Source organism: Methylobacterium longum (genome assembly GCF_022179385.1).
Taxonomy (GTDB): domain Bacteria; phylum Pseudomonadota; class Alphaproteobacteria; order Rhizobiales; family Beijerinckiaceae; genus Methylobacterium; species Methylobacterium longum.
Map to the genome: position 1 here is coordinate 1 of NZ_BPQS01000023.1, position 56,409 is coordinate 56,409.

Sequence of the window (56,409 nt, forward strand, 5' to 3'; positions counted from 1 at the left end):
CTCGTCCGAGAGCCAGAACAGGTCCGCCATCGCCGCCTCCACGGTGTAAAGGGCGGCCCTGAATCATAAAACCACAAACCCTGCAACGGCTTGGTTCGGTTCACACCCTAGCTCGCGCACAACCATCGAAGCGGACTGCCATGCCTGATGCGCTGACCCGCTCTGATCCTCTTTGAGGCCGTGCTTGGCGCAGCGTTCCGCATCCGAAGCGTGCTTCAAGGCCCGCTCCACGGCACCGAGCGCGTCCTGGATATCAGCCTCGGTCATCGCGAGACCTCATTCACCGTACCGTCCGGACGCATGATGCCACGGAATGGCTCTGCCCGTCCTACGATCCCTGCAGATTCTCGCCGGGCCTAATCGGTTCAGGTCGCCCGCTGCCCCCTCGGCGCCCTTCGCTGGTGACGCTGCATCTCCGGCGAGGGCCTTGCGCCGTCGTGCCAGTTCGACTTTGAGCCTGCTTCGCGCGCGTGACAGACCGATCAATCGGTGCAACATTCTCTCGAACAAAACAGACAACGGCGAAGCCGAGCGATGAAGGGGGCGCGGAGGAAAACCGTGCCACAATACTTCTTCGACGTTCAATCACCGAGAGGGGTGGTCTGCTGGGACTATCAGGGCCTCGAGTGCTCCGATGACAGCGCCGCGTTGTCCCTCGCGCGCCACGGGGCTGGCTTCACCTCGTCAGGCGATTGTGAACGCAATCCGCAGCTCAGGAGCTACCGCTTCGCCGTAGCGGACGCCGATCATAAGCCGTTCTTCACCGTGCCGTTTACGGACTTGCTCCCGGATGAAGAGCCTGCTTCGGCGGTGCGGAAGCGTCGCTCTCGCGCATCATCCCGGCAGCCTGGAGCGCGTGCCTGAGGGAAGGTGACCTGTCGAAGTCGTCGGTGGCTGGACAGAAGGTCCAGCTCACCACGGACTGCGGCAAATTCAAACGCTGGATATTCAGCCCACACCGAGGCTTCGGCGTCTCACCCTGGACCAGAGCTGTCAAAGCGCCGGCTGCCGTGTCGTAGCAGCCGAGAAGATCCTGCTCGAAGATGACGGCAAAGCAGCTTCGCGCGCCGATTCGAGTCCATTCAATGCGGAATACCCCCTGCGGGGTCTCGTAGAGCCAGCAGCCACTCAGCATCGGCGCCTCCTCCAGCATTTTAGAGAGGAAACGTGGAGCCAAGCTCACAAGTTCAACCGGTGATAGGCATGTCTGCGCTGTAAACCGCGCGGATTATTAGAAAGCCACATAGGTCGAGGCCAGCCACCGCTTGTCGTCAGCCTTTCTTGATCCATGAGCCTAATGCCACCGCGTCGCGTTCGACTGCCGAGCGGCGGCATTAAGCGCTTGCCGATCACGACGCCAGTCGCGATGGGGCATTCGGGGATGCAGACTGTAGATGTCCATGGCCGACATGGTGTGGTCAGGCTCAAGCCGATGTCCGCTTCTAAGCTCGACTTTGGCCATTCATGCGGCGTGGCAGAGGGCATAGGCCCAGGGCGCTGGCAAACGGAAGCGGGGTTTTGTTCGGGCGCGTCGGCGCGGTGATGTTGCCAAAGTCCGCTCGCGCCAGATCGCACAGCGCACGGCAGCCAGTGCATCGGCGAAGGTCGGGCGTGGTTTGGGGTACCACGCGGCGGCCGCGACGCGTCGCCGTTGGCGAGCCGGGAGCCGTGCGGCCAGCAATGTGACGATCGAGAACAGGGCGAGCAGGCAGGGCGTGGTGCGGGCGATCGCCGTGTCGGACCACTGCCGCTGCGTCTCGACCCCAAGATGGGCGCGCGCTTCCTGGAAGGTGACCTCAACGGTCCAGCGACGCACGAACCACCCCACGATCTGCGCGGGCTCGCGCGTCGGTTCGGTGCAGAGCAGGGCCTGCGGTGCAAAGCGGCTCTCGGGATCGCGCACCAGCACCCATCGGATCGGCACGACCGGCAGACCGCCGTGCCGCCACACGGCGGTCCCGGAGGCGATCTCAAGGGTGCGCTCGCCCGCCCCGTACCAGCCGGGCACCACGACCGCGTGCCAGCGCGTTTCCTTGGCCGCGAGGATCGCAGCGAGCGTCGGCAGCCGCGCGCCTTTGGTCTGCGGGCGCCCGATCGTGCCGGGCGGGCGCGGCGGGGCGGGATCGTAGGGAGCGGCATCTAGCCGCAGGCGAGTGATCGCCGTGATGCGAGCGCGGCGCATCGCGTCGAGGAACAGCAAGGCCTAGAAGCCGCTGTCGCCCACCACTATGAGGTCGCGTCCCGGCAGCCAGCGCCGCGCCTGGAGGGCGAGTTGACGCCCGACGTCGAGCAGAGGCTTGTGCCGACGGCCCCGTTCACGACAGGCGCGCTCGGACGGCACCAGCGCGGTCAGAAACGGCAGCGCCCAGACGCGCCCCGCCCAGGGGATCGGGGCGAGCACCATCAGGCTCATCCAGCGCAGCCCGCTCGCCTTGACGAAGTGGCTGTCGGAGGAGCGAACCGGATCACGGTAGATACCCTTGGCCGCGATCCGCTTGCCGCGGCGGCGCTCGATCGTATCGTCCAGCCCCAGGATGACTGGACCGCGCGGCGCGAACGCGTCGACGAGGAGACAGAGCAGAATGCGGCTGCCGGAGCGCGGGCACCACGCCGCCCGGTTGAGGATGCGGTGGACGTTCACGAACCGCCGCTCCTGCGCGCGGCCCAAGATGCGCAGGACGCTCGTCACCGTGCGCTGCCCCGGCGTGAGGATCGCGCCGACCAGCAGGTTCTGGGCGTGTCGCCACGAGCGGTGGACGAACAGCGGTGCGAACGCCAGGATGATCCCGGCGAAGCGGGCAGGCAGGGGCAGCATGGCGGTGTCTCTTGGCGGGGACGCCACCAGCCTATCCGTCACGCCCGCTTCGTCACCTCCGCCCACTCGACGAGCCGCAAATGGCCAAAGTCGAGCTAAGAAGCCGCCGAACGCCGCTGAATGGCCGTAGGGGGCGCAAAGCCGAACGTCCGGTTTTGCGCAACGAATCCAGACTCGCCTGGGGTGGAGAAGTAGACGTTCGAATACTGGTGGGACGAAAACCGTCCGCGCGCTGGCCTGCCGTGCCGACCCACCTCGGATCGTAGCGGTTGTTATCTGAAGCTCGAATTGCACGGGGTAGCACCCCTACCACATAGCACCGTGCGAAATCATGATGGGCGATCGGTCAGCTGCTGGTCGACGCAGAGATATTACCGCCCGTAAGGATGGAGCCAGATCTTGCGGTTCAACCACGTTGCCAATCGCGTCAATCCGGACCACTTCGAGATCGTGGTGGACATGTTCGTCCAGCAGCTCGGTTTCGTGGAGCTGCGGCGCAACGAACGCGCCGTGTGGTTGCGGCAGACTGGGGCCAATGTGGATCTGCAGCTCAGCCGCAGTGATGCCGGGCACCGCGATCCTGACCGAGAGCGTTCGCAGGTCTCGTTCCTCAGCGATACCCCGGAGGCCGATCTGCGGCGCCTGGCGTCTTGGTTCACCGCGCGGGGGCTGCCCGCCCGCATCGGCGCCTACTCCGAACAGGAGTTCTACCTGGACGTGCCGGCAGCGTTCGTGGACTTCGTCGTCGAAGCGATGCTGCCCGAGCTCGCCTCGTATGACATCACGCTCGGATGACCTTCACGGCGATCTCGTCCGTGCATCCATGGGACCGCGGACCCTAGTAGGCCACGATCACCGCGGACCCTACGTTTCGTTCAAACCAACTGCCCCCGGCCCGGAAGCGCATACGCCTACATGCCCCGTCGGCCTCGCTCCTCGTAGGATAAGGAACTGACTCGACTGACTTTGCATCGCGATCGTCTGAAGTAGCCGCTCGATTGCCGCGGTGGCGAGGGCCTGGTAGTCCGGCGAGTACGCTGCGTAGATCTCGGTGATCGCAAAGCCTGGGACCCGGTGCCCGAGCTGGCCCGCCACCTCCTCGAATGGCACCCGCTCCTTGCGCAGCCAGCGTGCCACCGTGTGACGTGGGCTGTAGAGGTTCACCCGGCTATCAAGTCCTGCTCGCCGCCTACTTTCGCCTAGCGCGGTGTAGTACCGGTCAACGGGCTTTCCCCGGAAGCTGACGACATAATCTGATTCGCGCGGAAGCTGACGCAGATATGCGATCAGGCTCGGCGGCATCTTCACGACCGGGCGCCGCTTCGATGTCTGCGCACGCTCTTCGGGGTTGAGGTGCAGCAGGCCGTCGTCGAAATCGACCTGAGCCCAACGCAGCTGTTTCACCGCCTCGGGTCTGCTTCCAGTGGCAAGGCAGATGAATAGCAGGGCATGGAAGTGCGGAGCCGACGCGTCGAGCCAGGCCGCGCACTCCTCAACGGACAGCGGCCGCCCCTTTGGCTGCACCTTCGTCACTTTGACGCTCGGTACGTGAACTTGACGGGTCAGCTCGCCACGCCGCCAAGATCGGCTGAGCGCTGCCTTCCCAGCTGTCAGCACGTTGTTGATCGAAGAGGATTTTAGCTCGCGCCGCCGGAGATCATCGATGAAGCGCTCAATGCGAGCGGGACGGGTCGCCGCCCAGACACTCTCCGTCTCGCCATAGAACCGAACCCAGTGGTCGATGGCGTACTTGAGCCACTTCCGGGAGGTCAGGTGCTGACCGTGTTGGAGGTAGTAGGCGAGGACGATGTCTGCGATCGGAACCCGGGAGACGTCCTGAACGTCGGGCGTATCCTCCGCCAAGAAATGCGCCTTCAGCGCGCGCAATGCGGCGTTGAGATCGTCGGTGCCGGTCGACTTGCGCCGCACCTGCCGCCCATCCATCCAACAAATGCACCAGGCTGGACTGTTCGGGCGTCTGTGGAGCCAATACCGGCCCGCGGCGTGCTCACGCTTCGTGTACCGGCTCATCGAAGGCTCCCACAACCTCTGCCTGCGCTTTGTTCCGCCCTCCCCCATCTCGGGGTTGAGGAGCAGGGCCACCTGCTGGGTTTGGATCGCCGTCACCGCCCTCGCTTCCATCCTTCCCGCAGCCCCAGAGCAGGACGGAGCGCTCCCCGAAGGCGAGGAAGTCGCACAGCATCATCCCGAGGTAGGCGACGGAGCTGTCGCCGAGTGGCACGTGGGGGATCTTGCCGGAGCGTCGCTTGCGCTTGAGGGTCGAGACGTCGCCTCGGCCACCCTGTCGCTTGTCGGGTGGGACGAGCAGGTTGGCGGCTGCCCGCTCCGTGTATTGTCTGTGGGGATCGATGCCGTACGCGCGGGCGACGCTGTGCCGGAGTTCGCGTAGATGATCTTTGTCGATACGCGTCGGGTCGATGGTCATGGGTGCCTCCGATTGCGGACGCGATGACCCGATCGTCCGAGGCATGGCTCGGCCGTTCCCGCTCCTTTTGCAGCGGCGCCTGGATCATCGCGATGGGGTTGTTGGCCCGAATGCCCTGGGCCACGGGGGAGCGAATTAGACAGTCGGCCGTGCGGCTCGGCTCTGCCTGAGATCTCGAGCGGGAGCTAACGCCTTGTGCTACCTAGTTTATGGTCGCGCCTGCCGCCGCCTTGGTCGTACTGGGTGAAGGGAGCAGTGTCGTATCACTCCCGTTCGCCCTGACCCCGATCACTTGGGTCCGACGTAGGCCCATCCGGTGAGTCCTGATCGTCGGTAGCCTCTGAGGCATCCCCCTCACACGCCGCCGATGTGCTCGCCTCGGGGAAATAGGCGGCCTGAGGGCCCTCCTCTGCCTCCTCGAACAGGAAGCCGATATCGGTCGCGCCGGCCGGCGGTCTGGGCAAGCTCGACCCACGGGCAGCGAGTGCCTCGTCCAGCTCGTCCTCGGTCATCTTCGGGATCGGCACGTGCTTGGGTTTGGGGCCGCGCTTCTCCTGCTCTGCCCCGGGCCAGTTGATCGCGATCCTCAGCCTCTCGTGGCCGATCCCCTGTTGCAGCCACGCAAGGATCGCAAGCGCCTCGTCGGAGAAGTGTTTGGGGTCCGACTCCGGCAGGTCCTCGTCGCGCTTCGGTGCCGTGTTCTCGTAGTTGAACGTGAGAGGTGCCTTGATCGCGTAAAAGCTGATGTCCCGGATGCTGTCATCGACCGGCTTGTTTTCGTACAGGCCCTTGACCATCACCTGATAGGGAAGCGGCCACTGCCCGGAGAACCTCCGGGTGCTAGCGCCTTTGCCCGTCAGCCACCGTTCGAGATCTTCCCGCGGCGTCCCGTTGAGATCGATGAGGACGTGCATGTGCAGGAGGACTGCATACTGCAGGCCAGGGAATTCGGCCTCCGCCAAGTCCTCGTTGGCGGCGATCCGCGCCCGCGCCTCGTCGAGCAGCCGCATTTTCGCGCCGAGCTTCATCCGGCGCCGCTCCGTCTCGAATGAGATCTTCTCGTCCTTCTTGCGCTTCTTCGTCGGCTTACGCTCCTGTGTGGCGAGGACGCGTAGGGTTTTGGCCTTGACGCTGTGCTGATGATCTCCACCGATCGCGTGGCGGAGGTCGATGAGCTCCAACTCGAACATGCCGGTGACTGAGACGCCCGGAAGCTGATCATCTTTGTTGATGCGGTAGAGCTTCTTCCGCTCACGCTTCATCACCTTCTCGATTGAGCTCTTATATTTGAGCCGTTCGGGGTAGTTCGTCTTCGTGATCCCGGTGAATTCGCGATAGATACACTGGAACCCCTGGGCGAGCGTGACGATGTCCTCTCGATTCAACGGGGTCGCCTTGTGCAGCTGCCAGAGATACGCTTCGTATCGCTCGTCATCGCGGCAGGAGACCAGCTCAGAAGACTCTAGGTCTGGTCGTTTGCGCCGGGATTTGAAGTGGTTCCGAGCTTCGATGATGACGTCGTTCCATCCGATCAGCCGGTCGGCGTCGGCCGTGACGTTGTCGGGATGGTAGAACCGCCTGTCTCGATCGGTAAGCCCAATCCGATTCTCGGCCAGCTCCAAGCTCAACCCGCTTTTCATCAGCACGGCCGACATCGCGCTACGGCAGTCCTCCTGCCAACGACGTAGGTAGCCTAGCATCTCGCGGGCGTCGCGCCGGACGATGGAGGCGTCGAAATCGGCGAGGTGCTCTCTATCGAGATCGGGGTCGGGGAGGACGATGTCGTTGAGGATCGTGGCGTGCAGGAGGTTGAGGCGGGCCTTCTCGAGATCGGTGCCGTAGCGCTGCTCCAACTGCGGCCGGGTGTCCTCGATCAGGCGGGCGGCGTATCGGTTGCGGCAGTGAGTGCACCAGTACGACCCGCAGGCTAACCTCCCGTGGGTGCCACACCGCTCGATCCGGTCGGCTACCGAGGCGAGATGCGAAAGGTGGAAATCGACCTCGAGGACGATGCTGTCGGCAAAGGCTTTCTGTGCGGCGTCGACCTTGTGCCGATTGGACGCCGCTGTGGTCAGGATCTCGTCGTAGCGGCGGCGGGTCTCGGCGACGACCTCCTTCGCTCCCTGGTAGCGGGAATCGTCCTCGACGAGGCCCCGCAGCGCATTGACGGCGCGGGTCTTACGGTTCCGGCCCCGGCGGCGGGGTTCGACCTTCGCCTCCTCGGTGGCAGCCTCCGTGGCCTGCGCCGCCCGGATGGCCTCGACGGACGCGCGCAGCCCGCTCGTCACGCGGATTGGCGGAAATGCGCTAGGCTTTCCGGGGGCGGTCGCCTGTAACCGTGCGCTCTCAACGGCGGCATCGCCGAAGAACTTAGCAAAGTTCTCGTTCGTCCATGTCGCGTCGGAATCACCTGATGTGGTAGGTTCGGCACCTGCCGACAAAAGGCGATTGGAAAGAGCAGGTTCGACCTCCGCCGCGACGTAGGCGATCGAGGAGGGATCGAGATCTGGCTCGCCCGACCCGGAGCGTCGGGGCTCGGCATCCGCGCGCTTAGCTTTGGAGCCGTCGCGCCCGAGATCTGGACCTCTGCCGAGGGAATGGTCGATCGCCTCCGCTGGATGTGCCGGCGAAGCAGTGTCGGTCGAAGACGAGAAACCGAAGGCGTCCATGAGGAGCGCCTCCCAATCCGCATCCGCCGGGGGCTCATCAGACCTTTTGGCGGGCTCGGTCACGAAACCGCTGCCGGGTGGGCGCCGGCCGTCCAGTGCCGCCTCGTGAGCGACCAGTGGGACGTAGGACGACCGGGGGGTAGAATGACTTCGATCGTCTCGCCCTGGGGCGGCGTGCGCCACCGCGATCGTGTCGGCGGGGTGCGCGCTGATCGCGTCCGCCGCAGCACTCCCAGCGTCTACCGCCGCCTCGATGTCGTCAGAGGTGGTCGAGGTTCCGCTCACGCGCGAAGCCTCGTACCACTCTTCTTCGGTGTAGGCCCTCGCGGGGCTGATAGATTGCTTAGTCATTATCGAAGCTGTTGCTGTCGGAGAGAGTTTCTATTCAGTTGATTTCTTCAATCTGCGCGTAATGGCGGCAAACAAATCATCGAGGTCCATGAGGGATCTATCATCGATGCCCAAAGCTTCGGCGTTGGCTGTGTCGAAAGCTTTGTATGTAGCTTCCGACACCCTCTTGCACGCCGGACTATCGGTGAATGCATCCGAGCAGAAACTCGTGATAATCGATCGATGGTGTGTCTCTGGGTCTATCCCGAAGCAGGAGGAGATGTGTATAAAATAAAATGGTTCGTATTTTTCGCATGCTGCCGTAATAATACCTCGGAGAGACTTGGGTAGAAAATCCTGCACTACGAGGGCGAGTGTGATCCCATCTACGGTCCTGATGTTCTCGGCCAGTTCGTATTCCGTCGTGCTGCGATGCATTGCGTAGCCAGCGTCTTCTGCCGTCTTGAGATACTTCGCAAAACCCTCCCCTTGGCCGTGTCCCAACCCGACCAGAGTCTCGGAGGGATGAGCGGCGATAATTTGAACGAGCGTTCTGTCGAGCGCCAGCATTCCCTGAGCATCGGGCATAGTTTGCATGATTTCCTCGTCATGTTTGGCTTCAAATTGAAGCATATGGACTAGATTGATTCATACGCTGTGCGCTCGATCAATTGCATGCTGCTGGGCTAAGCGAAGACCCTACGTTCGTCGTCCGCCAGCGCGATGCATACGGTCGCTTCAGCCGCGCGCGACGGGCGGATCGCTGCCCGTAAAGTGTTACCTGCGCAGTTGTATGATTCAGATTTGTCGGCCTTGGGTTTGGTTATTGTTCCGCCGCTGCCGCTGACCAGCCGTATGTAACGCAATTTTTGGGATTTGTGCAAGATTAGGTTAGTCCGCTGCCAGTTGATGTACACTATCTGTGCTTGTGAACGCGGATCGCTGATTGCGTTCGATCAACGAGCTTGAGCTAATGCCATGACAAAAATGCTGATTTTTGTTCGGCGCCTCGCGTTTGTATGCCCGCCCAAATGAGCAAATAGGTTATTGACGAGTATCCTAGTTGTTCATATTCATGGCATGTCGCTTTTTGGAGCGCGGCGCGCAATGCCAGATGAACAGGCCGATGGCCGCTTACCCGGAGACGCGCGGCTCGACCGCGTCCTGGAAGCGATCGTTGGGGGCAAGGACAGGGAGCGCGCGCGCGCCTATATCGAGGGCTTATGCGGTGACCGCAGCCGGAAGACAGTCCGCTCCATCGCGGGATCCTCGCAACCGAAGGGCCGCGTACAGCTGCAACGGTTCCTCACCGACGTTGCGCGCGACTGCAGCATCCTCTGCGATCAGCTCGCGTTGGAGGCGAACGACCTCGTCGGCGGCGACCGCGCTTGCCTCGTCGTCGACGATATTGTGCTGCCGAAGAAGGGGACGGCGTCGGTCGGGGTGGCACGGCGGGTCGACAGTGCGACCGGCAAGCGTGCCAACTTCCAGGCTCTGGTCTCCTTATCGCTCGCCTCGGAGGGCAAGACCATCCCGGTCGCCATCCGACTGGTTCTCCCCCGCGCATGGATCGACGATCCGGCCAAGCGCTTGGCGGCGGGGATACCCGAGGCTCTGAGCGCCGCCGATGATCAGGCCGCCTATGAGACTGATTGGATCGTCGTACGGGAGATCGGACGACTGCGCGATCTCGGCGTAAGGTTCGGTGTCGTCGTCGCCCCGGTGCATTGCGGCACCGAATACTTCCGGGAAAAACTCGCGGAGTGGGAGACCGGATGGGTGCTGCCGATCTCAGAGCGCGACGAATTTTACCAGAGGGAAAATAAATCAACGTCTCAGGGTAAAAGGCATAACGTCAAATTCAAAGCAGAAGCTGAAAGAGCTTTTGATATTATCCACCGCGATTCCGGTCGGCAGATGAGGCGATGCGACTGGTCGGGCAAATATGAGCCGGTGATTGCTAAATTCCAAGATGTATCCCGGACCAAGCCGCAGCGCGATAGGCATGGGGCAATGACTTCGCCGGGAAGGGTATGGATATGGATGCAGTCGAACGGCAGAAATCAGTCAAGTTGGTGGATGTCAAACCTTCCGCCAAATACTGCCGAGGTTCGCCTAGTGGACTCGATTCGGAATCTTTGGCTCGTCCGCGAAATGATTGAACGGGTTAAGGGCGAATTCGGGCTTACCGCTTATCAGGGCCGATCTTGGGTAGGGCTGCACCGACATGCCTTGATGGTGTGCCTTGCGGCGCTCCGGGAGTGCAAGTGCTGACATCAGCCGTGTGGCTCTTGCCCCTCGCGATCCCGTTCCGATGCACGGATCGGCCCGGATATGCGACGGGCTCGATCCCGGGACTGTAATCATCGGTGGACGGCGGGGACACCGCCATCCTACCCATCAGAGCTTTGCGCGGGTCCTTTTGCGTTTCGGCTTGGAAAGCGGTGTCTCGGGTGCATCCCCTTCCGGTGCTGCCTTTGCCGTAGGTTCTTCCGCGGCTAGCTCGACTGCCGTTGATGCCTCTTCCTGGACCACGGTCGTGTCCATGGGCTGGCTGCTCTGACCCTGAGGCGCCTCGGTTGCATCCGGGTTCGGTGCGGGAGGGGTTTCTACCGGCACCGCAACCTCCGCTCCCTCCCCTGTGATGAGCCGATCGAACGCCTCCGCCTCGTCGATCGAGCCGCCGATGATCGCTGCCGAAACCCGCCGCAGCGAGACACACAGCACCTCCATCCGCTCAGCCCGCTCGCCTAAAGCATCGGCTGCCACAATGATCTCTTCGCCGTTGCCGTCGCCCACCATCTCGATCAGCGCACGTATCCCGTCGATCTCCATTCCGAGCCCGCGACCGAAGCGCACAAAGCGCAGGCGTGCAACGTCCACCGATCCGTAGCGCCGCTGTCCCGTCCCCGTCCGTACTGGCTCAGGCAGCAGTCCCTGCCGCTCATAGTACCGGATCGTGGGGATCTTCACCCCTGCTCGTTCCGATAGCTCTTTGATCGTGATGCTCATTTCTGTCCTCCGCGTTCTGTGACGCGGCGGACCCTCCCCCATCCTACCGAGAGCTCAACGGGCCGATCTCGTAAAACTGTCTCCGGAAAACAGCTCAAAGGCCAAGCTTGGCATTGTCGAAATGAGCATCTTCGTGCAAACCCTCGTTTTCAGGACATGCTGCACTGCGCTGACGACTTCGCATCATCAATAACGGCGCAGAACATCCCGGCACGCGAACCACCAGAGGTTGTTCTCGTCGAAGTCAGACCGGGCAGGCTCGACGCCGGCACCCTGCTTGTCCTCGATGCGGGTTGAGTACCCTGGGGGATCGCCGGTCAGACGGATCACCTCCGAGCGCCCCGGGCGGCAGTCGACGAGCTGCGACGTGACGGTCACCTCGTTCGGTACGTCGCCCGTCTTGGGCTGGCTGATGACTGTCTGCGTGAGAACCTTCCAGCGCCCGTCGCCCGCCGCCGTCTTCTCGATCGCTGTGGAAGTGGCGACGAAGCCCTCGGGACCCATTTGGGCGTCGGAGACGCTGTAGGGCTTCAGCACCTCGGCGTCCTCGCGCAGGAACCGGGCGGACGCCCAGCCGACGAAGCTGCTGATGCGGACCTTGCACCAGAGCTGATTGCGGGCTGGCTCGATGTCTGCCGGCGCTTGCCCGGTCTTCCCGTCCACGCAGCCGAGGTTCTCCAGCCCACGGGTCTGCGGCGGCAGCCCGGTGATCTTCCGCGCGCTCGCGTTTGGCTGCGCTCGCAAAGCCAAAGTGTCGTCCGCCCGCACGTCCCGGACCGCGAACCGATCCGGGCCGTCCGCCGTCGCTTGGGCGGGGCCGCCGGCGAACGCGCACGCTACCGCCAGCGACGACAAGCCTACCCGAGTCGTGCTGTGGTCCATGCCGTCCTCACTGCCGGGGAAGAAAGGGTGACGTACCGCCCGCGATCTGTTCGGGCATCGTCGGCATCACCCCACCGGGCACGGCGTTCACCGTGACGTTGAACACCGGGGCGACCGTGCTCGACGGGGCGAACTGCTGGCCACCACCGCCACGACCGCCCTCGCTGTTGGCCACCCGGACCATGTCGCCGAGGCGGAACAGATCGATCAGCTGGCCGATCCCGCACAGGCCGAGCGTGAAGAACCACAGCAGCCCCGTCCAAAACCGTCCGATGTAGATCCGGTGCAGGCCGCACAGCAGGAACAGCCCGCAACCCCAGAGGATGAATGCCACGAACCCACTCTTCCGTCCCATCACGCTTCTCCCCGTCCAAGCCGCGCTGACCCGCTTCTGAGAGGCTGTGCAGCCGCAAGCTTGGCCGCTCTCAGACAAACCAGCGTTTTTCGGAGACCGGCGTCCGGGAGGATTTCAAAGAGGACAACGCGGCCTCCGTTGGCTCTCGAAACCGTCTCCGAGAAAGGGGCCGCGCCGGCGGGGCCTCCGCGGATGAGACACGGAGTGGAACGTGCTGATTGGCTACGCACGAGTGTCGACGCAGGACCAGAGCCCTGAGCTCCAGGTCGATGCTCTCGAACGTGCTGGATGCGACCGGCTATACGTCGAGAAGGCATCGGGGGCGCAGCGCGATCGGCCGGAGCTCAAGGCGGCGTTGGCATCGGTTTCCGCGGGCGACACGATCGTCGTGTGGAAGCTCGACCGCGTGGCGCGCTCACTGAGCCAACTGATCGCTACGTTCGACGATCTAGATCGGCGTGGGATCGGGCTTTGCTCGCTGACGGAGGCAATCGACACGACGACCTCCGGAGGCAAGCTCGTGTTCCACATCTTCGGCGCGCTGGCAGAGTTTGAGCGGTCGATCATCCGTGAGCGGACAATGGCTGGGCTGTTGGCGGCGCGAGCACGGGGAAGACGCGGTGGGCGGCCGAAGGTGCTGAGCGCTTCCGATCTCGACGTAGCAAGGGTGCTGTTGCGGGATGGTACGTTGACGGTCAGTGCAGTCGCTGAACGGCTCGGGGTGACGGCTTCAACCCTGTACCGCTACCTTCCGGCCGCCCGCTCGGCCCACCTGGAAAATGTGGTCGAGCCGGTATCGACACCCTGACGGCACGCGTGGAAGGTGGGCCGAATTAGACAGTTGGGCCACTGCGTCGAGATCCATGAACAAGCATCAAAACGGCTAACCCGTTGTCTGACAAGCGATTATATGAACGCACTCTGATGCTGAACGAATGAGCAGAATGATAGCAGTGTCGTTCTTATATCGGTTTTCTCGCAGTTATCTCGACTATGCTCATATCACTGCTGACGAGAATTGGTATTCGCCAGACTCGGCCATTGATAGCAAATTGAGCAGTGCTCGCTATGAAATGGGTTTCGGCATCTAGTGTTGTCCAACAATTACGGATTTAGTGCACCCGGATCGAGGCTAGCGCACGCGTAGAGTGGATTGCGATCTATGTCCGCTTCCCGTCAGCAGACATTCGGCTTTGCGCCCACACCAGCCATCCGACCGTCTTCGCCAGCATCTCCAAAGCGGATATCGGCTCAGGTGGATTAAAGGTCACAACTGCGAGTGAATAGTCCTGCTAGCTTCGCGACTGGTCGGCACCACGTGGGCGCGCCGGCATCGCGCTCTCGGCTGCGGTTCGACGGACGTCAGCTACTCAACCAAGGCAGCCGAAGCGCGGCCGTGCTCAATAGCCACCACGGTCACGTCGCTTTGGTCCAAGCCGGCTGCCGGCGCAACGCAGGTTGCGCAAGCCATGCGGTCATCAGCGCGTCAGCCGTGCAGCCGATCTGGTCAGACTTCCGCCATGCCGCACGGCAGACGAGCGCCTCGCCTGTTTCGTCTACCGTGAGGATGAAAGCATCTGGCAGTTCATCGGCGCACGGCAGCGTGACCCGGATGCCGCTCGCGGATCGATCGGAGACGATGCATGGCATGGTCCTGTGCTCATCGGCCAAGATTATACCGGTGATGTTCAGGCGCGTACGAATTTCTGTCCGACGCTCAGTCATCCAAGGTGCTCTCAGCTACCTCGGGAAAGGAAGCACGACAGAGGTGCAAAACGCGTGTCGAGGAACGGTCGAATTGTCTGAATCTGAGCGGAACAGGATATGCTGACCTACGCCATCGGCGACATCCACGGCTGCGCCGACCATCTGCGCCAGCTGCTCGCCGACATCGAGGAGCACAGGGCTAGCAGGCCGCGGAAGCTCGTCTTCCTGGGCGACTACATCGATCGAGGGCCCGACAGCGCCGGCGTCATCGAAGTCCTCCGCGCGTTGCAGGGGAGCGAAGCGCAGGATGTGGTCTGCCTGATGGGCAACCACGAGGACCTGATGATCAACGCTTTCCATACGCCGGGCGAGCGGCTGAACTGGCTCATGAACGGTGGGAACAAGGCTCTCATGTCGTTTGGGATCGACGGGCCGGAGAAGCTACCCGGCGACGTCGTTCGATGGGTCAAAAGGCTGCCCACCGCCCACGAGGATGCGCTTCGCTACTATGTTCATGCGGGCTTCCGGCCTAGGGCGCCTGCACCGGATCCGGACGATCATGCCCGGCTCTGGATCCGTGAGCCGTTCTTGTCCGAGGATTACGATTTCGGGAAGCTCGTCGTGCACGGCCATACGCCACTTGTCCTCGGTGAGCCGGACGTGCGTCGGCATAGGGTCAACCTCGACACGGCTTGCGTCTTCGGTGGTCATCTGACTGCGGCCGTCTTCACCGACGAGCGACCTCACCCAGTCGAGTTCCTTCAAGTCGGATAGAGGCATCATCATCGGACCACACTGACGACGTACCCATCCCTGGCGAACGCCGGTGGCGCGTCACCGTCTTGCCACATACTTTAACGTGTGGACACGGATGTTAATTTCCTCGATAGTCTTCTTCAGGATGCTGGCCGCGCCACATTGAGCTGCATCTCCATGCGATGACCGGCGAGGTGGGCCACGTGCGACTTGCAGTCCAGCACGGTCATGCTGCGGGCAGCTTCAAAGCCCAGAAGGTCGCCGATCGTGACTGCGACCTTGCTGCACTGGGCGTAGTCGACGATCTCCTGGCGATCCGCGATGGTGCAATAGCCGAAGACGCCGGGCTTGAGGCTGCCATCCTCCATCTGCACGCCTTGCATCGGCGGAATGAATGCCGTCGGACATCGCCTGAGTGAAAGGCAATCCTTGGCGCGCTGGCTGACACACTCGTCGGTGTCAGGCGTGTGCCGAAGCCTCACGCCGGCCGTATGTTGCAGAGGACACATCCGCTCCGGGGGCGCGCCGGAATGTAGGCTAGATCAATCCTGAGATCCTGGGGAGGAACCTCGTAGCGCATCGACCTTACCAGAAGGTCGGCGGCCGCGATGAGCAGAGTTTGCGTGATGCCCTCGCCGGGGCAGCGGTGTCCGTCCGCGGCTGAGCCGCCGCCATGGGAGATCAAGTCAAACGCATCGATGGCGTCGGTGCAGAAGCGGTCTGGATCGAAGCGCTCCGGCGCCTGCCACCGATCCGGGTCGTGATTGGTGCCGTAGAGGTCCATGAGCGCCCAATCGCCAACCCTGAACGCATGACCTCGCCACTCAAAGGGCTCTCGGACCCGTCCGCCGATGAACGGGATAAACGGGAAGACCCGCCGCACTTCCAGGGCGAAACGCTGGCGCGAACTTTCGTCCCCATTGCGGAGAGCCTCGACCCAGTGAGGGTGCTCATGAAGCGCTATGGCCGCGAATACGACATAGCGGGCGTTCGCCACCGTCGGGCGCAGGACGTTGATGAGTTCCACGCCGGCTGTTTTGACATCAAGAAGGCGCCCGTCGGCGTCGCGATGGGTTGCGACGGTCCGGGCAGCACCCAGCGGGACTTCGCGGCGGCCACTCCGGATCTCTTCGATCGTTCGCCGCGCCCAGCGCTCGGTACGGGCGCGAAGCAGATGCCCCCGCCAATTGCGCGGTCCAACCGCGCCCGTGCCGGCGACCATGGCGGCAAACTCGACCGCCCGCGCGCTGATTTCCTCTGGGGCCAGCGGAAGACCGGCCCATTCGCACACCGCAGCCGTGATGACGCGGTGCGTCTCGTCGAGGAGCACCACACTGTCCTTTGTCGCCCAGCGAAGCACGGCCTGGCGCCAGTGCTCAGCGAACAGGTCAGAGAAGCGCTGGAGAGCTTCTGCCCCGACCAGCGACAGAAACATCTCCTTGCGGTGACGATGGGCATCACCGTCCAAGACCATCACGCTTCCATGGTCCTGGATCAGCGCGAATGTGGTCGGCGGGAGCGCGTGTCGACGCGTGAAGCGATGATGATCGTAGAAGCGTGACGCTGCCTCTCGACCTGACATGCAGACTACGGGACTCAACATGAGCCGCGCAGCGAACAGGTCCGATCCGTACCGTCGGCAGCGGTTCGGGATGAACGCGTAACCTTCCGAGAGCAGCGACAAGGTGCTGTCCAGTGCACGATCTCGGGGTATCGCCGAGCTTGTTCGCCCGTTCAGCTTCATCGCGGTTCTCTCAGAAGCTGTCGCGGACTGCGCCTTCTGACTTCGGTCAACATCCGCGAAGCCAAGCAGTTCACACCATCGGGTTCTACCGCCCTCAATCGGCGGGCGGCTGCTTCGGAGGACGTCAAGGGCGGGCAGTTACGGCCGAACTGGGTCGGCAAAGTCTCGTCTGCTTCTCCGCTGGAATTTTCTCTGAAGCGGACGAGCGGCTTTCGGCTAGGTTCGGTCATTCAGGGCTGCTCGGACCTCCGGCAAGCAGCCCTTCCGAAAGCCCGAGAAGAGTCGGGAGCGGGGGTCAAGCCGCGCCGGCCGAATGCCGGCAAGTGACGCCAAGCTGCCGCGCGAAGAGCTTGAGATCGACCGCTTCCGACGAGAGAGTGGACCAGTTGCTGCGGTACGTAGACCATTTCGTATGCTGTCGCGCCCGACGGCCACCCAGTGCCAGCCTCTGACCTTCAGGTGGGATCGCGGGTGGAGGCCCCAGGCCGCGCAATGCGTCCTTCCTCGGCTTTGCGAATATACTGCTCGGCGACGAGCCAGCCCTTGAAGAACCGAAGCGGCAGCGTGCAGGCGATTAGCACGATGGGCAGCGTCGTGATGGCATGCACCCACAGAGGGGGCGAGTAGGTGAGTTCGAGCCAGATCCCGAACGCGGTCGCAGGCACGGCAGCCGTCATCATCACGAAGAAGGCCGGTCCGTCGGCGGGATCGGCAAAGGAATAGTCGAGGCCACACACGTCGCAGCGGGGCGCTACCTTGAGGAACCCGCTGAACAGATGGCCACGCCCGCATCGCGGACATCGACTTCGCACCGCCACCCCGATGGGTGACTGCTCGGCATAGGACGGTTCGGCCATGCGGACTCCTCTCAGAGGGTGCAACGCGCCAGCACCGGCAGCGATGCGCGGCATCACGACTTCCTCGCGCCGCCCGCGCCTCAGCGCGCGACGAGCAGGGTGATGCCAGTCGCGTAGGCGGCGGCCAGGAAGCAGTCTCGTGCCGCATGCTCGAAACCGGCAGCCGTCAGGAACCGTGTGGCCGCGATGGAGAGCAGGGTCACCGCAAGGGCAGCCCCCTGTGCAAGTACGAACCTCATCCCCTCACCATGCTGCCTTGAGCTTGCCTAACATGGAGAGATCAATTTCGGGCATGCGAACGAATGAAGGCAATATTTGCTGCGTCAGCCCGCTTTCAATCTCACCAACGACCTTCCGCCTGACGCTGACGAAGGGCGAGTTCGTCCTCGCTCGGAGGTTTGGTGGCAAAACTGCCGGCCTGAACCGCTCCATTCCGTGCGAACGACGCGAAGTGGACGCCCTTCGGCGAGTGTGCCTGCTCGACCAGGGTCCAGGCACGGGCTGTCGATGGATCATCCGCGTACCAGCGCTTGCCACGACCGAGCATCACCGGAAAGGTAATCAACACGAGTTGGTCGATGAGCCCCGCCGGCAGCAGCGCCGGGTAGAGCATGCTGCTTCCCTGAATGAGGAGATCGGGTCCCGGACTGGCCTTGAGGCGATCGATCGCCGCGACAGGATCGCCGACGAGACGCTGGCTGTTGTTCCAGCCGAGCGCCCGGTCCGACGATGTCACGACATGCTTGGGCACGGCATTGAAGGTTGCCCCGATCGGTTGATCGCCGTTATGTGGCCAGTAGGCGGCGAAGATCTCGTAAGTCCGCCGGCCGAGCAGCAGCTCGTAGCCTCCCCCGAGCAGCCGGTCCATCGGCCCGTCGAGCGCATCGTCGAAGTACGGGAAGGTCCAGCCGCCATATTTGAAGCCAGTCTGATCCTCCTCCGGGCCACCCGGTGCCTGGATCACACCATCTAGCGACTGGAAGAGGGAGCCGATGATCTTACGCATCGGCGGAGGCTCCTCGAACGGCAGCGTCGATCCGGGCAATGTCGATCTTTCGCATGGTCATCATCGCCTCGAACGCGCGTCGGGCCGCGGCTCTGTCAGGATTGCTGTTGGCGCGCAGAAGCGCACGCGGCGTGATCTGCCAGGAGAAACCCCAGCGGTCCGTGCACCAGCCACACTGGCTCTCCGCTCCGCCGTTGCCGACGATGGCCTGCCAGTAGCGGTCGGTCTCGGCTTGATCTTCGGTCAGCACCATGAAGCTGACCGCTTGATTGGCCTTGAAGCTTGGCCCGCCATTCAAGCCCACGAACGGACGGCCGAGCACGGTGAAGGAGACCGTAAGTTCGTTGCCCTTGGATCCGCCCGGGAAATCCGACGGCGCGTTCATGGCGTCAGCGACATGGCTGTCCGGAAAGGTGTCGGCGTAGAACTGCGCGGCCTCGCGGGCTTGGCCGTGGTCGAACCACAGGCAGGTCGTCAGCTTATCGCTCATCATCGCCAGCCTCCCTCATACCGCCTGGCGCGGGCCGGCAAGGCCGAACCTGTTGCCTGCCGGATCGGCGATGTTGGCTGAATAGCTGCCCCCGGGAATCGGATCGGGTCCCTGGAGCACTGTGCCGCCCCTGTCGCGGACGGTGGCGAGCGCGGCATCGATGTCGGCCACGTGGACGTACCAATTCCAGCGGGCCGGTGCGCCGGTGGCTGCACTCGACATCACCGCGCCAGGGCGTAGGTCGCCCCGGCCGATGAAGGCGTACTCGCTCATCCCGCCCATCGGCATGGCCCCGAGCTTCTCCCATCCGAACAGCGCCCCGTAGAACCTGAAGGCAGCCTCGGGATCGGGAGTTGCGAGCTCGATCCACACGCCGCAGCCGAGGGTTTGCTCCGCCCCGAGGGGCACCGGCCCAAAGGCCTGACTGTCAGCAGGGGTCGCCGCCGCCATGAGGGCGAAGACCACGTCCTGCGGGTCGCTGACCATGGCGAAGCGGCCGACATGGGGGATGTCGACGGGCCCGAACCGGATCTGGCCGCCGAGGTCCACCACCCGTGAAGCCATGGCATCGACGTCGCGGGTCGCGAGGTAGACCGCCCAGCCGGGAAAGCCGGGCGTTTCCGCCATCGTCCGCCGGATCCCGGCGACGGGTCGCCCGTCCACCTCGGCAATCCGGTAGCCACCGTGCTCAGGCATGGAAGACGGCGTTACGCGCCAGTCTGCTACCCCCTCGTAGAAGGCCTGGACCGCATCCGGGTCAGTCGCGTTCAATTCGAACCAGATAGGTTTACCGTCGACAGTTCGCATCGGGCGCATTCCTCCGTGACGATGGGCGCGTCGGCCGCGCCGCGGCACCGCTTACGGCCCCGCTTTGCCCAAGCTGGCATTCTCGGTTACACAAGACAACCATGAAGTTAGAAAAGATAACTCATGAGGCTTCTGCGCCACGCGAGTGTCGGTACGACGACGCTTGCGGCACTGCGCTCGCCCTGGAGTTCATCGGCGAGCGCTGGTCGCTGCTGATCATGCGCGAGCTGGTCTTCGGACCCCGACGCTTCGGCGAGATCCGGGCAAACCTTCCGGGCATCAGCGCGAACGTGCTGACTCAGCGCCTAGAGAGCCTGGAGGAGGTGGGCATCGTCCTACGCTATCGGTTGCCGTCGCCGGCCAACGTGCAGGTCTACGATCTGACGGACTGGGGGCGTGAGGCCGCGCCGCTGATGCGTGACCTGGGTCGCTGGGCGGCGCGCTCGCCGCGGCATGATCGGAGCCTGTTCATGTCGGCGGCCTCGGCCATGATGTCGCTTCAAGCCCTGGTCGACCGCACGCGAGCCGCCGAGCTGTCAGTGTTGGTCGCCTTTCACTTCCCCGGCGAGGATTTCGTCGTCACGGTGACTGGCGGCGAGATCGTCGTGAACCGTGGGGTCGTGGAGGCTCCCGACGTCACGTTCACAGGTGACACGATGGCGATGCGCCGCACGATCTATGGCAAGGCGCCCCTGACCCGAGACGGTACGGGCGCCACGCTTGCTTACGTTGGCAAGGCCGATCTGGCGCGATCCTTCGTCGACCTCTTTTCCCTACCGGCCAAAAACGCCTGAGCTGCAACTTCGCGTCTCAACTCGGTCTTCGGCGCCGTACCGGATTGCAGAGCGAGCTGCGCGACGACAGTCCAGAATGCACCTTCGCCGCAGTGGATGCACCTCGTTCGGCCACAAGGACGAACCTCATCGAATGTCCATATCTGTGGCGGGAAGAGCCCGTCCGCTTTTCGCGCCGACCTTCGCTGAAGCGGACGTGCTGCTTTCGGCCAATGTTAGCCGTTCGTCTCGGGATCCTGCTTGCTCGGGGGCGGGCCTTCCAAAAGCCCGCCTTGGTTCGCAGGATGCCCTTTGCGATGCACGAGGCCGGTTCCGATGCTGGTCATCCGCTGCCGGCGGTGTACGGCACGCAGAGGCGTCGGTAGCCGAACGGATCTGGCTCCATTGGGTTGCCCTCACGTTGGCCACGAGCCACCCACACCAAATGGCGCAATGAAGCGCTGTAACCCACCTGACACCTGCGGGCGATGATGGCAGAGATCCGAACAGCCCTGATTGCGGGTGCGAATGGTATCATCGGCAAAGGGCTGATGCAGGAGCTCGGGGTCGCAGGCGGTTGGCGCGCGCGAGCTCTGTCACGTCGGCCGCACCCGTCGCGCGAGGCCATCACAACGGACCTCACAGATCCCGAAGCAACCCGAGCCGCCCTCGTCCAGGCTCGCGACACCACGCATCTGTTCTACGCCGCCCTGGCCCCACAGCCCAACCTCGCAGACGAGGACCGCGTGAATGGCGGGATGTTGCGCAACCTGCTCGATGGGCTGGAGGCTGTCGACGCGCCGTTGAAGCGAGTGGTGCTGTATCAGGGCGCGAAGGTCTACGGTGTTCATCTCGGACCGGTGCCGGCGCCCTTCTACGAGGACGACAACCCGCGCCACATCGGGCCGAACTTCTACTTCACACAGGAGGACGAGCTGCGGGCCCGGGCCAGTCGCGGCGGTGCGGCTTGGTCGATTCTGCGACCGGACGTGGTGGTTGGCGACGCCGCCGGAAACGCCATGAACATCGCCATGGTGATTGGCGCCTACGCCGCCCTTTGCAGGGTGGAAGGAGCGGCTTTCCGATTCCCGGGGCCGGCACACGTCTACGAGGGGGTGTTTGCCCAGGTGACCGACTCCCGCGCTCTTGGCCGTGCGAGCCTCTGGGCCGCGACGTCCGAAGCCGCGCTCAGTGAGGCGTTCAACTACGTGCACGAGCCGTTCCGGTGGCGGCGCGTCTGGGAGAAGCTTGCCGCCGCGCTCGATCTGCCGCTTGGACCACCGGTTCCGATTCGCCTGGCAGCCCACATGGCCGACAAGAAGCCGATCTGGGAACGACTGGTCGCCGAGCAAGGCTTGAGCGATCTTCCCTACGAGAGAGCGGTCGGATGGAGCTTCGGGGACTTCGTCTTCCACAGCGACTTCGATCTCGTCTCTGACATAGGCAAGATCCGGCGCGCCGGGTTCGGAGAGAGCGTTGACAGCGTCGCGGCCCTGGTGAGTGCCATTATTCGCCTGCAAGAGGCGAAGGTGCTGCCGCGCTAGCAGCATCGGCAGCTCGTCAAAAGTTTGAAGGCAATCCGACGATCGCTGGCGCGGTCCGGATAGCGACCTGCTCCGAAGCTTTGCGTGGTGCAATTTGGCGAACGTCGTGGAATGGTGGCACACAGAAACTGGCTCAACGCCCCGAAGCGGACCTTCGGCTTCGCGCCCAGTCCGGTCATTCATGAGACCCTGGAGGCTGCTCCATAGCGGACGTTGCAGTTGACGGCTGTGACACTAGGTCGTTTTCAGAAGGGCAGCTTACGAAACTAGGCCTGCTTATTTGCTGGGCCAGCAAATTTCCTGGTTGAGAGCCAGCGCAGGGTTCTGAAACGAGTCCGGGCCAGCGTGCAACTCCTCGGAAACATGGATGTCAGAACAGTTGCGAGCATCTGATGGATTGAAGTTCACCTCGCCAATTTGCAAAAAGCCTGCTTTACTATCGCATCCGATTCAGAAGCAGCGCTGAAATTTCATGACGCTCATGGCGCCTGAAGACGCCACTAATTTCGATAAGGTTCTCGCGCGTATTGCTGCTCATCCGAGACGACCAGACCTCCGGGCTCGTAGCGCCGATCGTTGTAAGCGGGCTGATCTGAACGGCGCGACATTCAGATGAAGACCCGTCTGGCAGGGCCGCAGTTGATCGTCTGGTCGTGCTGCCTCGGCATGCTAGCGATCGGCATCAACGGGACCGCAATCATGACAGCGCTGCCGACCATGCGGCGCGAGCTTGGGCTGGATGGCAGACAGGTCGAGTGGGCCGTGAACGCCTATCTTCTTGCCGCCGCAGCTTGCGTGATGTTGGGGGGCGCCATAACCGACCGTGCCGGCGCCACTCGGGTCTCAATGGCCGGCCTCCTACTTTTCGCCCTGGCTTCCGCATCCATTGCACTGGCTCAAACCGCGGATGCGCTGCTTTTGGGGCGTACGTTGCAGGGTTTGGGGGCGGCCCTGTCCGTCCCAAGTACCCTGGCGGCAATCAGCATGGCGAGCGCGAGCGATCGGCGCGCGGCGGTAATCGGCGCCTGGGCGGGCGCCTTGCTGCTCGGCTTTAGTATCGGCCCATTGATCGGCGGAGTGGTGACCCATCTCGTAGGATGGCGCTTCATCTTCTGGGCGAACGGATCGGTCATTCTGCTGGCCGCCTGCGGCTTGCTCACCGCGAAGCCGCAGCGCGTGGTGCAGACCGCTGTGCGACATAGTTTCGACAGGCTTGGCTTCGCTTACCTTGCCGCTACGATGATCGCCATCATCCTCGCCCTACAAGGGCTTGCTGACGTCGACCAGGCTCCTCTCAGGCTAATCATACCGCTCGGACTCGCGATCTTGTTCGCCCAATTATTCTCGCGCCAAGAGCGGAGCCGGCCGGATCCCTTAGTCGCGTTCAGCCTGTTCGATACACCAGCATTCCGGCCCGCCCTGATCATCGCGACGAGCGCGATGTTCTGCATCCTACCCCTTCTGCTGTTCTTCAACCTCGACGCACAGAGGCAAGACGGCCTCGGCCTAAATGCGATCGAGGCTGGGGCCATGTTACTGCCGCTAAGTGCGGGACTGCTCGCCTTTGCGCTACTCGCTCCCCGGCTGACATCGAAGCTCGGCATGCGATACGCCATTAGAGCGGCGATGCTACTGGTCGTCGCGGCCGCCGCTGGGGTTGCGCTCGCCTACATCACACGATCCCTTGCTGGTCTCGCGTTGAGCCTGTTCCTGATCGGGGCGGGACTGGCCGTACCGTATGCGATCGCGCCGCGGTTGGCGCTGGCCGGTATTCCCGGGCCGCAAGCGGGCCAGGGTTCTGGTATCGTGAACAGCTGCACGCTGCTGGGCGGCAGCATCGGTGTCACTCTCGGCGCGCTGGCTTTTGAAAGAGGCGGTCTTCCGCTCGTGTTGGCGATGTTGGCCGGTGCAGCTTTGATAGGGTTTCTGGCGGTCGCACAGCTGCCTGCCGACTGAAGCAAAAATCTGCGTACCCGCCGCGTCCAGTCACCGGGCGCGTCAGCCGCAACCTGAGAAAGTCCGGGTTGGGTGGTTTCAAGACGATCCGCTTCGGGCAAGCAAACCGGCCGAAGCGGACACGCTGAAACCGAGACTGGAAAGCTAGACCTGTCGCATCCCGCCATCGACGCACAGTTCGGCCCCCGCGACAAAGCTCGCCTCGTCGCTCAGGAGGAACAGCGTGGCCGCCGCCACCTCCTCGGGACGCGCCATGCGGCCCAGTGGGATCGGCGCGATCAGCGCGGCCCGCTGCTCCTCAGGTACGCTCGCCATCATAGCGGTGTCGGTTGGGCCGGGGGCCACCACGTTCACGCGGATGCCCTGCGGGGCTAGTTCCGCTGTCCATGTGCGCGCGTAGGAACGTAGTGCCGCCTTCGTCGCGGCGTAAGTTCCGTAGGGCGTGATGCCTGCGGCGTCGGCGATCGACCCCATCAGCACGACGGACCCACCCCACTCCATCGCGCCCAGTGCCGCCTGCAACCCAAAGACCGCCCCACGGACATTGACCGCAAAGTGCCGGTCGAAGTGCTCGGGCGTTCCGTCGCGCAGGGTCGCCGGTTCCGAGATGCCCGCGTTGAGGACCAGCGCGTCGATCCGGCCATGCGTCTCCCTCACCGTCGCCACGACGCGCTGCAGATCCTCCTGTAGGGCTGCATCCGCGACGAGACCCCGCGCACCGCGCCCGATCCTCGCGGCCGCTGCCTCGACCTCGCCGGCGCGCCGCCCCGTGAAAACGACCGACGCGCCCTCGATCGCCAGCCGCTCGGCGACCGCGAGACCAATGCCTTTCGCCCCGCCGACAACGAGCGCAACCTTATCCACCATGCGAGCCATCGCGGCATCCCTTCATCTGCGATGGCTCAGACGATACAGACCGTATATCTGCTATCAAGAACGCACTTAGATTAGCCTAGATATGGCCGATGATACCGATCTCGATGCCCTGTCCGCGTGCGCGCTCGCCGACATGGCGCGGGTCCGCCCGGTGTTGGACAAGATCGCCGATAAGTGGACGATCCTGATCCTCACGGTGCTCTGCCCGCGGCCGGCACGGTTTAACGCGATCAAGCGGCGGCTCGACGGCATCACGCACAAGGCGCTGGCGGACGCGCTGAAGCGGCTGGAGCGCAACGGTCTGGTGACCCGGACAGTGCTGCCGACCGCACCAATCGGCGTCGAGTACGCGATCACCCCGCTCGGCCATTCACTGCGCCAACCTTTCGAGGCGCTCTGCGTTTGGGCACTCAACAATGGCGCGGCGATTGAGGCGGCCAACGACGAGCATGACAGCCTCAAAGCGAAGCCGTGAGAACATGTCCGCCTTCGGTTTGCCAGATGTTGAACCGCTCTGTCTTATCAGGGTCGGGAGGAGACCGTCCGCCTTCTCGGCGGGGCTCCTCCGAAGCGGACCGGCGGCAATCGGCCATACCTCGTCATTCCGAGTCCGTTGCGCCACTTGCCGACATCGGGATTAGGCCGCGAAGCGGACGCCTCTGTGGGTGGAAGGCAGCGGAGAGTTGCCATTCGCTATGGCTGCGTCAAAATGAACATAATGAGAACTGAGCCACTCTTTGACGTGGCTGGGGGATGGATTGCCTACGACCACTCAACGATCTCGTTCCTCGCGACTCACGGGAGGCGAAGGCTTCACCTACGAGGACACGGTTGTTGCCTATTACCTGGCCGCCCTCTTGCGAGAGGAGCGTGCGCAGGGATGCAGGGGCACTGTTGTCAGGGTGGCTGTCCAACAGGATCGCCAGGGTGAAGCCCTTGATGACCTGATCGTCGATGCCGAAGAGGCCGGCGAAGCCTCGCGCCTGAGTTTGCAGGTCAAGAGCGCGTTTGCAATCAGCGCGGCGGACTCGGATTTCAAGCAAATTATCCAGGCGTCGCTCGCAACGCGGCGCAAATCAGAGTTCCAGGTCGGCAAGGACCGATGCGGCTTTATCGTCGGAGAGGTCGCCGTCGGCCGCTTCGGACATCTCACTGAAATTCTGCGTTTCGCGGAGGCCAGCCCGACCAGCGGCGACTTCGTGGCCCGGTTTCAACAGGGTGGCGAAGCGAGCCTCGATGTCATCGCGCTTCGTGATGAACTCCGACCGCTCATTGGCGGCGCCGACGATGCCGATCACGACTTCTACCGGCACTTTGTGGGCTACCGTTTTGACAACCTTGCGCCGGGCGGGGACGCCTACGTGCAACTCGCCAACCGGCTGGGAGAGATTGTTAATCAAGACGGTGTTGCAGCCACCGAGATCCTTTGCCGTCACGTGCGTCTCGGGGAAGGCAAAGCGCAGGTCTGGACCCGCAATTCGCTGCTGTCAGGACTGAAGCCTGGTCTGTCCTTCAAGACCTCACCGAGCTACCGGGCTGACGTCGCTGCGCTGAACTCACTGGCGCGGAATTCCTGCGCCGAAATCAGGGCCGACATTGCCGGCCTGTCGATTGCCCGGGCCGCTCTCGTCGAACACGCGGAAGCCGAAACGCAACTGCACTCCATTACGAACATCTCGGGCCTCCCCGGCTGTGGCAAGTCGGTGGTGCTGAGGCGATGTGTCGAACGGGCGCTGGAGAAAGGCCCGGTTCTCTTTCTCACTTCAGATCGTCTCGAGGGTGCGAGTTGGCGCAGCTTCGCGCGCTCGCAGGGACTTCAGCATCTCGATGCCGAAGCGATCCTCGGAGAGATCGGTGCGACCGGTGTCGCCACCCTGTTCATCGACGGCATCGACCGGATTAGCCCGTCAAACCGAGGGACCATCGCCGACCTACTGAACGCAATCGAACGCGATCCGGCGCTCAGCCGTTGGCGCGTTCTTGCCACCTCGCGCGATCAAGGCCTGGAAGTTTTGCGCTCGTGGATTTCGTCATCGCTCTACGCACGTGGCGGCATCGGCAATGTCGATGTCGGCGCGCTGAGCGTTGAAGAAGCGAAAGTGCTTGGGGAGCAGCACCCTGCACTGAAGCCTTTGCTGTTCGGCGCTGACGCAGTGCAGGAGATTGCCCGCAGGCCCTTCTTCGCTGCCGTGATCGCCGACCAGGCGGTCGCGATGGCGCTGGACTCCGCGCCTCCACCGCAGACGGAAGCAGAGCTGATCGGCGCCTGGTGGCGAGCAGGCGGATACAATCTGAAACCAACTGCGGCGGATGGTCGTCAGCGCGCCCTGCTTGAGCTGGCGGAAGCGGGTGCTCCGACGCTGGGAAAAGGCATTCACCGTCGCAGCATCAGCAGCGAGACGGCAGCGCAACTTGGGGGGCTACGCAGGGACAAGATCGTCGACGTCGTCGTTGAAGGCAGCCGGTACAAATTCTCCCACGACATCTTCTTCGAGTGGTCGTTCTTCCGTCTCTTGATCGACGAAGGTGGGGCGTGGCCGGGCGCGCTGATCAAGGCAGGCGAGCCCCCGTTGCTCGCCCGCATCGTCGGCCTGCTTGCTCAATCCGAATATGAAAAAGCTGAGTCGTGGGCGGCCGGATACGTGGCTCTCTCCGAGTTGCGGCTGCGACCGCAATGGCGTCGCTCGTGGCTTCTGGGACCGGCGAGCAGCACGAGATTTAAGGCCAACGCTCAGGAGTTCGACGAACTTCTCAATGCGAACGATCACGCCCTGCTCGAAAAATTCCTAGTCTGGTTTCAGGCGGAGCGGACCATCCCGAGCCCAATAGTCCTGCAGCGCGCCTCAGGCGACATCGATAGCGACATTCTATTGCGTGCGGCCGACATGCTGGGCTGGCCTTCGGATGTCGCTCAGTGGCAGCGCGTGCTGTCCTGGATCTTCGATCGGAGCGCGACGCTACCGGCGAAAGTCCTGCCGCACGTCGTCGAGCTGTTCTCGGTGTGGCAGAACATGTGCTCCGGATTTCGCAACGGCATGTCCGGCGCAATCATCACGATCTGCGACAGCTGGCTCATTGAAATCGAAGGGGGACAGACGCCTCGATGGAAGGGCATGAAGGACGACACCTGTTCTGTCGTCGCATCTCAGTTGCGGTCGATCATCCTCAAGGCGGCGACGTCTTATCCGGAGGCGGCGGGTCGCGCGCTAGACCGTATGCTCGCTTGGGAACGCCGATCCGGTGACCTCCTGACAGCGGTCTTCGCGCTGACACCCATCCTCGGCACGGTGTTTCCCGAGAAGCTGGCCGAACTCGTTCGCGTGGAAGTCATCAAGGAACTTCCGAAGGATAAGAAGGAGCGCAAGGAGCGCGAAAATCGGGCGCGGCAGGAATGGGTGGAGGCCATTCGGGAGAAGCCCGAGGCCGAACGGACGTCCAACGAGCAACGGGCGCTTGAACACCGGAGCATGTTCATCGCCGGCGGCGAGGATCGCTACGAACTCGATAATATCGGGATTGATCGGCATCACAGCTCCTTCTATCCGGCAGCGGCCGGACACGAGCCCTTCGACACGCTGTTCAAGGTAGCTCCAGCCGTTGCGTTGAAGCTGGTCCGCGACTTGTCGAACCATGCCAGCCGGGGCTGGCTGCAGGTACATGAACTTCGTCGCCACAATCACGGTACGCCACTTCCTTTAGAGGTAGAATTCCCGTGGGGGAAGCAGACCTTCTGGGGCGATGAGCGAACCTACGGCTGGTACATTGGCCAGCTCGGGCCGCAGTCGCTGGAGTCAGCGTGGCTTGCTCAAACCCACTGGGCGCACACCCAGTTGGAGGGCGGCGCCGACCTCGACGCACTCATCCAGCAAGTCACCGAAGGGCACGAGAACGTCGCGGCCCTTGGGTTAGCGGTCTCGTTGGCGGTGGAGCACAACGAACGCTCGCCTGCGTTGCGTGCGCTGCTCGCGGCTCAGCGCTTGTGGGTGATGGACAGCAATCGGCAGGCCCAGGAGGCCGGTCGCGGCCTCGTCCTGATGGGCATGGACCCGAGGGATCAGATGACAGCCAACCAGAGGGCGGCCGACGACTACCTCATGGGTCGCAGCTATCGCGAGCGTTCGCTGAAGGACATTTCCTATCTTTACGCACTCAGCAACGACGAGCAGGAGCGTGAGTCGTTCGTGCAGCAACTTGCGCGCTTTCCCGACGAGCTTCCGTATGCATACGCGGAGGAAGTCGGCGACGCGGATTTTGAAGCGTATTTGAAGGAGCGCGCGACGGCATGGGTCGAGTTCGCGCGGAAGGAAAATTACGGCCTGGTCCGCACTGAAGCGGACACCATGCAGGCGCAACTTGTCTATCGGGATCCGACTCCCAAGACACCTGAGCGACAACAGCAGATCGACGAGAGCCAGAACGCGTTGCGGGATTTCACGGTCGTTGCTTGGGCCAACAAGTCCCTAAGCGAACGAAGCATCCAATCCAATGTGACGCTCGCGGCCTCTATCGAGTTCGCGCGCTTCCGCGATCAGCACGACCTATTCCAGTCCGTTGCGGAGGCCGGGTCGGGCATGACGCAAGCCTGCGTCGCCTCGGTCGCCGCGATGGTTTTCCGGTTCGGCGGTAGCGAGGCGGATCGGGAGTGGGCCTGGACGATTGTCGAACGCCTCGCGTTGTTCAAGGACGAGCGGGGCGACGAACGACACGGGAGAAACCCTGCGGACCCGCGGCCGTTTTATGTCGCTGCGCTCTACGACGATGTGCGCGGGGACGCGCCGCGCGAAACGTCGATGCCACGTCTGTTTGCTACGGCAGCCGACGACAATGCCAACATCTCGCAGATGGCGATAGGAGGTCTGCTCGACGCATATGCGATGCCGGAGTTTATCTCCTGGAACGCTGGCATCCTCGCTACCGAACTATTCAGCACCCATGTCGGCTCTTACGACGACCGCGAGGAAGCTCGGGTCAAGGCGGTCAAACATAAGCGGCAGGCGCTCGACCGCGCTTTGGCGCGTTTGGCGCAACCGGGCGTGTTTGCTGATCTGGTCATCCCACCGCCCGCATGGGTCGAAGTCACCGAGCAGGAAAAGCGGATACGTCGTCGTTCTGGAGTTGATGCCGACTGGACCTACCCGGGCTTTGACTTCAACCCGCAGGCGGCGGGTCCGATTGTCCGCGCATTCCCGATCGAGAAGTGGGCTGAGAACCCTGCGCTGCGAACCCAGGTGATTGCCTATGTGCGTTCGCTCGTTTTGTGGACGAGCGAACGCATGTTCCCTTCGTTTGCGGAAGACGCGGAAGATGGCAATTTGCGTCTATATGAATGGATCAACGAACTGGCGCAGCTGGTCGCGCGGGTGGTGGTCCTGGTTCCTGCCGATGAGGCCTGGGAGCAATTCGTCGAACCGATTGCGAGGCACCGGCGCCGCGACGTTCTGCAGTTCATGGATGACCTGACGGAGTCGATCACCTGCCGCTTCATCTACGATGCGGCGACGATCCCACCGAACGCGATTGAGATCCTGATCGCGATAATGCGGCGGATGCTTTTGGAGCCGGATCTCTCACCCACGTCATGGCGGCCAGGTGATAGGATAGATCGCCATTTGGGCAACATCCTCAAATCTCTCCTGCTTGTTTCTGTGAAAGACGCGCCGGGTACGGCGCGTTTTGCGAACGGCAACTGGAAGGATCTTCCGCAGATGCTTCCGCTTATCGAAGAGCTGATCCTCGCCATCGGCTGGACCGACCTGGCGATGGACAAGTTTCTGACCATGTGTGTGCGAGCCGGTGAGCACGTACCGATAGAGCTGTTTGCACGCCTCGTCGGCGTTAGCATGGACTCAGCAGCATTCCGGCTAGAGCGCTGGAATGCTGCTGGCATCCCGGCGCAAATCGCCGGCGTTGTTCAACGGCTTGCAGACGCCAAACATCCGCTTCCGGTGGATGATGCGCGAAGCCTGCTGATCCTGTTGGATCGGTTGGTCGATATGGGTGATCGACGGGCTGCGGCCCTGGAGCAGTCTGAGCATTTCCGGAACATTCAGCTGCGTTCCTTGGCTTAGTTGTTTGCGCTTCTGCCACCGAGCCGACCATCCGAACGTCTCTGTTGAGTGAGATGCGGACGGGGGCCGGCTTAGCTTGGGCCGGCGCCTCAAAGCGGACCCTCCGAAGATCCGTAATGGGTCAAATTCGGTAACAGATTGACTCAAAAAAAACTCGATGAGTAGAGCCGTCCCGCGAATGACTGAGCCCACGATTGCTTATGCCGCTGAGTCCGACTTGGCTCTCATACTTGCGCGTAAGCGAGCAGTCTCCTCCGGGCCGAGCGCGAGGACGAACCTGATGCAATCCTCGAGGAAAACTGCTTCTCCGGTACCAGACTGCTTGACAGCGCGTAGAATCTCACGCGCTAGCGGCTTGTCAGCCAGGAAGGACATTTGTCGAAATGCCGCCATAGCCTGCCTGCTCATTGGGGGAGGCAAATTTCCAACAGGACCCTTGGCGGCGGGTCTGGGGGACGAAGAAGGCTGATCTGAAGTTCTTCGCGCTTCGTGCCTGCCTTGCGTCACGAGACGATCTGCCCGTTCGTTGAGTGGGTCTCCGGCATGGCCCTGAACCCACGTCCACTTCACATCACGCTGGCCAGCGAGTTCGTCCAGGCGCTGCATCAAGTCGAGATTCATCACCGGGCCTTTCGAGTTGCGCCAGCCCTTGGCCTTCCAGCCGCGCATCCACTCGGTGACGGATTTGACCACGTACTGGCTATCGCAGCGCATCTCGATCTGCGCGCCCTCGGGGAAGTGCTCGAGCGCCCGGATGGCTGCCGTCAGCTCCATGCGGTTGTTTGTACTGTTAGGCTCACCCCCGCATAGATCCACAGGCCCGTCCGGGCCAGAGATGACGACTCCCCAGCCACCTGGGCCAGGATTGGGCGAGCAGCCTCCATCAGCATAGACGACGATTCGCATCAGGGCGTAATCCTTTGGGTAGGGAGGCGAGCCCGCGGCCTGAAGAACAGCGGAAGCAACCTCGTCCCGGCTTGTAACGCCCTCCCCCGTGGATCTCTACAGGGGGTAAATCAGTAGAAACCAATTAGTAAGCAACCTCGTGCACCCGACTGAACTCAGATGCACCCACGTGGTGCACGATGAGCTGGAGTAAAACCAAATGCGAGGCAATAAAGATGATCACAATATTGTGTGCAGAAATTCCATGATTGCGCTATCCTTCTGATTTCAGTGAACATTCTGGCTGTTCTGGCAGCCGGCTGGCACGACCTTGCCCGCAGGGCGTCCCCCTGCGGCAGCTGAGCGATCGCCGCGGTAGCTAGGGTTTGATCGAACGGCGAGTAGGCCGCCCGGGCGTTCCGGCCCCCTCCCGGACCCCCGGGATCGGGCAGTCGAGTTGGCCTGCCGGCGATCTCTGCCACGACCGCGCTTCGTAGGCCGTCGGTGCCAGAACGGGTCGACGGGATGACGAACGATCACGCTCGACCGGGCGGGCCGAGCGGTATCGCCATCGCGCCGCTATCCCGCACCCGTGACTGACCTGCGAACGTACCCCTCGCGGCGATCCTGCGACACCGCCCGAACCGCTCGATCGGTGCGGTCCAGGGTGGCACGCCACGCCGTCTCACGGCCGGCCCGGATCGGTTCGCGTGCCACGGCCGGTTTGCGCTCGGGCCTGGACGGCCCTCCCCCGATCCCCGCCGCCCTGTCGCATCCGTCCCGGGCGCGGTCCGGCCTCAGCTGTGACCTGACACGGCGTGCGGGATGTACGGCGCCTCAAGCGCGGCGCACTCGTCAGCACTCAGCTCGAGCGTGAGCGCCGCAACGGCGTCGGTTAGATGCCCCGGCTTGGACGCACCGATGATCGGCGTGACCTGTCTGCCTTTGCGCAGAAGCCATGCGAGCGCGATCTGAGCGCGCGGAACGCCCCGCCGCTCAGCGACCTCGCCCAGCGCATCCACCACCTTGCGGTCCGCCTCCTCGGTCTTCCCGTAGAAGCGGTGAAGCGCATCGTCCGTCCTGAGGCGCTCGGTCGTCTCGTCCCAGGGGCGCGTGAGCCGCCCACGCGCCAGCGGGCTCCAGGGCATCACCGCGACGCCCTCCTCGGCGCACAGGGGCAGCATCTCCCGTTCCTCCTCCCGGTAGAGGAGGTTCACGTGGTTCTGCATGCTGACGAACTCCGTCCAACCGTGCAGGCGCGAGACGTACAGCGCTTTGGCAAAGCGCCAAGCCGGCATCGAGGAAGCGCCGATGTAGCGGGCCTTGCCCGCCTTCACGACATCATGGAGCGCCTCCAGGGTCTCCTCGATCGGCGTGTCGCAGTCGAAGCGATGGATCTGGTAGAGGTCGACGTAGTCGGTGCCGAGGCGCGTCAGACTCGCGTCGATCTCCTGCATGATCGCCTTGCGCGACAGGCCCATCCCGTTCGGGCCGGGTCGCATGCGATTGTAGACCTTGGTGGCGAGGACGATGTCGTCGCGGCTGGCGAATTCCTTCAGCAGTCTCCCCGTGATCTCCTCCGACGAGCCGTCGGAGTACACGTTCGCCGTGTCGAAGAAGTTGATCCCCTGTTCGATGGCCTGGCGGACGATAGGCCGGCTCCTCTCCTCATCGAGCGTCCAGGGGTGATTGCCCCTGTCAGGCTCACCGAAGGTCATGCAGCCGAGGCAGAGGCGAGAGACCTTGATCCCCGTGGAACCGAATTTCACGTACTCCATGCAGCCCTCCCGGCGGCAGGTTTGAGGGTCCTTGGGTGCAGCGTCGATCGATCGGCATGCGGGATAGGAACCCTGCGCGCCGAGCCTCCACCCACCGATGGGCTTGCAGCCTGCCGAGCTTGGTCTTGCTCGCTCAGTCCACGACCGGCAGTCCTGCGAAGCCGCCCGGCCCGAAATAGGGCTGCAGCGTCTTCGGCTGGTAGATCGCCGTCGAGCACGTTCCACTCTCGTCGTTCGTGCACAGCTGCGCGGCCTTGCCGTAGCGCTCGATGACACTCCGATGCACCGCCTCGTTAATCGCGCGAACCGGCCGTCCGTTCTCGTCCTGGGCGACGTACAGGCTCTCATTGAACGCCGTCTCGCACGGCCGCTCACCGATCCGTCGCAGCGTCGGTCGGAAATGGTCGAGGGCGAACAGCCCGGATGAGGAGTCGTGGGCCGCCGCCGCCGCGTTCAGCGGCCCCGCCGGCAAGCACGTCCAGTCGATCGCGAGCCCCGCCGCCTCGGCTTGCCTCGCCATCCAGACGAGCGGGATGTCGGCGAGCACCCGGGTCCTGTAGCCACCGCCGACATCGGCATGCGCGCCTGCAAACCACACCTGCTGGACCGAAGAACCGGCCGGTGCGGTCCCCGTCCAATAGGTCGGGATGAAGTTGTGGCGATGTTCGTCGATCGCCAGCGCCTGCACGGCCGTCTTCACGATGGAGCAAGGGCTCGTGTCGTGGAAGGCGAACGCCTTCTTGTTGGCGTCCGCGAGAAGGGAACCCGGGATGCCGAGGCTGCCGACCGTGTCCCAGACGCCCAAGAATCGGATCGTCACGCCGTCGTGTACCTGGGCCGCGTACCGGTCCCTGAAATCCTGCGGCGTATGGGGTTTGGCGGAGCGGTAATACGCCCAGGCGTCGGGCAGCGACTCCAGGGATGGCCGCTTCAGGACTCCGCAGGCGGATATCAAGCCAACTAGGCTGCGGGCGGTGAAGGCGCCGCGCGAGAAACCGAACAGGTAGATCTCGTCGCCGGGAACGTAATTCTGAGCGATGAACTGGTATCCCGACCGTATGTTGTCGTCGATGCCGAGACCAGTCGCGCCCTCTATGAAGGTTTCCAGCTTCAGGCCCGTCGTGCCGACGCCACGAAGGTAGAGCACGATCTGGAACGTCGCCTCGCCGGTATCGACCGAGCCGTGGATCGAGCGCGCGATCTGCGCGACGTTCGTATCCTCTGTTTGAAGGTCGTCGTTGTTCCAGGTGCCGTCGCAGCAGACCACGATGCGTTTCATCGACCCTGCCCCCGTGATAACCGGTCAGAAGAGCGTCACCATCGGTTTTAGTGCGTTTGACACCGATTTCATACGCCGCTGGCGCGCTTGTTGACTGCCGTGCGATGTCGGCCGGACCCAGACCTGTTTCCACGCCGCCCCTCAACCTCGGCACCGCACGCCGAGACCGCGCCGGATCGTCGCCTCGATCAACGGCGCAGTCGACGGTTCGCTGATCGCGCCGTCGGTGTCGGCGCCGGAATCTCCTCAGCCGACGTCCCGATAGCGGCCCCTCGTCGACGGTCCGACACCTGTGCTTCCGGGTGGTTCGCGGATGCCGGAAGCCCGTGTCGTCCGCCGGCCGGGGCAACGCACTCGGCCGGCGCCAAACCGGGCTCTGCGACGCGTCCCCGGACCACCCTCATCGGGACGAGGGCGGCGGGATCGGCCCGCGCCATCGGCTGCGGCCACCGTTCCGGACCTGAACGCGCTCGACGACCGTGCGGCCTGGCAACGGTCAAGCCCTGCGTCGTCCAGGCGGTGTCGGGACGAGCCTGACAGGTGTCGGTGAGAACGGCACGTTCGGTCACATCTGCTTGTCGCTCGCTCCGATCCGGGCGCTACTCAAGGCCGTCACGACAGCCTTGAGACGCCCTTGGGAGAGCGGAAGGACAAGCGACGATGATCATGGACGTCATCAAGTTGGGGACCCGTGCCCGCACGCTCGGTCGCCCGCGGGACGCCTGCCCCTACCCGACCGATTCCCGTGAACGTCGGGCCTGGTACGAGGGCTATGACGGCTCATCCTTGGCGTTCGGCATGCGCGTGCCGCACCCGGCCGTCACGCCCCGCAGCACCGGGAGGATGCTCGAAGTCGCGGCGGGCGCGGACGGGGCTTCAATGCTGGCCTGAGGCTCGAACGTCATGGGGCTGCGAACGCTCCCGACACACCCGACTGCCGGCCGCCGAGAGGCGCGCGGCGGGAACAGGCCCGGCCGGAGGGGAGGACGGGAAGACGGCGCGGACCGGCGTTCGAGGGGCGCGTGTTCGGTCGGCTGGAGCGGGTGGTGACCGCCTTGGTCGAGGCCGGACTGGCGGACCGCGCGGCCGCGCCGCCGAACCTGGTCGAGCGCCTACGGCACCTGGAGCGGGCTGCCGTGGCCGCCGGCGGAGACCGGCAGGTGCTTCAGGTCATCGCGTCGGGGCGGCGCCTGCTCGGCGAACCCGATGCGGTGGAGAGGCCCGTCGGATCATCGCCGTCCGCGCATGGGCGAGGACGTCCCGAACCGCGATGACCTCGGCCATCCGGCTCGAAAGGCGGTAGAAGCGGGCCGACATCGCCGATGGGCGCGTCCGGCCTGGACGCGTCCCCACGAGTGCCCGCACATGACAACTCGAAACGAGGGCGTCGCCGGTGACCGGCCCCGGCTGAGCCGAGGCAACCGCCGCACCTTCGCGGCCCTGGCCTTCGCGGCGGCCATCCCGGTGCTGCTGCTCAGCGGCTGGGTCGCCACGCTCATGGCGCAGCAGCAGCGCGATCTGGTCCGCAACGCCGCGGTCACCAGCGCCGCCCGCGTGGCCGAGCGCGTCGCCTCCGACATCGCGGCGCAGGTGGCGGTCCTCGAGGCCGAGGCGGCCTCGGCCACCCTCGACAAGCCGGACCTCGCCGCCTTCTACGCCGAGGCCGATCGCCTCCGGCAGGCGCACCCGCTCTGGGCGACGGTCGAACTGGCTGATCCCGACGGCGCTCAGGTCGTCAATCTGCTCCGCTCGCTCGACGAGGAACTCGGTCCCACCGCCGACCGCAGGAGCTTCGACGCCGTCGTGCGGACGCAGCGTCCCGTGATCGGCGGCATCGGCCCGGTCGGGCCGATCTCGGGCCAGCGTCTCGTCGCCCTGCGCGTCCCGGTCATCCGGGCGGGCAAGCTCCGCTACGTCCTCTCTGTCCGGCTCGCCACCAACGCGGTCAGCTCGATCCTGCGCGACGCCGGGGCGCCCGAAGGCTGGGTCGGGACCATCGTCGACGCGGACGGCAATACCATCGCCCGCACCCGCGCCGAGACGGAAGAACTCGGTCACCCGGCGAACCCGGCCCTGCAGGCGGCCGTCCGGCGGGCGCCGCAGGGCTTCTACACCGGCCCGACCCTGGAAGGGGCGAACGTGGAGGTCGTCTACCGCACCCTCCAGCACACCGGCGGCTGGTCGGTCCATTTCGGCATGCCGGTGGCCACCCTGAACGCGCCGGTCTCCCGCTCCTACCTCGTCCTGGCCGGCGGCAGCCTCGTCAGCATCGGCCTGGGCCTGGCCCTGGTCGGGCTGGTCGGCCGGGACATGGCCCAGCGTCGGGCCGGCGAGCAGGCACGGTTCGCGCTCGCGCTGCGGTCGAGCGAGGAGCAGGGCGCGGTCGCCGTCGAGGCGGCGGAGCTCGGGACGTTGCGGTGGGATACCGGCCGGGAGACCGTGACGGCGTCCGGGCGCGCGGCCGAACTGCTCGGTTGGCGCGTCGCGGTCGCGCAGGGGGAAGCCGCGGCTGCCGCCCGCGAGGCCCTGGCCGCGGTCCATGCCGACGACCGCGTCCGGCTCGACGAAGCGGTGCGACGGGGCGCGGCCGACGGAACGCCGCTCGACGTGGAGTTCCGCATCGCCGATCCAGCCAGCGAGCCGCGCTGGGTGCGCCTGACCGGCCGGGTGCCCCACCTCCACAAGGAGGTCGCCGGGCTCGTCTACGGCGTCGTCTCCGACATCGAGCCGCGCAAGCGCGCGGAGGCGGAGCGCCTCGACCTGCTCCGCCGCCTCGGCCATGCGCAGGAGAACGAGCAGCGCCGGATCGCCCGCGAGCTGCACGATCAAGTCGGCCAGACGGTCACGGGCCTGTCCCTCGGTCTCAAGGGCCTGGAAAGGCTGCTCGAGGCCGAGGGCGTGTCGCCCGAGGCCGGCCGGCAGGTTCAGTGGCTGCAGAGGCTCGCCGGCGAGGTCGGCCGCGACATCCACCGCGCCGCCGTCGACCTGCGCCCGACCGCCCTCGACGACCTCGGGCTGGCCGAGTCCCTCGCCACCCTGCTCCGCGACTGGGGGCACCGCCACGGCGTCCGCCCGGACCTGGAATTCACGGGCGAAGGGGCCCGCCTGCCGCCCGCCGTCGAGAGCGCGGTCTACCGGATCGTGCAGGAGGCGCTCACCAACGTCCTCAAGCACGCGCAGGCCGCCACGGTGAGCGTCTCGGTCGAGCAGCGCTCCGACGAGGTCCGGGTCATCATCGAGGACGACGGCGTCGGCTTCGACCCCGAGGCCACCACGCACCCGTCCCCGGGCGGCGCCTCCGCCAAGCCGAGACTCGGCCTCTCCGGCATCCGCGAGCGCCTCTCGCTTCTGGACGGCTCGCTGACGCTGGAGGCGTCCTCGGGCGTCGGCACGACGTTGTTCGTTCACATCCCCCTCCCGCAGGCGGCCTGACGCCCGAGGAGCCAGCACCATGGACCGTATCCGCGTCGTCCTGGCCGACGACCATCCCATCGTCCTCGCGGGCATCCGGACGCTGCTCAACGCCGACCCGGAGGTCGAACTCGTGGGCGAGGCCACCAACGGCGGCGAGGCGCTGCCGCTGATCCGCACGCTCGCCCCGCAGGTCGCCGTCGTCGACGTCTCGATGCCCGGCCTCAGCGGCCTCGAACTCACGGAGCGGGTCGCCGGCGAATGCCCGGGGACTCGGGTGCTGGTCCTGACGGTCCACGAGGACGCGGCCTACGTCCAGCCGCTGATGAAGGCCGGCGCACGGGGCTATCTTCTCAAGCGCTCGGCGGCGGAGGACCTCCTGCGCGCGGTCCACGCGGTCGCGGCGGGCGGGATCTATCTCGATCCGTCCATCGCCGGCCACGTCATGGCGGGCCCGTCCGCGGCGGCGCGTTCGCCCGCCGCCGCGGACGGGGAGATTCTCAGCCCGCGCGAGACGGAGACCCTGCGGCTGATCGCGCAGGGCTTCAGCAACAAGGAGATCGCGCGCCGCATCGACGTGAGCGTGAAGTCCGTCGAGACCTACAAGGCGCGCGCCGCCGAGAAGCTCGGGCTGCGGACCCGGGCCGAGATCATCCGCTACGGGGCCGCACATGGCTGGCTGGACGCCCTGACCCTGCGCTGACCCGTCCGGTCGGCCAGGCTGTCCGGCGCGGCTCCGACCTGTTCGGTGACCGGAGCCGGCCCGGAAGGCGGGGGCACCGCCTAGCGCGCGCGAAGGGTCCACCGCGCCACGAGGCCGAGGGTCGAGCCCTGCACGATGATGGTGAACAGCACCACCGCATAGGTCGCCGCCAGGATTGCGGGCTTGGCCTCGCTCTCCGGCATCGAGAGGGCCAGCGCCACCGAGATGCCGCCGCGCACGCCCGCCCAGGTCAGGAACGGCACGTTGCCGAGCGAGAGGTTGCCGCCCCAGCGAAACAGCAGCACCGGCGTCGAGACCGCGACGAGGCGCGCGACGAGCACGATCGGGACGGCGCAGGCGGCCAGCGCCAAGCCGGAGACCTGGAAGCGCAGGACGAGCACCTCCAGGCCGATCAGGAGGAACAGGACCGAGTTCAGAACCTCGTCGACGAGCGTCCAGAGCGCCGAGACGTATCTCCGGGTGGTGTCGCTCATCGCGTAGCGCGGCGCGCGCTCGCCGATGAGCAGACCCGCCGCCACCACGGCCAGGGGGCCGCTCGTTCCGAGCTTCTGGGCGAGCGCGTAGGTCCCGGTGACGAGGGCCAGGGTGATCAGCACCTCCACGGGGAAGTCGTCGATCGCCTTCATCGCCAGGTAGGCGATGTAGCCGGTGACGATGCCGAGAGCCACGCCGCCCCCGGCCTCGTGAAGGAGAAGCGTCGCCACACCGCCGACGCTCGTCGTCCCGCCGCCCGATCCCGCCGCGTAGGCGAGCAGGACTGTGAACAGCACGATGCCGACGCCGTCGTTGAACAGCGCCTCCCCCTGCATCTCGATCTCGAGAGCCTCCGGGACCTCCACGTTCTTCAGGGTGGCCAGTACCGCGACCGGGTCGGTCGGGCTGATCAGCGCGCCGAACACCAGCGCCCAGGCCAGCGGCACCGGGCTGCCGAGCGCCTGCGCGGCCGCCCAGAACGCCGCACCGACCACGGCGGTCGACACGAGAGTCCCCAGCAGCGCGAGGGTGGCGACCGCGAAGGCCCGCGCGCAGAGCGCCGAGGTCGAGGTTCAGGGCCCCGGCGAACAGCAGGAAGGCCAGCATGCCGTTCATCACCACGCCGGTGAAATCGACCTGATCGAGGACGCGGGTGAGGTCCTCGTAGAGGTGCTGCTGCGGGAAGGCGACGTCGGCGAGCACCAGCGCGAGCGAGGCGAGGAGCCCCATCACGAGCAGGCCGATGCTGTGCGGCATGCGCAGGAAGCGGCGGTTCAACCAGCCGAACAGGGCCGAGAGGGTCAGCAGCAGCGCGGCGAGGTCGAAGATCGAGATCAAACGGAATCCTTCCCGCTCGCGGCCACCCGGACCACGCCGAAACGGGCCGGATGGGCGGCCGCATCCGTTCCCCAACGATCGGAACGACCCTTCGTGCCGGTTGTCCCCGCCCTCGGGAGCTGTCAGGCCGCAACGATGAGCGCGCGCGTCAAAGCTTGGCTTGAGATCCTCGGCGACCTGTTCTGGCTCCGCCCGGCCCTGGTCGTCCTCGGCTGCATCCTGCTGGCCCAGTTCGGGGTCTGGCTGGAGACGGCCCACGTCGCCGGCTACGACGCGTCCTCGCCCGACACGAACTGGGGTTATTCCGGCGGCGCCGAGGGGGCGCGGGCGCTCCTCAGCGCCGTCGCATCCTCCAACATCGGCGTTGCCGGCACGACCTTCTCGATCACCATCGCGGCGCTCACCCTGGCATCCGGCCAGATGGGCCCGCGGCTCCTGCGCAACTTCATCCGCGACGCCCGCAACCAGACGGTGCTGGGCATCTTTCTCGGGACCTTCGCGTATGCCCTGATGGTCCTGCGGACGGTGCGGACGGTGGACGAGGACCCGTTCGTCCCGCACCTCGCCATCACCGGAGCCCTGGTCCTGGCGCTGGTGGCGGTCGGCACCCTGGTCTGGTTCGTCCACCACATCGCCACGAGCATCAACATCGAGACCGTGGTCGATGCCGTCCAGCGCGACCTGTGCGAGGCCATCGCGGCCCATACGCGCGACGAGCCGGGGGTCGCCCAAACCGATCCGGCTCCGACCGGACGCGCCGTCGCTGCGACCGGCGGCGGCTACGTGCAGGCCATGGACACCGGCGTGCTGGCCGACTGGGCCCACGAGAACCGGGCCAGGGTCACCCTGCGGGTCCGGCCCGGCGACTACGTGCCGAGCGGCTTTCCCATCGCGTTCCTATCCCCGCAGACCGAGGGCGCCGAGGCCGCCATCCTGGGGGCGGTGACGCTGGGGTATCGCCCCGCCGCGCTTCAGGATCCGGAATTCTCGATTCGCCAACTGGTCGAGATCGCGGTCCGGGCTCTCTCGCCCGGCATCAACGACCCGTTCACGGCCGGCAGCGTCGTCGACCATCTCGGCGATGCCCTGTGCCGGATCGCTCCACGCCATCTGCAGACCGGCGTGGTGCTGCGCGCGGGCCACCCCGTGCTGGTCCATCCCGTGACGGACTACGACGGGCTGTGCGATGCCATGTTCCACATGATCCGCCAGAACGCCGCCGGCTCGGTCCACGTGCTCGGCCGGATGCTCGACGTGCTCGCCCGCGTCGCGGAGGTCGAGACCCGGACGGATCGAACGGCCGAACTCGCCCGGCATGCGGATCTCGTCATCGCCGCCGCCCGGCGCGACGTGGCGGATCCGTCCGACCTCGGCGACCTGGAAGACCGCCACCGCCATTTCCGCGCGACCGCCCGGGTCGCCGCCGCCTGACGCGTCGGCCGTCAGTACGCGCCCTCGTCGGGGATGTTCAGGAGGTTGCCGCACGCCTTGCAGTGCACCGCGTCCGGCTCGTGGCGCTGCAGCCCGCAGGCGTCGCAGGGGAAGCGCACCTTGTAGGGGCGGAACACCACCTGCGCGAGGCGGAAGAACAGCGTCACCCCGCAGATCATCACGAACACCGACAGCAGGCGGCCCGTCGGCCCCGGCAGCGTGATGTCGCCGTAGCCGGTCGTCGTCAGCGACGTGACCGTGAAGTACAGGGCGTCGACCGGCGTCTGGATCGCCGGGTTGGAGCCGTGCTGCGTGGCGTAGACGATGCCGGTCATCGTGAACACGAACACCACGAGGTTGGTCGCGGCCAGGATCGCGTCCTCGTTGCGGCGGAACAGCTCGCTGTCCTGCCGCAGCCGCTCCAGCAGATGGTAGGTGCGCAGGAGGCGCAGCGTGCGCAGGATCCGCAGGAACCCGACGCCCTCGACGAGCACGGGGGCGAGGAACGAGGCGACGGCCACGAGGTCCGTCCAGGTGCTCAGGTGCCGGAACTCGCGCAGCGGCGCGCGACTGATGCTGAGGCGGGCGGCGAAGTCGAGGAGGACGCACAGGCCAAGCGCCAGGTCGCAGGCGACGATCCAGGCCATCAGCGGCAGGAACGAGGTGACGATCACGAAGGCGACCGTCGCCACGTCGAACACGAGCAGGGCGTAGCGGAAGCGGTGGGCGCGCGGCGTGTCCCCCTCGTAGAACTCGCGCAGCGTCGCTGTCAGCGTCGTCATCGGTCGTCAGTCCATTCGGGGCGGAGCTCAGGAGCCCTGCGTCAGCACGGGCCCGCCCACGGTACCCTCGGCATCGCCCGTCAACCACGACAGCAGCAGCAGGATCATCGCTGCGAGCAGCAGGACGCCGGTAAGGGCGAGGACGAGATCGGACAAGCGACCTTCGAGGGCGCCGGGACGACGCCTGGGAACTTGACGGCGCAGAGGGCTTCACCTGGTTGGGGGGCGACGGTGGAGGCGGCCGTGCCCCGGGGCGCGGCGACGGCCGGCCTCGGCTCAGCGGTGGGCCGGACTCTGCGGAGCGAGCCGCAGCACCAGCGCCCCGGCGGCCATGCAGGCGAGCGAGCCGAAGAGCACGCCGACCTTGGTCTCGGCCTCCAGATCCGGCCGGTGGGCGAAGGCCAGCAGGCCGATGAACAGGCTCATCGTGAAGCCGACCCCGCACAGGATGGCGACGCCGTAGACCTGCGCCCACGTCGCACCGCTCGGCCGCTGCGCCCAGCCGAGGCGCACGGTCGCGAGCACGAAGCCGAACACGCCGAGCTGCTGGCCGAGGAACAGGCCGAGCCCCACGCCCAGCGTCACCGGATCGAGCAGGATCGCCGGCCTGAACCCGGCGAAGGACACGCCGGCATTGGCGAAGCCGAACACCGGCAGGATCAGGAACGCCGTCCAGGGGCTCACGGCATGTTCGAGGATGTGCAGCGGTGAGGTCGGATCGTCCGGCCTGCCGACGCTCAGCCGGAGCGGCACCGCCAGGGCGAGCAGGACGCCCGCGATGGTGGCGTGCACGCCCGACAAGAGCGTGAACACCCAGAGCACCGCCCCGAGGGCGAGGTAGGGCCACAGGCGGCTGACGCCGGCCTTGTTGAGCCCGTACAGCGCCGCCAGGGTCACGGCCGCGCCGCCGAGCATCGGCAGCGACAGGTCTGCGGTGTAGAACACGGCGATGATGATCACCGCGCCGAGGTCGTCGATGATGGCGAGCGCCGTCAGGAACACCTTCAGCGACACCGGCACGCGCGAGCCGAGGAGCGCCAGCACGCCCAGCGCGAAGGCGATGTCGGTGGCGGCCGGGATGGCCCAGCCCCGCAGGGTCTCGGGCGAGTGGCGGTTGACGGCGGCGTAGACGAGGGCCGGCAGGATCATGCCGCCCAGCGCGGCCACGCCCGGCAGGATGCGGTCGGGCCAGGTGCGCAGGCGCCCGTCGAGCAGCTCGCGCTTGATCTCCAGGCCGACGAGCAGGAAGAACACGGCCATCAGGCCGTCGTTGATCCAGTGCAGGACCGAGAGCGGGCCGACATGGGCCTGAAGCGCGGCGAAATAGGTGTCGGCGAGCGGCGAGTTGGCGACGGCGAGCGCCAACGCAGCGCTGGCCATCAGGACGAGGCCGCCGCCGGCGCCGCTCGTGAGCAGGGCGCGCAGGGACGACAGGGGACGAGGGGGGCGGGAGGGCACGCGCACGGACTCCATGCCGCTGGCGGCCCGACCAGCGCAGAGACCTGCCGATCCGACCGACCGGACCGCGCACCCGGGGGCGCTATCGCATCGTTCGGCCGCCCCGGCAACCGACACGCGCGCAGCCAAGGCCCGGAGCCTCGGGCGAGCTCAGGGCGATCGAGCGCCACGGGCACGCCCGCGCTGAGACCGTTCGGCCGCGGTCACCGCGTGGGCGGCCCGGCCTGCGCCCTTCGCGGGCGACCCGGGGCCGTTTCCGCGGGCGCTTCTCCGATGGCGTGACGGGGAGAACAACGTACCACTTGGAACGGTGCGGAAGCTGCGCCGTTCCTCGACTCCGGTCGCTGTCAACTCCGACCTCCGGCCGGCAACAACGAAGTGAGGACGCCCATGAAGAAGTCTCTGTTCGCCGCCGCCATCCTGGCAACCCTGGGTGTCGCTTCCGTCGCTCCGGCATCCGCCGCTCCCGGCATGATCGGCGCGGTCGATGCCCCCGTCGCGGTCACCGAGGTCCGGATGGACGGCATGCACGGTCATCGTGGCCATGGCCGCATGATGCGCCACCACCACATGCGCGGTCACATGATGCGTCATCACCGCGGACATCACATGATGCGCCACCATCGCGGTCACATGATGGGACACCACCGCGGTCACCGCATGTGATCGAAGATCCCCGGCCCGCGATGGCCGGGTGACGGCTCGGGAGGCCGGGAAGGATACGTCAGGCGTGTCCTTCCCGTCGTCCGTTCGGGATCCCGGGCGCCGACGAGCAGGCTGACGGGCCGGTAGCGCGGGCCGGAGAGTTCGTGCGGGCTGTCCGCGTGCGGGCCGTCCGCGCGCGGTGCGACACGCGCTCTTCCGGTCCGCGATCGTGAGACGTCCGGCGAGGCCGCCGGACCCCAATGCGAAGACCGGGCTTCCGATCAGCGATGCTCGGCGGCGTCGCCGCGCGGGGCGCCCGCGCAGGAGGTCAGCGTCACCGGATCGGCCTCCGGCCCGACGAAGACGCTCATCGGCTGGCAGGCGCCCTGCAGGCACACGGACCAGTCCGCCGTCGCGCCCGAGCGCCGCAGCACGACCTCCCTGAGGGGAGCCAGGCGCGGGACCCAGGTCCAGGCGCCGTTCACCCAATGTGCATCGAGAGCAGGCTCCATGCCGGCGCCCGAACCCCTGACGCGGCTCGCGGTGATCGTCAGCCCGGCCGGGGTGTCCGCCCAGTCCTCCTCCCAGACGATCTTCTCGACCGAGTGGGACCAGCGCAGCGTGATGGCCGGCACGCTCAGCGGGACCACCACGCTCGCGGCGAGGAGGCAGATCATGCCGGGCGCGTCGCGACCCGGCGCAACCGCCAGACGTGCGCGCCGACGGCGGCAGCCCCGAGCAGGAATCCGGCCTGGTCGGTCAGCGGCAGCGCGACCACGAGGAGAAGGGCGCCGAGGAAGGCCGCCGCCCGCTCCCACAGGCGCATCGGTCCGCGCAGGAAGCCGCTCGTGGCCGCGCCCCACAGGAACACCGCGGCGGCGGCCTTCACGCACATGTAGGCGACGGCGGCCGCGAAGGCGGGGCCCCCGATCCCGGTGGTGTTCTGCGCCATCAGCGCCGGATCGTAGACGGCCATGTAGGGGACCACGAAGCCGGGCAGCGCGATCCGGATCGCCTCCAGGCTGATCTTGAAGCCGCTCTCGCGCGCGATCGGCGCCGCCGCGAAGCAGGCGAGCGCGACGGGTGGCGTCAGGTCCGCCATGATGCCGAAGTAGAACACGAACATGTGGCTGACGATCAGCGGCACGCCCAGCGTCAGGAGCGAGGGCGCCGCGAGCGATGAGGTGATGATGTAATTGGGGATCGTCGGGATGCCCATGCCGAGGATCAGGCTCACCACCATCGTCAGGACGAGGGAGGCGACGAGCGAGTTCTGGCCGACCGACACGACGTAGTTGCCGAAGATCGTCCCGACGCCGGTCAGCGTCATCGTGCCGATGACGAGGCCGACGACCGCGCAGGCCAGACCGACCGGAAGGGCTTGCCGGGCGCCGTCGGCGAGGGCGTTGCGACAGGCGACGAGGGTGTCGCGCCCGCCGCGGGTGAGCAGGCTGGCGGCCACCATGACCAGGACGAGCGCCAGGACGAGCATGACGCCGACCCAGAGTGCCCCGGCGGCGATCAGGCCGAGCGTGACGTAGAAGATCGAGCGGACAGCCTCGCGGCCGAAGCCGAGGGCGATGGTGCCGCCCAGGATCAGGGTCACCGTGAGCGCGAGCCCGACCGAGCCCGCGAAGAGCGGCGTGTAGCCCGCGAAGAGCAGGTAGACGAGGACGGCGAGCGGCAGGATGAGGAACCAGCGCTCGCGCAACGCCGCCTTGGCGCTCGGCAGCTCGCCGCGCGGCAGCCCCACGAGGCCGCGCCGGCCGGCCTCGAAATGCACGGCCAGGAAGGCGGAGAGGTAGTAGAGAAGGGCCGGGATGATCGCCGCCTTGACGATCTCGACGTAGGGCACGTCGATCGTCTCGGCCATGATGAAGGCCACCGCGCCCATCACGGGCGGCATGATCTGCCCGCCCATGGAGGCGGTCGCCTCGACGCCGCCCGCGAAGGCGGGCTTGTAGCCGAAGCGTTTCATCAGCGGGATGGTGAACTGGCCGACCGCCACGACGTTGGCGACGCCGGACCCCGAGATCGTGCCCATGAGCGCGGAGGAGAACACCGCGACCTTGGCGGGACCGCCCCTTGCCGAGCCGAACAGGCTCATGGCGATGTCGGTGAACAGCGCGATCATGCCGGCGCGCTCGAGGAAGGCGCCGAAGAGAACGAACAGGAAGATGTAGGTCGACGACACGTAGACGGGCGTGCCGTAGATGCCCTCCGTCCCGAAGGCCATGTGCTCGACCACCTGCTCGAGGCCGTAGCCGCGATGGTTGAGCGGCGCCGGCAGGTACTGGCCGAGCAGGCAATAGGCGAGGAACGTGCCGGCCACGATGACGAGCGCCGGCCCCATGATGCGGGCGACGAGGTAGAACAGCAGCGCGATCAGGGCGAGCCCGACATAGAGGTCGGCATCCGTGAGTTCGCCCGCGCGCGCCACGAGGTCGTCGTAGAAGGCCCACTGGTAGGCCCCGATCAGGAAGCCGGCGACGGCGAGCGCCCAGCCCAGACTCCGCGTCGCCCGCGTGCGCGACCGGTGGTTCGCCAGGAGGCCGCCGCCGACCAGGCACAGGAAGCCGACGTGGAGCGTGCGGACCGCTTGGCTCGGCAGCCCGCCGGGGAACTTGGTGACGAGGCCGACGGTGATCGCCAGCGTCACGACGGCGAACAGCCCGTCCAGCACCGGTCGCCGCCGCGCGGCGGCCCAGCCGACGAAGAGCGCGCCGGCCGCCAGGGCCGCCCAGGCGAGGGCAAGGGGTGTGACGCCGAACGCGATCGTGCGGTCGAGCGGAACGCCGAAGGCGGTCACGATCTGGAAGGTCGAGAAAGCCACAGCAAGCCAGAACAGGAGGCGCCCCGGCCAGCCGGCCCCGAAATTCTCCGGCAGCCCGTGCTCGGGATTCTGCAGCTCAGCTTGGTCGACCCGCTCGTTCATGGGCTGCCTTCCGAAAGCGGGCCAACCCATTCCCCAGGTTCGCCCCCGACGCATCGTGATCGCACGGTCTGCTCCGCACGTATCAGGGGACGGATACGCCCTTCTCCTTGAGGTAGCGGGCGGCGCCTGGATGGAGCGGCAGCGGCATACCTTCCGCAGCCCTGTTGACGTCAATCCCCTTCGCGGCCGAGTGCGCGGCCTGCAACTCGGGCAGGCTCTCATACACCGCCTTCGTCATCCTGTAGACGAGGTCGTCCGAGAGGTCGGCGCGGGTCACGAGGTAGTTGACAACCGCCCCCGTTTCCACGGCCTCGGCCTGTCCCTCGTAGGTATTCGCCGGGATCAATTGCTTGACGAAGGGTGCGCCCGCCTTGTCGACCACCGCCGCCGGTATGGCGACAACCGTGATGGGTGTCGCATTCGCCAGATCGCGAATGGAGGAGACGCCGAGACCGGCCGATTGCAGCGTCGCGTCGAGCTGACGGTTCTTCATGAGTTCGACGGATTCACCGAACGGCAGGTACTCGACCTTGCCGAGATCCTTGTAGCTCAGCCCGGCGGCCTCCAGGATCGCGCGCGCATTCAGCTCCGTGCCCGACTTGGGGGCGCCGACGGAGAGGCGCTTGCCCTTCAGGTCCGCCAACGTCCGGATGCCGGACTCCTTGGAGGCGACGATCTGGACGTAGTTCGGGTAGATCGCGGTGACCCCGCGCAGCTTGTCGAGCTTGCGCCGGAAGCCCGCTTCCTCATCGCCCTTCCATCCGGCGGCCAAGCTGTCGCCGAGCGTGAACGCGAGTTCGCCCTTGCCGGCCTGGACCAGGTTGAGGTTCTCGACGGAGGCCTTGGTGGCCTGAACGGACGGGCGGGTCCCCGGAAGCTTCTCGGTGAAGATCTTCGAGAGCGCGACACCCATCGGGTAGTACACGCCTGAGGTTCCACCCGTGAGGATGGCGATGAAATCGTCGGCGCGCGCAGGGACGGCGAGGCTCAGGAAGGCGGATGCGCCGAGGGCGAGCCCGGCGAGGCGTTTCGGCAGACCTGACATGAGCCCTCCCATATTCTGTTGCCGCCTTGAAGCAGATCTGACCCTCTGCGTCGATGCGCAATCCATCGATCCGTCCGATGTCCACGTCCCGAACGTGGTCGAGAGCGTCTGAACCGCCCGGATGGACCCAAAGCCGCCGACGGGTGCTGGTCTGCCGCCTCGGGAATGCGGCATGCCGCGATCCCTGCGCGCTCCGCACGCCGTTCTGCCGTCTCGCGCAGAGATTTGTGCAAGTTCGAGCGCGAAATAATTGCCAAGACAATCTGAAATCTTGCCGAAGACGGACAGGACTTCATTTGCGCGTCATCATGTGAAGAACTTCCGGCGCGGACCTGTCCTGTCGGTGTGGCCGGATTCCCGAGGGTTCCGGCGAGGCCCTGGCCTGCACGACATCGGCGAGGCGGCGGTCCGGGGGCTCGGTCGATCGCCGCGGTGGCGGGCACCGGGCGGGTCGGAGCGAAGGCTGGATGCCCTCATGGGCGCCCTCGCGCGCGCCCTCATGGGCGCTCTCATGGGCGCGGAGCGACAGCGGCTTGCCCCCGGTCGTGGCCGCCCACCTCGAGGCAGGCGGCGGACGCGGGCTCGTCCCGCGACGCGTCAGAGCTTCACGCCCTCGAGGTAGCCGCGGTTCCAGGTCGGGCTGATGAGGATCTCGTTGACGCACACGCTCGCCGGCATCCGCGCCACGAACAGGATCGTCTCGGCGAGATCCTCCGATTGCAGCATCCGCCCTTTGTCCTCCGCCGTCACGGGAACCGGCCGCTTGTCGAGCAGCGGTGTCGCGACCTCGCCGGGACAGATGCAGCAGGACCGGATCCCGTGTCGGCATTCCTCCTGGTTGAGGCTCTCCGAGAGCGCCACCAGCCCGTGCTTGGCTGCCGAGTAGGCTGGTCCCGTCAGGGTGGACACGTAGCGGCCGGCCCAGGACGAGACCTGGATGATCAGGCCGCTCCGCTGGGCGCGCATCGTCGGCAGCACGGCCCGCGACGCGTAGAAGGGACCGTTGAGGTTCACGCCGACCACGGCGTCGATGCCGGCCGGCCCGATCTCGCTCCAGCTTCGCTGGGGCACGTTGAGGCCGGCCGAATTCACCAGCAGGTCGCAGCGGCGGTAGGCGGCCTGGACCGCCTCCCAGGCCCTCTGCACGTCGTCGGCGACGCCCATGTCGGCGGGGGCGACCAGCGCCTCCCCGCCCGCCGCGCGGATCGCTTCCGCGGTGCCCTCCAGGGCCTCCCGGCCGCGCCCCGTGAGCGCGAGGCGAACCCCGGCCTTCGCCAGCGACACTGCGGCCGCTCGTCCGATGCCGGACCCGGCGCCCGTCACCCAGGCGACCTGTCCCTCGATGTCCCGCAGCATGTCGGTCTATCTCAGCGGTTTCTACGGCTTGCCGACGAGCGGGCAGCCGCCCTCCGCCAGGGGCCGGAAGGCCTGATCGGCCGGGATGGTGTCGAGGAGCTTGTAGAGGTCCCACGCGCCCTTCGACTCGGACGGCGCCTTCACCTCGAACAGGTACATCGGGTGCACCTTGCGCCCGTCCGCCCGGATCGTACCCTTGCCGAACAGCGGGTCGTCCGTCGGGTTGGCCTTCATCCAGGCCATCGTCGCCTGCGGGTCGGTCGATTTCGTCGCCGCCACAGCCTTCAGGTAGTGCAGGAGGCCGGAATAGACGCCCGCCTGGTTCATCGTCGGCATGTTGTTGCCGTGGCGCTTGGCGAACCGCTCGGAGAACGCCCGGGTCTCCGGATTGAGGTCCCAGTAGAACGATTCCGTGAGCACCAGCCCCTGCGCGGTCTGGAGGCCGAGAGCGTGCACGTCGATGGCGTAGATCAGCAGCGCGGCGAGCTTCTGGCCGCCCTCGGTCAGCCCGAACTCATGCGCCTGCTTGACCGCATTGATCGTGTCGCCGCCGGCATTGGCCAGCCCCACCACCTTCGCCCCCGAGGCCTGCGCCTGCAGGAGGAACGAGGAGACGTCGGTGGCGGGGAACGGGACGCGGGCGGCGCCCAGCACCCGCCCGCCGCCCGTCCCGATCACGTCCGTGGCCTGTTCCTGGAGGGAGAGGCCGAACGCGTAGTCGGCGGTGAGGAAGTACCACGTGTCGCCCCCGCGCTTGAGCAGGGCGCCGGCCGTCCCGTGCGCCAGGGCGTAGGTGTCGTAGGTCCATTGGATCGTGTTCGGCGAGCATTGCTTGCCGGTCAGCTCCGTGGTCCCGGCACCGGAATCGATGAAGACCTTGTTCTTCTCGCGCGTGATCTGGCTCACCGCCAGCGCCACCGAGGAGGTCGGTACGTCGAGGATCGCGTCGACGCCGTCGCGGTCGTACCATTGGCGGGCAACGGCGGCGCCGATATCGGGCTTGTTCTGGTGGTCGGCCGAGACGACCTCGACCTGCACGGCCCCGTTCGTCTTGGCGAAGTCCTCGACCGCCATCTGCGCGGCGACCAGTGAACCCTTGCCGCCGGTATCGGCGTAGACGCCCGACATGTCGTTGAGGACGCCGACCTTGACGCGGATCGGCTGGGCGGATGCCGGCCAAGCCAGGGCGGTGAGGCTGATCGCCGCCGAGAGCAGGCAGCACCGGATCAACGCCATGGCGGTTCTCACTCCCGGATTGATTATCGTTGGAGCCAGGAGGGCACGGCCCGCATCCCAGCGTCAAGCGCCGTTCCCCAGTGCCGCCGGGCGCCGGCGCCAAACCGTCAGGCACGCGACGCGGTGGGCATCGAGGGCTCCGACGAACCAGCGCGCCCCGCCTCCATGCGGGCTGTCGGGCTCGCCCATCGCCCCGGGCGAGCATCGCGCCCGGGCCGCCGCTCCGGTCCCGGGGCGCGGTCAGCCGGTCCGCGCCGCCCGTGCCGCGTGCGACGGTTCGCCCGGATCGGCGGTGACGTAGGTGAACCTGTCGCGGCCGTCGGTCTGCTGCCCGGACAGGCGCTCCAGGCCGGCGACGGCGTCCCGGTGGCCGGCCGCCCAGCGGTCGCGGATCGACGAGGGCGAGAAGTCGAAGCTCTTGGCGGCGAGCTGGTCGGCGCCCGCCTGATAGACGAGGTGCAGCAGCGTCACCGCCGGACCGGCCGGATCGAGCTGCTGCCGCAGCGCGTACTCGCGCTTCAGGGCGGCGATCGCCCGGCGCGGCGCGCTGCCGAAGATGAGGTCGTTCGCGCGCTCCAGCACCGCGTCGAGGGAGGCCGGGCGCGGCGCCCGCGGGCTGAACAGGTCCGAGGCGATGCAGAGCAGGTCCCGCGCGGGCTCGGTGGCGAAGATCGGGTCGAGCGGCAGGTTGTTCGTGTATCCGGCGTCGCACAGCACGCGCCCGTCCACCTCCACCGGCGGGAAGGCGGGCAGGATCGCGGTGCTGGCGAGGATGTGCTCGGCCCGGATCGTCTCGCGGGCGGTGTCGAAATAGACCTCCTCGCCGGTCTCGATATCGACGCAGCCGATCGACAGGCGCGTGTCGCCCCGGTTCAGGCGCTCGAAGTCGATGAGGCGGTTCAGGGTCTGGAGCAGGGGGGCGTTGTCGAACAGGGCCACGTCGTCCGGGACCCACGGCAGCGCCGACCACGCGCCGGGCAGGCGGTGGCGGAAGATGTTCGGCCGCCCCCAGAGCAGGGCCATCAGGGCGTGCAGGCCGTTGTAGATCTGGCGCGGCTTGAGCAGCCCGGTGGGATCCAGCGCGGGGCCCAGCGTCGCCTCCTGCCAGAAGCGGTGGAGCTGGGCGACCCTGTCGCCGGGGGCGTTGCCCGCGATGATCGCGGCGGTCACGGCGCCGATGGAGGCGCCGACGACCCAGTCGGGTCGGAGTCCCTGGGCGTGGAGCGCCTCGTAGGCACCGGCATGGTAGGCGCCGACGGCGTTGCCGCCGGCGAAGACCAGGGCGAGATCGCGCGCGTGTTCCGTCATCCCGGCTTTCAGGTTCGAAGGCTCTCGAAGCCCGTAATCGAGCCGATGCGGGCCGGTTCCCGCGGCCGGCGCGCGGAGTGGTTGGCCCGCTCGGGCCTGAGCGAAGGTAGCGGCGTCCGCGGGCCGGCCCCGGTTCGGCCGCTCGGCCGCGCTGGGGCGGATCGCCGGGTGATCAGGCGCGGCCCGCCTTGGCTTCGCCGCCGTCCACCTCCTCTTCGGTGGGGAGTTCGCAGCGGTTGTGGATGGCGGTGGCGGCCACCGCGCCGTGGCCCATGGCCACCACGATCTGGTCGAGGCCGCGGACGACGCCGCCGGCCGCGTACAGGCCGGGCACCGTCGTGCGGTTGTGCTCGTCGACGATGAGCGCGCCGGTTGCGTCGTGGGCGGCGCCGAGCGCCACCGCGAGGTCGGAGCGGATGGTCAGGCCCAGGGCCGAGTAGAGCACCGCGAAACGGTGCTCGGCCCCGTCGGCCGTGCGCAGCACCGTGATCCGTGCCCCCTCGACGTCGAGGCCGACGACGGGGTCGTGGACCACCGCGATGCCATGCCGGGCGATGCGCGCGGCCTCGCCCGCGTCGAGGACCATGCCCTGGCCCAGGGTCATCAGCGTCACGTCCCGGGCGTAGGTGCGCGCGATGAAGACCGCTTCGCCCAGCCCCCGGTCGCCGTGGCCGATCACGGCGATGCGCTTGCCCCGCGCCTCGTAGCCGTCGCAGATCGGGCAGTAGCGCACGAGCCCGCGGCGCACCGCGTCGGGCAGGCCGGGAAAGCCGGGCTCGACGTCGTCGGCGCCGCTCGCGAGCAGGACGCGACGGGCCCGGACCTCGCCCGGTAGGCCTCCGGTCTCCAGGCTGGCGAGGAAGCCGCCCTTCTCCTTGCTCAGGGCCGTGACGGTCCCGTGCGCCACGGATCCGCCGTAGCGGGCGACGTGCGCCCGCTGGCGGGCCAGCATCTCCGTGCCCGAGATGCCCTCCGCGAAGGCGGGGACGTTATGGCTCTTCGGGATCCGGGACGCCCGGGACTGCCCCGCATCCACGACCAGGAACCGGCGCTCGAACCGGGCGAGGTAGAGGGCGGCGGTCAGGCCCGCCGGGCCGCCGCCGACGACCAGGCAGTCCAGCGGCTCGTCCGCCATCGTGGACTCGAACCCGGACATCCATCCCTATCCCGAACGGCCGGCGATCCCGGCCCGGCGGCGACCCCCGCCGGGTCCGGAACACGCGCTGCGCACCCGCCGGCCCTGCGGCTCGTCGGGGCCCCTCGTCCCGCGCGCGCTCATTGCGGCGGCAGCGGCGACGGGATGAGGAAGAAGTAGATCGCGAACGCCGCGAGCGCCGCGAACAGGAGCGCCGCCGCGATCAGGCCGTAGCGGTTCGTCCGGACTGGAGCGGGCTTCATGTCCCCCGGTTGCATCGTGGACTCCTCGATTGCGCGATCACGCCGATCGGGCCCCTGACCCGGCCCTGTGGAGCGCACGCGGGCCCGGCGTCGCGGAAAAAACGGGGGAACGCCGGGGGCTTGCACCCGCGGCGCTGTGGCGATGGCAACGTCGGCTCGCTCACCTGTGAGCCCGCCGGGCGGTCACCGCCCCTTCTGCGGGAGCGGATCGCGGGCTTCCTTGACGGCCTCCCGGCAGCTCCGGTCACCCTCGGCGTTCAGATCGACCGCGCGCTGCACGGCCCGCCCTCCTCGGCGAGGGCCGCCGCCGGGATCAGGCGGAGCGTCGTGAGGGCTACGGACCCGAAGAACCGGTTGAGCCGTCGCATGCAGGTATCCTTCCGATGGGCGGGATGTCCTCCGGTGAACCGGGGACGAACCGACTTGTTCGGTGGCGCGCCTCCCCCCCGGCGCGACCGGGCGACACAGGGCCGTCGCCGTTCGGCAACGTCGCCGTTCGGCAACGGTGAGGCTCGTCCGCCCGCGAGGCGCGCGCGTCGCGTTGACCTGCCGCGGGTCCGGAGACTAGATCATCCGATGCGCAGGCTCGACGACCGACCGGCTCGACGCCGCGCGGTCATCGCCGTGACCGCGCTCTACGCGCTGCTGCTCCAGGCCTTCCTCGTCACGCTGGCGCCCGCCGCCCCTCTGGCCGGCGCGCCGGGCGTGATCTGTGCGGAGCATGGCGGCGCGCCGGCCGACGACGGCCTCCCCTGCCAGCAGCATCCCTGCTGCATCCTGACCCAGGCGGCGCAGCCCCTGACCGCCGTCGCGTCCGCGCCGGTCGAGGGGGTGGCGGCGCCGCCGCGCCGGGCGACCGTGCTGGCCTGGAGGCCGACCGCGGCGCTCGGCCCCCGCGCCCCGCCCGACCCCGCCGTCAGCCCCCGAGGTCCGCCGACCGCCTGACCGATCCGTTCCCCGATCGCTCAGACCCGGACCACCCATGTCGATCTCGCTTCAGGGCAGCACCCGTTCCTTCAGGGCGGCGGCTGCGGCGCGCACGTCCCGCGACGCGGTCTACCGCGCCGTCTGGCGCTGGCACTTCTACGCCGGGCTGGCCTGCCTGCCGTTCCTGATCTCGCTCTCGGCAACAGGCGCGCTGTACCTGTTCCAGCCCGAGATCAACGCCACCGCGTTCGCCTACCGGACCCGGGTCGCCGCGCCGTCCACGGCGCCGCTCGGCCCCGACCGCCTGATCTTCAACGCCGCGCAGGCCGTGCCCGGGGGCACGCCGGTCGCCTACACCGACCCCGCCGACGCGACCGCCTCGGCGATGGTCACCCTGGCGGACGGCGCCCGCAGGATCCTCGTCTACCTCGATCCCTACACCGGCAGCGTGCTCGACCGGGTCGACCGGGACGGCGAGTTCTTCATGGTGCTGCGGCGCCTCCACAGCCTCGCCTATTTCGGGCCCTGGGCCAACGCGGTGATCGAGATCGTCGCGGGCTTCGCCATCATCCTCGTGGCGACGGGCCTCTATCTCTGGTGGCCGCGCGGCCAGGACGGCGGCGTGGTCACGATCCGCGGCACCCCGCAGCGGCGCGTCTGGTGGCGGGACCTGCACGCGGTGACCGGGCTCGCGGCCGGCGGCGGCCTGTTCTTCCTGGCGCTGACCGGCCTGCCCTGGTCGATCTGGTGGGGCGACCAGTTCAGGGCCTGGACCAACGCGGCCGGGCTCGGCCAACCGGCGGCCCTGTGGGCGGGCAAGCCGGTCTCGAACGTGCCCCTGGGCGAGATGCTCACCACGGCGGGCTGGACCCTGCAGGACGCGCCCGTGCCGAAATCGGAGGGCGCCGGAAGCGCCCCGGGGATCGGCATCGACGGCGCCGCGGCGATCCTGGCACGCCTCGGGATGCCGCGCGGCTATGAGCTGTCGCTGCCGGTCGGCCCGACCGGCGTCTTCGCGGCCGCCTATCCCCGCGACGTGAACCGGCAGCGGATGATCTCCCTTGACCAGTACACCGGCAAGGCGCTGGTCGACGTGCACTTCGCCGATATCGGCCCGGTCGCCCGGGCGGTGCAATACGGGATCGGCATCCACAAGGGCGAGCATTGGGGCCGCGTGAACCAGCTCGCCATGCTGGCTTTCTGCCTCGCCACCATCCTCCTCGCCGTCACCGCCGGGACGATGTGGTGGAAGCGGCGGCCGGCCGGTCGCCTGGGGGTGCCGCCCCCGCCGCGCGACCGGCGCGCCGCCGCGACCGTGACGGGGATCGTCCTCGGCCTCGGCGTCCTGTTCCCCCTGACCGGCCTCGCGATCCTGATCATGCTCGGCTTCGATCTGGCGGCCGGACG

The 56,409-nt window shown here is 66.4% G+C and carries 52 protein-coding genes and 1 pseudogene (1 of these 53 only partly in view); 18 read left to right on the forward strand and 35 right to left on the reverse strand.

Annotated features, from left to right (window positions below; translation table 11 throughout):
• Positions 1 to 63: 63 nt before the first annotated feature.
• Positions 64 to 267, reverse strand: a complete 204-nt coding sequence (locus MFF58_RS18930) for a hypothetical protein (protein WP_238290382.1) — start codon at positions 265 to 267, stop codon at positions 64 to 66.
• A 267-nt stretch (positions 268 to 534) separates the two neighbouring features.
• Between MFF58_RS18930 and MFF58_RS32605 the strand changes: the two genes are divergently transcribed.
• Positions 535 to 864 (forward strand): DUF6894 family protein, encoded by a 330-nt coding sequence (locus MFF58_RS32605; protein ID WP_373323361.1) that lies wholly within the window; start codon positions 535 to 537, stop codon positions 862 to 864.
• On the opposite strand, the gene MFF58_RS18935 is transcribed toward MFF58_RS32605, so the two are convergent.
• From MFF58_RS18935 to MFF58_RS18945, 3 genes are all read right to left on the reverse strand, one after another.
• Positions 773 to 1,135: a hypothetical protein gene (locus tag MFF58_RS18935; RefSeq protein ID WP_238290383.1), complete on the reverse strand. Its 363-nt coding sequence runs from the start codon at positions 1,133 to 1,135 to the stop codon at positions 773 to 775. The genes MFF58_RS32605 and MFF58_RS18935 overlap by 92 nt on opposite strands.
• 327 nt (positions 1,136 to 1,462) lie before the next feature.
• Complete coding sequence (locus MFF58_RS18940) at positions 1,463 to 2,200, reverse strand: hypothetical protein (protein WP_238290384.1); 738 nt, start codon at positions 2,198 to 2,200, stop codon at positions 1,463 to 1,465.
• A gap of 3 nt (positions 2,201 to 2,203) precedes the next feature.
• Entirely contained in the window at positions 2,204 to 2,815 is a 612-nt protein-coding gene (locus MFF58_RS18945) for a transposase (RefSeq protein ID WP_238290385.1), read from the reverse strand.
• Positions 2,816 to 3,214: 399 nt separating this feature from the next.
• On the opposite strand from MFF58_RS18945, the gene MFF58_RS18950 reads away from it, so the two are divergent.
• Entirely contained in the window at positions 3,215 to 3,610 is a 396-nt protein-coding gene (locus MFF58_RS18950; protein ID WP_238290386.1) for a VOC family protein, read from the forward strand.
• 69 nt (positions 3,611 to 3,679) lie between these two features.
• Here MFF58_RS18950 and MFF58_RS18955 read toward each other — a convergent pair whose 3' ends face one another.
• The 4 genes from MFF58_RS18955 to MFF58_RS18970 all read right to left on the reverse strand — a co-directional run bounded on the left by MFF58_RS18955 (position 3,680) and on the right by MFF58_RS18970 (position 8,893).
• Complete coding sequence (locus MFF58_RS18955; protein WP_238290387.1) at positions 3,680 to 4,744, reverse strand: tyrosine-type recombinase/integrase; 1,065 nt, start codon at positions 4,742 to 4,744, stop codon at positions 3,680 to 3,682.
• 79 nt (positions 4,745 to 4,823) lie between these two features.
• On the reverse strand, positions 4,824 to 5,261 hold the full coding sequence (locus tag MFF58_RS18960) for a hypothetical protein (RefSeq protein ID WP_238290389.1): 438 nt from the start codon (positions 5,259 to 5,261) through the stop codon (positions 4,824 to 4,826).
• A gap of 263 nt (positions 5,262 to 5,524) precedes the next feature.
• The gene (locus MFF58_RS18965) at positions 5,525 to 7,930 is read right to left on the reverse strand and encodes a hypothetical protein (RefSeq protein WP_238290391.1); all 2,406 of its coding nucleotides are present in this window, start codon (positions 7,928 to 7,930) and stop codon (positions 5,525 to 5,527) included.
• 381 nt (positions 7,931 to 8,311) lie between these two features.
• Entirely contained in the window at positions 8,312 to 8,893 is a 582-nt protein-coding gene (locus MFF58_RS18970) for a hypothetical protein (RefSeq protein ID WP_238290393.1), read from the reverse strand.
• 474 nt (positions 8,894 to 9,367) lie between these two features.
• Between MFF58_RS18970 and MFF58_RS18975 the strand changes: the two genes are divergently transcribed.
• Positions 9,368 to 10,534 (forward strand): IS701 family transposase, encoded by a 1,167-nt coding sequence (locus tag MFF58_RS18975; protein ID WP_238290395.1) that lies wholly within the window; start codon positions 9,368 to 9,370, stop codon positions 10,532 to 10,534.
• A 126-nt stretch (positions 10,535 to 10,660) separates the two neighbouring features.
• Here the strand turns inward: MFF58_RS18975 and MFF58_RS18980 are convergent, their stop codons facing one another.
• From MFF58_RS18980 to MFF58_RS18990, 3 genes are all read right to left on the reverse strand, one after another.
• On the reverse strand, positions 10,661 to 11,272 hold the full coding sequence (locus tag MFF58_RS18980) for a MerR family transcriptional regulator (protein ID WP_238290397.1): 612 nt from the start codon (positions 11,270 to 11,272) through the stop codon (positions 10,661 to 10,663).
• Between the two features lie 186 nt (positions 11,273 to 11,458).
• Entirely contained in the window at positions 11,459 to 12,154 is a 696-nt protein-coding gene (locus MFF58_RS18985) for an SH3 domain-containing protein (protein ID WP_238290399.1), read from the reverse strand.
• Between the two features lie 7 nt (positions 12,155 to 12,161).
• A complete protein-coding gene (locus tag MFF58_RS18990) occupies positions 12,162 to 12,509 on the reverse strand; it encodes a TM2 domain-containing protein (RefSeq protein ID WP_238290400.1) in 348 nt (115 codons plus the stop codon).
• A 211-nt stretch (positions 12,510 to 12,720) separates the two neighbouring features.
• On the opposite strand from MFF58_RS18990, the gene MFF58_RS18995 reads away from it, so the two are divergent.
• A complete protein-coding gene (locus MFF58_RS18995) occupies positions 12,721 to 13,317 on the forward strand; it encodes a recombinase family protein (RefSeq protein WP_238290401.1) in 597 nt (198 codons plus the stop codon).
• 608 nt (positions 13,318 to 13,925) lie between these two features.
• On the opposite strand, the gene MFF58_RS19000 is transcribed toward MFF58_RS18995, so the two are convergent.
• Positions 13,926 to 14,234, reverse strand: a complete 309-nt coding sequence (locus MFF58_RS19000; RefSeq protein ID WP_238290402.1) for a PilZ domain-containing protein — start codon at positions 14,232 to 14,234, stop codon at positions 13,926 to 13,928.
• A 99-nt stretch (positions 14,235 to 14,333) separates the two neighbouring features.
• On the opposite strand from MFF58_RS19000, the gene MFF58_RS19005 reads away from it, so the two are divergent.
• Positions 14,334 to 14,990 (forward strand): metallophosphoesterase family protein, encoded by a 657-nt coding sequence (locus MFF58_RS19005; protein ID WP_238290403.1) that lies wholly within the window; start codon positions 14,334 to 14,336, stop codon positions 14,988 to 14,990.
• A gap of 122 nt (positions 14,991 to 15,112) precedes the next feature.
• Here the strand turns inward: MFF58_RS19005 and MFF58_RS19010 are convergent, their stop codons facing one another.
• The 7 genes from MFF58_RS19010 to MFF58_RS19040 all read right to left on the reverse strand — a co-directional run bounded on the left by MFF58_RS19010 (position 15,113) and on the right by MFF58_RS19040 (position 19,885).
• Positions 15,113 to 15,346 (reverse strand): hypothetical protein, encoded by a 234-nt coding sequence (locus tag MFF58_RS19010; RefSeq protein ID WP_238290404.1) that lies wholly within the window; start codon positions 15,344 to 15,346, stop codon positions 15,113 to 15,115.
• Positions 15,347 to 15,450: 104 nt separating this feature from the next.
• Positions 15,451 to 16,716, reverse strand: coding sequence for a cytochrome P450 (locus tag MFF58_RS19015; protein WP_238290405.1), 1,266 nt, complete (start codon positions 16,714 to 16,716; stop codon positions 15,451 to 15,453).
• A 455-nt stretch (positions 16,717 to 17,171) separates the two neighbouring features.
• The gene (locus tag MFF58_RS19020) at positions 17,172 to 17,573 is read right to left on the reverse strand and encodes a DUF983 domain-containing protein (RefSeq protein ID WP_238290406.1); all 402 of its coding nucleotides are present in this window, start codon (positions 17,571 to 17,573) and stop codon (positions 17,172 to 17,174) included.
• Positions 17,574 to 17,653: 80 nt separating this feature from the next.
• The gene (locus MFF58_RS19025; protein WP_238290407.1) at positions 17,654 to 17,812 is read right to left on the reverse strand and encodes a hypothetical protein; all 159 of its coding nucleotides are present in this window, start codon (positions 17,810 to 17,812) and stop codon (positions 17,654 to 17,656) included.
• A 101-nt stretch (positions 17,813 to 17,913) separates the two neighbouring features.
• A complete protein-coding gene (locus tag MFF58_RS19030; protein WP_238290408.1) occupies positions 17,914 to 18,579 on the reverse strand; it encodes a dihydrofolate reductase family protein in 666 nt (221 codons plus the stop codon).
• Positions 18,572 to 19,072, reverse strand: a complete 501-nt coding sequence (locus MFF58_RS19035; protein ID WP_238290409.1) for a VOC family protein — start codon at positions 19,070 to 19,072, stop codon at positions 18,572 to 18,574. Before MFF58_RS19035 ends, MFF58_RS19030 begins: the two co-directional genes overlap by 8 nt.
• A 12-nt stretch (positions 19,073 to 19,084) precedes the next feature.
• Entirely contained in the window at positions 19,085 to 19,885 is an 801-nt protein-coding gene (locus tag MFF58_RS19040) for a VOC family protein (protein WP_308445460.1), read from the reverse strand.
• Positions 19,886 to 19,977: 92 nt separating this feature from the next.
• On the opposite strand from MFF58_RS19040, the gene MFF58_RS19045 reads away from it, so the two are divergent.
• The 3 genes from MFF58_RS19045 to MFF58_RS19055 all read left to right on the forward strand — a co-directional run bounded on the left by MFF58_RS19045 (position 19,978) and on the right by MFF58_RS19055 (position 24,149).
• Positions 19,978 to 20,670, forward strand: coding sequence for a winged helix-turn-helix transcriptional regulator (locus MFF58_RS19045; protein ID WP_238290412.1), 693 nt, complete (start codon positions 19,978 to 19,980; stop codon positions 20,668 to 20,670).
• Between the two features lie 467 nt (positions 20,671 to 21,137).
• Positions 21,138 to 22,193, forward strand: coding sequence for an SDR family oxidoreductase (locus MFF58_RS19050; RefSeq protein WP_238290413.1), 1,056 nt, complete (start codon positions 21,138 to 21,140; stop codon positions 22,191 to 22,193).
• Positions 22,194 to 22,805: 612 nt separating this feature from the next.
• Positions 22,806 to 24,149, forward strand: coding sequence for an MFS transporter (locus MFF58_RS19055; RefSeq protein WP_238290414.1), 1,344 nt, complete (start codon positions 22,806 to 22,808; stop codon positions 24,147 to 24,149).
• A gap of 144 nt (positions 24,150 to 24,293) precedes the next feature.
• Here MFF58_RS19055 and MFF58_RS19060 read toward each other — a convergent pair whose 3' ends face one another.
• Positions 24,294 to 25,025 (reverse strand): SDR family NAD(P)-dependent oxidoreductase, encoded by a 732-nt coding sequence (locus MFF58_RS19060; RefSeq protein ID WP_238290415.1) that lies wholly within the window; start codon positions 25,023 to 25,025, stop codon positions 24,294 to 24,296.
• A gap of 82 nt (positions 25,026 to 25,107) precedes the next feature.
• On the opposite strand from MFF58_RS19060, the gene MFF58_RS19065 reads away from it, so the two are divergent.
• Together MFF58_RS19065 and MFF58_RS19070 are read left to right on the forward strand one after the other, a co-directional pair.
• Positions 25,108 to 25,500: a winged helix-turn-helix transcriptional regulator gene (locus MFF58_RS19065; protein WP_238290416.1), complete on the forward strand. Its 393-nt coding sequence runs from the start codon at positions 25,108 to 25,110 to the stop codon at positions 25,498 to 25,500.
• Between the two features lie 427 nt (positions 25,501 to 25,927).
• Positions 25,928 to 31,093, forward strand: a complete 5,166-nt coding sequence (locus MFF58_RS19070; RefSeq protein WP_238290417.1) for a P-loop NTPase family protein — start codon at positions 25,928 to 25,930, stop codon at positions 31,091 to 31,093.
• Between the two features lie 198 nt (positions 31,094 to 31,291).
• Here MFF58_RS19070 and rnhA read toward each other — a convergent pair whose 3' ends face one another.
• The 3 genes from rnhA to MFF58_RS19085 all read right to left on the reverse strand — a co-directional run bounded on the left by rnhA (position 31,292) and on the right by MFF58_RS19085 (position 35,035).
• Complete coding sequence (rnhA, locus tag MFF58_RS19075) at positions 31,292 to 31,999, reverse strand: ribonuclease HI (protein ID WP_238290418.1); 708 nt, start codon at positions 31,997 to 31,999, stop codon at positions 31,292 to 31,294.
• Between the two features lie 776 nt (positions 32,000 to 32,775).
• Positions 32,776 to 33,756, reverse strand: coding sequence for an aldo/keto reductase (locus tag MFF58_RS19080; RefSeq protein ID WP_238290419.1), 981 nt, complete (start codon positions 33,754 to 33,756; stop codon positions 32,776 to 32,778).
• 133 nt (positions 33,757 to 33,889) lie between these two features.
• Positions 33,890 to 35,035 carry a T6SS phospholipase effector Tle1-like catalytic domain-containing protein gene (locus MFF58_RS19085; RefSeq protein WP_238290420.1) on the reverse strand — a complete coding sequence of 382 codons (1,146 nt, stop codon included), beginning with the start codon at positions 35,033 to 35,035 and terminating at the stop codon, positions 33,890 to 33,892.
• A 660-nt stretch (positions 35,036 to 35,695) separates the two neighbouring features.
• On the opposite strand from MFF58_RS19085, the gene MFF58_RS19090 reads away from it, so the two are divergent.
• The 4 genes from MFF58_RS19090 (at position 35,696) to MFF58_RS19105 (ending at position 39,149) form a co-directional block, all read left to right on the forward strand.
• Entirely contained in the window at positions 35,696 to 35,926 is a 231-nt protein-coding gene (locus MFF58_RS19090) for a ribosome modulation factor (protein WP_238290422.1), read from the forward strand.
• Between the two features lie 131 nt (positions 35,927 to 36,057).
• Positions 36,058 to 36,309: a hypothetical protein gene (locus tag MFF58_RS19095; protein WP_238290423.1), complete on the forward strand. Its 252-nt coding sequence runs from the start codon at positions 36,058 to 36,060 to the stop codon at positions 36,307 to 36,309.
• A gap of 91 nt (positions 36,310 to 36,400) precedes the next feature.
• Positions 36,401 to 38,467 (forward strand): sensor histidine kinase, encoded by a 2,067-nt coding sequence (locus MFF58_RS19100; protein WP_238290424.1) that lies wholly within the window; start codon positions 36,401 to 36,403, stop codon positions 38,465 to 38,467.
• Positions 38,468 to 38,486: 19 nt separating this feature from the next.
• A complete protein-coding gene (locus MFF58_RS19105; protein WP_238290425.1) occupies positions 38,487 to 39,149 on the forward strand; it encodes a response regulator transcription factor in 663 nt (220 codons plus the stop codon).
• A gap of 80 nt (positions 39,150 to 39,229) precedes the next feature.
• Here the strand turns inward: MFF58_RS19105 and MFF58_RS19110 are convergent.
• Positions 39,230 to 40,481, reverse strand: a pseudogene (locus MFF58_RS19110) (cation:proton antiporter).
• Between the two features lie 135 nt (positions 40,482 to 40,616).
• Here MFF58_RS19110 and MFF58_RS19115 point away from each other — a divergent pair.
• Positions 40,617 to 41,912 carry a DUF2254 domain-containing protein gene (locus tag MFF58_RS19115; protein WP_238290426.1) on the forward strand — a complete coding sequence of 432 codons (1,296 nt, stop codon included), beginning with the start codon at positions 40,617 to 40,619 and terminating at the stop codon, positions 41,910 to 41,912.
• 11 nt (positions 41,913 to 41,923) lie between these two features.
• Here MFF58_RS19115 and MFF58_RS19120 read toward each other — a convergent pair whose 3' ends face one another.
• From MFF58_RS19120 to nhaA, 3 genes are all read right to left on the reverse strand, one after another.
• Positions 41,924 to 42,694, reverse strand: a complete 771-nt coding sequence (locus MFF58_RS19120; RefSeq protein ID WP_238290427.1) for a potassium channel family protein — start codon at positions 42,692 to 42,694, stop codon at positions 41,924 to 41,926.
• 27 nt (positions 42,695 to 42,721) lie between these two features.
• Positions 42,722 to 42,850 carry a hypothetical protein gene (locus MFF58_RS32300; RefSeq protein WP_279602988.1) on the reverse strand — a complete coding sequence of 43 codons (129 nt, stop codon included), beginning with the start codon at positions 42,848 to 42,850 and terminating at the stop codon, positions 42,722 to 42,724.
• Positions 42,851 to 42,970: 120 nt separating this feature from the next.
• Entirely contained in the window at positions 42,971 to 44,167 is a 1,197-nt protein-coding gene (nhaA, locus tag MFF58_RS19125) for a Na+/H+ antiporter NhaA (protein ID WP_238290428.1), read from the reverse strand.
• A gap of 375 nt (positions 44,168 to 44,542) precedes the next feature.
• On the opposite strand from nhaA, the gene MFF58_RS19130 reads away from it, so the two are divergent.
• Positions 44,543 to 44,818, forward strand: a complete 276-nt coding sequence (locus MFF58_RS19130; protein ID WP_238290429.1) for a hypothetical protein — start codon at positions 44,543 to 44,545, stop codon at positions 44,816 to 44,818.
• A gap of 260 nt (positions 44,819 to 45,078) precedes the next feature.
• On the opposite strand, the gene MFF58_RS19135 is transcribed toward MFF58_RS19130, so the two are convergent.
• The 8 genes from MFF58_RS19135 to MFF58_RS19170 all read right to left on the reverse strand — a co-directional run bounded on the left by MFF58_RS19135 (position 45,079) and on the right by MFF58_RS19170 (position 54,090).
• A complete protein-coding gene (locus MFF58_RS19135; RefSeq protein ID WP_238290430.1) occupies positions 45,079 to 45,474 on the reverse strand; it encodes a DUF1850 domain-containing protein in 396 nt (131 codons plus the stop codon).
• Entirely contained in the window at positions 45,471 to 47,732 is a 2,262-nt protein-coding gene (locus tag MFF58_RS19140) for a TRAP transporter permease (protein WP_238290432.1), read from the reverse strand. Before MFF58_RS19140 ends, MFF58_RS19135 begins: the two co-directional genes overlap by 4 nt.
• An 82-nt stretch (positions 47,733 to 47,814) precedes the next feature.
• Positions 47,815 to 48,777 (reverse strand): TAXI family TRAP transporter solute-binding subunit, encoded by a 963-nt coding sequence (locus MFF58_RS19145; protein ID WP_238290433.1) that lies wholly within the window; start codon positions 48,775 to 48,777, stop codon positions 47,815 to 47,817.
• Between the two features lie 597 nt (positions 48,778 to 49,374).
• The gene (locus tag MFF58_RS19150) at positions 49,375 to 50,133 is read right to left on the reverse strand and encodes an SDR family oxidoreductase (protein WP_238290434.1); all 759 of its coding nucleotides are present in this window, start codon (positions 50,131 to 50,133) and stop codon (positions 49,375 to 49,377) included.
• Between the two features lie 21 nt (positions 50,134 to 50,154).
• Positions 50,155 to 51,369 (reverse strand): ABC transporter substrate-binding protein, encoded by a 1,215-nt coding sequence (locus MFF58_RS19155; RefSeq protein WP_238290435.1) that lies wholly within the window; start codon positions 51,367 to 51,369, stop codon positions 50,155 to 50,157.
• A gap of 240 nt (positions 51,370 to 51,609) precedes the next feature.
• Complete coding sequence (locus MFF58_RS19160; protein ID WP_238290436.1) at positions 51,610 to 52,677, reverse strand: patatin-like phospholipase family protein; 1,068 nt, start codon at positions 52,675 to 52,677, stop codon at positions 51,610 to 51,612.
• A 172-nt stretch (positions 52,678 to 52,849) separates the two neighbouring features.
• A complete protein-coding gene (locus MFF58_RS19165) occupies positions 52,850 to 53,833 on the reverse strand; it encodes an NAD(P)/FAD-dependent oxidoreductase (protein WP_238290437.1) in 984 nt (327 codons plus the stop codon).
• Between the two features lie 119 nt (positions 53,834 to 53,952).
• Positions 53,953 to 54,090, reverse strand: a complete 138-nt coding sequence (locus tag MFF58_RS19170; RefSeq protein WP_238290438.1) for a hypothetical protein — start codon at positions 54,088 to 54,090, stop codon at positions 53,953 to 53,955.
• A 561-nt stretch (positions 54,091 to 54,651) separates the two neighbouring features.
• Here MFF58_RS19170 and MFF58_RS19175 point away from each other — a divergent pair.
• Complete coding sequence (locus MFF58_RS19175) at positions 54,652 to 55,020, forward strand: hypothetical protein (protein ID WP_238290439.1); 369 nt, start codon at positions 54,652 to 54,654, stop codon at positions 55,018 to 55,020.
• A 37-nt stretch (positions 55,021 to 55,057) separates the two neighbouring features.
• Positions 55,058 to 56,409: the 5' portion of a PepSY-associated TM helix domain-containing protein gene (locus tag MFF58_RS19180; protein WP_238290440.1), read on the forward strand. 25 nt of this gene lie beyond the right edge of the window; only the first 1,352 of its 1,377 coding nucleotides appear in the window; the start codon lies at positions 55,058 to 55,060; its stop codon lies beyond the right edge, outside the window.

Bases quoted from the DNA above. Each gene is read 5' to 3' on its own strand.
- MFF58_RS19165 (WP_238290437.1), bottom strand. From the start codon at position 53,833: ATGTCCGGGTTCGAGTCCACGATGGCGGACGAGCCGCTGGACTGCCTG.
- MFF58_RS18980 (WP_238290397.1), bottom strand. From the start codon at position 11,272: ATGAGCATCACGATCAAAGAGCTATCGGAACGAGCAGGGGTGAAGATC.
- MFF58_RS18935 (WP_238290383.1), bottom strand. From the start codon at position 1,135: ATGCTGAGTGGCTGCTGGCTCTACGAGACCCCGCAGGGGGTATTCCGC.
- MFF58_RS19050 (WP_238290413.1), top strand. From the start codon at position 21,138: ATGATGGCAGAGATCCGAACAGCCCTGATTGCGGGTGCGAATGGTATC.
- MFF58_RS19040 (WP_308445460.1), bottom strand. From the start codon at position 19,885: ATGCGCCCGATGCGAACTGTCGACGGTAAACCTATCTGGTTCGAATTG.
- MFF58_RS19020 (WP_238290406.1), bottom strand. From the start codon at position 17,573: ATGGCCGAACCGTCCTATGCCGAGCAGTCACCCATCGGGGTGGCGGTG.
- MFF58_RS19155 (WP_238290435.1), bottom strand. From the start codon at position 51,369: ATGGCGTTGATCCGGTGCTGCCTGCTCTCGGCGGCGATCAGCCTCACC.
- MFF58_RS19080 (WP_238290419.1), bottom strand. From the start codon at position 33,756: ATGGAGTACGTGAAATTCGGTTCCACGGGGATCAAGGTCTCTCGCCTC.
- MFF58_RS19060 (WP_238290415.1), bottom strand. From the start codon at position 25,025: ATGGCTCGCATGGTGGATAAGGTTGCGCTCGTTGTCGGCGGGGCGAAA.
- rnhA (WP_238290418.1), bottom strand. From the start codon at position 31,999: ATGCGAATCGTCGTCTATGCTGATGGAGGCTGCTCGCCCAATCCTGGC.
- MFF58_RS19145 (WP_238290433.1), bottom strand. From the start codon at position 48,777: ATGTCAGGTCTGCCGAAACGCCTCGCCGGGCTCGCCCTCGGCGCATCC.
- MFF58_RS19160 (WP_238290436.1), bottom strand. From the start codon at position 52,677: ATGACGGAACACGCGCGCGATCTCGCCCTGGTCTTCGCCGGCGGCAAC.
- MFF58_RS19135 (WP_238290430.1), bottom strand. From the start codon at position 45,474: ATGATCTGCCTCCTCGCCGCGAGCGTGGTGGTCCCGCTGAGCGTGCCG.
- MFF58_RS19000 (WP_238290402.1), bottom strand. From the start codon at position 14,234: ATGACTGAGCGTCGGACAGAAATTCGTACGCGCCTGAACATCACCGGT.
- MFF58_RS19120 (WP_238290427.1), bottom strand. From the start codon at position 42,694: ATGACGACGCTGACAGCGACGCTGCGCGAGTTCTACGAGGGGGACACG.
- MFF58_RS19105 (WP_238290425.1), top strand. From the start codon at position 38,487: ATGGACCGTATCCGCGTCGTCCTGGCCGACGACCATCCCATCGTCCTC.
- MFF58_RS19055 (WP_238290414.1), top strand. From the start codon at position 22,806: ATGAAGACCCGTCTGGCAGGGCCGCAGTTGATCGTCTGGTCGTGCTGC.
- MFF58_RS19130 (WP_238290429.1), top strand. From the start codon at position 44,543: ATGAAGAAGTCTCTGTTCGCCGCCGCCATCCTGGCAACCCTGGGTGTC.
- MFF58_RS19045 (WP_238290412.1), top strand. From the start codon at position 19,978: ATGAAGTTAGAAAAGATAACTCATGAGGCTTCTGCGCCACGCGAGTGT.
- MFF58_RS18945 (WP_238290385.1), bottom strand. From the start codon at position 2,815: ATGCTGCCCCTGCCTGCCCGCTTCGCCGGGATCATCCTGGCGTTCGCA.
- MFF58_RS19065 (WP_238290416.1), top strand. From the start codon at position 25,108: ATGGCCGATGATACCGATCTCGATGCCCTGTCCGCGTGCGCGCTCGCC.
- MFF58_RS19015 (WP_238290405.1), bottom strand. From the start codon at position 16,716: ATGAAGCTGAACGGGCGAACAAGCTCGGCGATACCCCGAGATCGTGCA.
- MFF58_RS18970 (WP_238290393.1), bottom strand. From the start codon at position 8,893: ATGCTTCAATTTGAAGCCAAACATGACGAGGAAATCATGCAAACTATG.
- MFF58_RS18965 (WP_238290391.1), bottom strand. From the start codon at position 7,930: ATGGACGCCTTCGGTTTCTCGTCTTCGACCGACACTGCTTCGCCGGCA.
- MFF58_RS19115 (WP_238290426.1), top strand. From the start codon at position 40,617: ATGAGCGCGCGCGTCAAAGCTTGGCTTGAGATCCTCGGCGACCTGTTC.
- MFF58_RS19035 (WP_238290409.1), bottom strand. From the start codon at position 19,072: ATGATGAGCGATAAGCTGACGACCTGCCTGTGGTTCGACCACGGCCAA.
- MFF58_RS18930 (WP_238290382.1), bottom strand. From the start codon at position 267: ATGACCGAGGCTGATATCCAGGACGCGCTCGGTGCCGTGGAGCGGGCC.
- MFF58_RS19140 (WP_238290432.1), bottom strand. From the start codon at position 47,732: ATGAACGAGCGGGTCGACCAAGCTGAGCTGCAGAATCCCGAGCACGGG.
- MFF58_RS18985 (WP_238290399.1), bottom strand. From the start codon at position 12,154: ATGGACCACAGCACGACTCGGGTAGGCTTGTCGTCGCTGGCGGTAGCG.
- nhaA (WP_238290428.1), bottom strand. From the start codon at position 44,167: ATGGAGTCCGTGCGCGTGCCCTCCCGCCCCCCTCGTCCCCTGTCGTCC.
- MFF58_RS19090 (WP_238290422.1), top strand. From the start codon at position 35,696: ATGATCATGGACGTCATCAAGTTGGGGACCCGTGCCCGCACGCTCGGT.
- MFF58_RS19170 (WP_238290438.1), bottom strand. From the start codon at position 54,090: ATGCAACCGGGGGACATGAAGCCCGCTCCAGTCCGGACGAACCGCTAC.
- MFF58_RS19005 (WP_238290403.1), top strand. From the start codon at position 14,334: ATGCTGACCTACGCCATCGGCGACATCCACGGCTGCGCCGACCATCTG.
- MFF58_RS19085 (WP_238290420.1), bottom strand. From the start codon at position 35,035: ATGAAACGCATCGTGGTCTGCTGCGACGGCACCTGGAACAACGACGAC.
- MFF58_RS18990 (WP_238290400.1), bottom strand. From the start codon at position 12,509: ATGGGACGGAAGAGTGGGTTCGTGGCATTCATCCTCTGGGGTTGCGGG.
- MFF58_RS18975 (WP_238290395.1), top strand. From the start codon at position 9,368: ATGCCAGATGAACAGGCCGATGGCCGCTTACCCGGAGACGCGCGGCTC.
- MFF58_RS19030 (WP_238290408.1), bottom strand. From the start codon at position 18,579: ATGCGTAAGATCATCGGCTCCCTCTTCCAGTCGCTAGATGGTGTGATC.
- MFF58_RS32605 (WP_373323361.1), top strand. From the start codon at position 535: ATGAAGGGGGCGCGGAGGAAAACCGTGCCACAATACTTCTTCGACGTT.
- MFF58_RS19025 (WP_238290407.1), bottom strand. From the start codon at position 17,812: ATGAGGTTCGTACTTGCACAGGGGGCTGCCCTTGCGGTGACCCTGCTC.
- MFF58_RS19150 (WP_238290434.1), bottom strand. From the start codon at position 50,133: ATGCTGCGGGACATCGAGGGACAGGTCGCCTGGGTGACGGGCGCCGGG.
- MFF58_RS19100 (WP_238290424.1), top strand. From the start codon at position 36,401: ATGACAACTCGAAACGAGGGCGTCGCCGGTGACCGGCCCCGGCTGAGC.
- MFF58_RS18960 (WP_238290389.1), bottom strand. From the start codon at position 5,261: ATGACCATCGACCCGACGCGTATCGACAAAGATCATCTACGCGAACTC.
- MFF58_RS19175 (WP_238290439.1), top strand. From the start codon at position 54,652: ATGCGCAGGCTCGACGACCGACCGGCTCGACGCCGCGCGGTCATCGCC.